Origin of the sequence: Streptomyces fructofermentans, assembly GCF_014651055.1 — a bacterium.
Lineage (GTDB): Bacteria > Actinomycetota > Actinomycetes > Streptomycetales > Streptomycetaceae > Streptomyces > Streptomyces fructofermentans.
This window is the reverse complement of the sequence record NZ_BMWD01000003.1, coordinates 171,290-225,552: the sequence shown is the minus strand read 5'-3', so window position 1 is coordinate 225,552 and position 54,263 is coordinate 171,290. Positions and strand designations below refer to the sequence as shown.

At 73.8% G+C, this 54,263-nt stretch carries 44 protein-coding genes (1 of these 44 cut by a window edge); 28 read left to right on the top strand and 16 right to left on the bottom strand.

Features of this window, described 5'->3' with window-relative positions; all coding sequences use genetic code 11:
* Positions 1-15: 15 nt before the first annotated feature.
* From IE265_RS05915 to IE265_RS05895, 5 genes are read right to left on the bottom strand one after another with little or no spacing between them, the layout of a single operon-like run.
* Positions 16-1,236, bottom strand: coding sequence for a cytochrome P450 (locus IE265_RS05915; RefSeq protein WP_190034279.1), 1,221 nt, complete (start codon positions 1,234-1,236; stop codon positions 16-18).
* On the bottom strand, positions 1,233-1,871 hold the full coding sequence (locus IE265_RS05910) for a GTP-binding protein (protein WP_190034278.1): 639 nt from the start codon (positions 1,869-1,871) through the stop codon (positions 1,233-1,235). Before IE265_RS05910 ends, IE265_RS05915 begins: the two co-directional genes overlap by 4 nt.
* Positions 1,852-2,208: a DUF742 domain-containing protein gene (locus tag IE265_RS05905; protein ID WP_190034277.1), complete on the bottom strand. Its 357-nt coding sequence runs from the start codon at positions 2,206-2,208 to the stop codon at positions 1,852-1,854. Before IE265_RS05905 ends, IE265_RS05910 begins: the two co-directional genes overlap by 20 nt.
* Entirely contained in the window at positions 2,205-2,615 is a 411-nt protein-coding gene (locus IE265_RS05900; protein WP_190034276.1) for a roadblock/LC7 domain-containing protein, read from the bottom strand. The genes IE265_RS05905 and IE265_RS05900 overlap by 4 nt, the downstream gene beginning before the upstream one ends.
* Positions 2,612-4,327 (bottom strand): sensor histidine kinase, encoded by a 1,716-nt coding sequence (locus IE265_RS05895; protein ID WP_190034275.1) that lies wholly within the window; start codon positions 4,325-4,327, stop codon positions 2,612-2,614. Before IE265_RS05895 ends, IE265_RS05900 begins: the two co-directional genes overlap by 4 nt.
* A 189-nt stretch (positions 4,328-4,516) precedes the next feature.
* On the opposite strand from IE265_RS05895, the gene IE265_RS05890 reads away from it, so the two are divergent.
* From IE265_RS05890 to IE265_RS05840, 10 genes are all read left to right on the top strand, one after another.
* Positions 4,517-7,339: an FAD-binding and (Fe-S)-binding domain-containing protein gene (locus IE265_RS05890; protein WP_190034274.1), complete on the top strand. Its 2,823-nt coding sequence runs from the start codon at positions 4,517-4,519 to the stop codon at positions 7,337-7,339.
* A 294-nt stretch (positions 7,340-7,633) separates the two neighbouring features.
* Positions 7,634-8,686, top strand: coding sequence for an EamA family transporter (locus IE265_RS05885; RefSeq protein WP_229916054.1), 1,053 nt, complete (start codon positions 7,634-7,636; stop codon positions 8,684-8,686).
* Between the two features lie 376 nt (positions 8,687-9,062).
* Positions 9,063-9,857: a TIGR03084 family metal-binding protein gene (locus IE265_RS05875; protein WP_190034273.1), complete on the top strand. Its 795-nt coding sequence runs from the start codon at positions 9,063-9,065 to the stop codon at positions 9,855-9,857.
* Positions 9,858-9,919: 62 nt separating this feature from the next.
* Positions 9,920-11,602, top strand: coding sequence for an acyclic terpene utilization AtuA family protein (locus IE265_RS05870; protein WP_229916068.1), 1,683 nt, complete (start codon positions 9,920-9,922; stop codon positions 11,600-11,602).
* Entirely contained in the window at positions 11,599-13,197 is a 1,599-nt protein-coding gene (locus IE265_RS05865) for an acyl-CoA carboxylase subunit beta (RefSeq protein ID WP_190034271.1), read from the top strand. Before IE265_RS05870 ends, IE265_RS05865 begins: the two co-directional genes overlap by 4 nt.
* 11 nt (positions 13,198-13,208) lie before the next feature.
* Entirely contained in the window at positions 13,209-15,095 is a 1,887-nt protein-coding gene (locus IE265_RS05860; RefSeq protein ID WP_190034270.1) for an acetyl/propionyl/methylcrotonyl-CoA carboxylase subunit alpha, read from the top strand.
* 341 nt (positions 15,096-15,436) lie between these two features.
* Complete coding sequence (locus IE265_RS05855; RefSeq protein WP_190034269.1) at positions 15,437-16,597, top strand: acyl-CoA dehydrogenase family protein; 1,161 nt, start codon at positions 15,437-15,439, stop codon at positions 16,595-16,597.
* 63 nt (positions 16,598-16,660) lie between these two features.
* Positions 16,661-18,226, top strand: coding sequence for a 4-coumarate--CoA ligase family protein (locus IE265_RS05850; RefSeq protein WP_190034461.1), 1,566 nt, complete (start codon positions 16,661-16,663; stop codon positions 18,224-18,226).
* Positions 18,223-18,957: an enoyl-CoA hydratase family protein gene (locus IE265_RS05845; protein WP_190034268.1), complete on the top strand. Its 735-nt coding sequence runs from the start codon at positions 18,223-18,225 to the stop codon at positions 18,955-18,957. The genes IE265_RS05850 and IE265_RS05845 overlap by 4 nt, the downstream gene beginning before the upstream one ends.
* The gene (locus IE265_RS05840) at positions 18,945-19,553 is read left to right on the top strand and encodes a TetR/AcrR family transcriptional regulator (protein ID WP_190034267.1); all 609 of its coding nucleotides are present in this window, start codon (positions 18,945-18,947) and stop codon (positions 19,551-19,553) included. The genes IE265_RS05845 and IE265_RS05840 overlap by 13 nt, the downstream gene beginning before the upstream one ends.
* A 141-nt stretch (positions 19,554-19,694) precedes the next feature.
* On the opposite strand, the gene pdxH is transcribed toward IE265_RS05840, so the two are convergent.
* The gene (gene pdxH, locus IE265_RS05835) at positions 19,695-20,360 is read right to left on the bottom strand and encodes a pyridoxamine 5'-phosphate oxidase (RefSeq protein WP_190034266.1); all 666 of its coding nucleotides are present in this window, start codon (positions 20,358-20,360) and stop codon (positions 19,695-19,697) included.
* A gap of 296 nt (positions 20,361-20,656) precedes the next feature.
* Here pdxH and IE265_RS05830 point away from each other — a divergent pair, with 296 nt between their 5' ends.
* Complete coding sequence (locus tag IE265_RS05830; protein ID WP_190034265.1) at positions 20,657-21,757, top strand: citrate synthase 2; 1,101 nt, start codon at positions 20,657-20,659, stop codon at positions 21,755-21,757.
* 49 nt (positions 21,758-21,806) lie between these two features.
* On the opposite strand, the gene IE265_RS05825 is transcribed toward IE265_RS05830, so the two are convergent.
* Positions 21,807-22,835, bottom strand: a complete 1,029-nt coding sequence (locus IE265_RS05825) for an isopenicillin N synthase family dioxygenase (protein ID WP_190034264.1) — start codon at positions 22,833-22,835, stop codon at positions 21,807-21,809.
* Positions 22,836-23,635: 800 nt separating this feature from the next.
* On the opposite strand from IE265_RS05825, the gene IE265_RS05820 reads away from it, so the two are divergent.
* A complete protein-coding gene (locus tag IE265_RS05820) occupies positions 23,636-25,021 on the top strand; it encodes a PAS domain-containing protein (RefSeq protein WP_190034263.1) in 1,386 nt (461 codons plus the stop codon).
* Between the two features lie 130 nt (positions 25,022-25,151).
* On the opposite strand, the gene IE265_RS05815 is transcribed toward IE265_RS05820, so the two are convergent.
* On the bottom strand, positions 25,152-25,907 hold the full coding sequence (locus IE265_RS05815) for an SIS domain-containing protein (protein ID WP_190034262.1): 756 nt from the start codon (positions 25,905-25,907) through the stop codon (positions 25,152-25,154).
* Between the two features lie 306 nt (positions 25,908-26,213).
* On the opposite strand from IE265_RS05815, the gene IE265_RS05810 reads away from it, so the two are divergent.
* The gene (locus IE265_RS05810) at positions 26,214-26,906 is read left to right on the top strand and encodes an iron-dependent transcriptional repressor DtxR (RefSeq protein ID WP_190034261.1); all 693 of its coding nucleotides are present in this window, start codon (positions 26,214-26,216) and stop codon (positions 26,904-26,906) included.
* 833 nt (positions 26,907-27,739) lie between these two features.
* Complete coding sequence (locus IE265_RS05805) at positions 27,740-28,606, top strand: alpha/beta fold hydrolase (protein WP_190034260.1); 867 nt, start codon at positions 27,740-27,742, stop codon at positions 28,604-28,606.
* A 12-nt stretch (positions 28,607-28,618) separates the two neighbouring features.
* Here IE265_RS05805 and IE265_RS05800 read toward each other — a convergent pair whose 3' ends face one another.
* The 3 genes from IE265_RS05800 to IE265_RS05790 all read right to left on the bottom strand — a co-directional run bounded on the left by IE265_RS05800 (position 28,619) and on the right by IE265_RS05790 (position 31,877).
* The gene (locus tag IE265_RS05800) at positions 28,619-30,238 is read right to left on the bottom strand and encodes a transporter (protein WP_373302905.1); all 1,620 of its coding nucleotides are present in this window, start codon (positions 30,236-30,238) and stop codon (positions 28,619-28,621) included.
* Between the two features lie 26 nt (positions 30,239-30,264).
* Positions 30,265-31,056 carry an ABC transporter ATP-binding protein gene (locus IE265_RS05795; RefSeq protein WP_190034259.1) on the bottom strand — a complete coding sequence of 264 codons (792 nt, stop codon included), beginning with the start codon at positions 31,054-31,056 and terminating at the stop codon, positions 30,265-30,267.
* A gap of 161 nt (positions 31,057-31,217) precedes the next feature.
* A complete protein-coding gene (locus IE265_RS05790) occupies positions 31,218-31,877 on the bottom strand; it encodes a bifunctional DNA primase/polymerase (RefSeq protein WP_190034258.1) in 660 nt (219 codons plus the stop codon).
* Between the two features lie 328 nt (positions 31,878-32,205).
* On the opposite strand from IE265_RS05790, the gene IE265_RS05785 reads away from it, so the two are divergent.
* Together IE265_RS05785 and IE265_RS05780 are read left to right on the top strand one after the other, a co-directional pair.
* Positions 32,206-33,591: an NsdA family TPR-like regulatory protein gene (locus IE265_RS05785; RefSeq protein ID WP_190034257.1), complete on the top strand. Its 1,386-nt coding sequence runs from the start codon at positions 32,206-32,208 to the stop codon at positions 33,589-33,591.
* Positions 33,592-33,784: 193 nt separating this feature from the next.
* Positions 33,785-35,398 (top strand): hypothetical protein, encoded by a 1,614-nt coding sequence (locus IE265_RS05780; protein ID WP_190034256.1) that lies wholly within the window; start codon positions 33,785-33,787, stop codon positions 35,396-35,398.
* Between the two features lie 260 nt (positions 35,399-35,658).
* Here the strand turns inward: IE265_RS05780 and IE265_RS05775 are convergent, their stop codons facing one another.
* Positions 35,659-36,954 carry an ABC transporter substrate-binding protein gene (locus IE265_RS05775; protein ID WP_190034255.1) on the bottom strand — a complete coding sequence of 432 codons (1,296 nt, stop codon included), beginning with the start codon at positions 36,952-36,954 and terminating at the stop codon, positions 35,659-35,661.
* A gap of 118 nt (positions 36,955-37,072) precedes the next feature.
* Here IE265_RS05775 and IE265_RS05770 point away from each other — a divergent pair, with 118 nt between their 5' ends.
* Together IE265_RS05770 and purU are read left to right on the top strand one after the other, a co-directional pair.
* Complete coding sequence (locus tag IE265_RS05770; protein WP_190034254.1) at positions 37,073-37,573, top strand: SCO4402 family protein; 501 nt, start codon at positions 37,073-37,075, stop codon at positions 37,571-37,573.
* A gap of 140 nt (positions 37,574-37,713) precedes the next feature.
* A complete protein-coding gene (purU, locus tag IE265_RS05765) occupies positions 37,714-38,580 on the top strand; it encodes a formyltetrahydrofolate deformylase (RefSeq protein WP_190034253.1) in 867 nt (288 codons plus the stop codon).
* A gap of 162 nt (positions 38,581-38,742) precedes the next feature.
* Here purU and IE265_RS05760 read toward each other — a convergent pair whose 3' ends face one another.
* Positions 38,743-40,278 carry a maleylpyruvate isomerase N-terminal domain-containing protein gene (locus IE265_RS05760; RefSeq protein WP_229916053.1) on the bottom strand — a complete coding sequence of 512 codons (1,536 nt, stop codon included), beginning with the start codon at positions 40,276-40,278 and terminating at the stop codon, positions 38,743-38,745.
* Entirely contained in the window at positions 40,275-40,862 is a 588-nt protein-coding gene (locus IE265_RS05755) for a sigma-70 family RNA polymerase sigma factor (RefSeq protein WP_190034252.1), read from the bottom strand. Before IE265_RS05755 ends, IE265_RS05760 begins: the two co-directional genes overlap by 4 nt.
* 411 nt (positions 40,863-41,273) lie before the next feature.
* Here IE265_RS05755 and IE265_RS05750 point away from each other — a divergent pair, with 411 nt between their 5' ends.
* Positions 41,274-41,648, top strand: coding sequence for an STAS domain-containing protein (locus tag IE265_RS05750; RefSeq protein ID WP_229916052.1), 375 nt, complete (start codon positions 41,274-41,276; stop codon positions 41,646-41,648).
* A gap of 163 nt (positions 41,649-41,811) precedes the next feature.
* Positions 41,812-42,324, top strand: coding sequence for an EF-hand domain-containing protein (locus IE265_RS05745; protein ID WP_190034250.1), 513 nt, complete (start codon positions 41,812-41,814; stop codon positions 42,322-42,324).
* Here IE265_RS05745 and IE265_RS05740 read toward each other — a convergent pair.
* Positions 42,303-43,811 carry a class I adenylate-forming enzyme family protein gene (locus IE265_RS05740; RefSeq protein WP_190034249.1) on the bottom strand — a complete coding sequence of 503 codons (1,509 nt, stop codon included), beginning with the start codon at positions 43,809-43,811 and terminating at the stop codon, positions 42,303-42,305. The genes IE265_RS05745 and IE265_RS05740 overlap by 22 nt on opposite strands.
* Positions 43,812-43,996: 185 nt before the next feature.
* Between IE265_RS05740 and IE265_RS05735 the strand changes: the two genes are divergently transcribed.
* The 4 genes from IE265_RS05735 (at position 43,997) to IE265_RS05720 (ending at position 48,250) form a co-directional block, all read left to right on the top strand.
* Positions 43,997-45,190, top strand: coding sequence for an amidohydrolase family protein (locus tag IE265_RS05735; RefSeq protein ID WP_190034248.1), 1,194 nt, complete (start codon positions 43,997-43,999; stop codon positions 45,188-45,190).
* Between the two features lie 7 nt (positions 45,191-45,197).
* On the top strand, positions 45,198-46,352 hold the full coding sequence (locus IE265_RS05730; protein ID WP_190034247.1) for an acyl-CoA dehydrogenase family protein: 1,155 nt from the start codon (positions 45,198-45,200) through the stop codon (positions 46,350-46,352).
* A gap of 4 nt (positions 46,353-46,356) precedes the next feature.
* Positions 46,357-47,271 carry an acyl-CoA dehydrogenase family protein gene (locus IE265_RS05725; RefSeq protein ID WP_190034246.1) on the top strand — a complete coding sequence of 305 codons (915 nt, stop codon included), beginning with the start codon at positions 46,357-46,359 and terminating at the stop codon, positions 47,269-47,271.
* Positions 47,272-47,767: 496 nt separating this feature from the next.
* A complete protein-coding gene (locus tag IE265_RS05720; protein WP_190034458.1) occupies positions 47,768-48,250 on the top strand; it encodes an ATP-binding protein in 483 nt (160 codons plus the stop codon).
* 821 nt (positions 48,251-49,071) lie between these two features.
* On the opposite strand, the gene IE265_RS05715 is transcribed toward IE265_RS05720, so the two are convergent.
* A complete protein-coding gene (locus IE265_RS05715; protein WP_190034245.1) occupies positions 49,072-49,998 on the bottom strand; it encodes a cyclase family protein in 927 nt (308 codons plus the stop codon).
* A gap of 96 nt (positions 49,999-50,094) precedes the next feature.
* Here IE265_RS05715 and IE265_RS05710 point away from each other — a divergent pair, with 96 nt between their 5' ends.
* The 4 genes from IE265_RS05710 to IE265_RS05695 form a co-directional block, all read left to right on the top strand.
* A complete protein-coding gene (locus IE265_RS05710) occupies positions 50,095-51,006 on the top strand; it encodes an SDR family NAD(P)-dependent oxidoreductase (protein WP_190034244.1) in 912 nt (303 codons plus the stop codon).
* Positions 51,007-51,199: 193 nt separating this feature from the next.
* Positions 51,200-52,342, top strand: a complete 1,143-nt coding sequence (locus IE265_RS05705; protein WP_190034243.1) for an acyl-CoA dehydrogenase family protein — start codon at positions 51,200-51,202, stop codon at positions 52,340-52,342.
* Between the two features lie 10 nt (positions 52,343-52,352).
* A complete protein-coding gene (locus tag IE265_RS05700; RefSeq protein ID WP_190034242.1) occupies positions 52,353-53,402 on the top strand; it encodes a Zn-dependent alcohol dehydrogenase in 1,050 nt (349 codons plus the stop codon).
* Positions 53,403-53,604: 202 nt separating this feature from the next.
* Positions 53,605-54,263, top strand: the 5' portion of a protein-coding gene (locus tag IE265_RS05695; RefSeq protein ID WP_190034241.1) for an MFS transporter. 640 nt of this gene lie beyond the right edge of the window; only the first 659 of its 1,299 coding nucleotides appear in the window; it begins with the start codon at positions 53,605-53,607; its stop codon lies beyond the right edge, outside the window.

Below are 54,263 nucleotides of genomic sequence, written 5' to 3'. Positions count from 1 at the left end.
CCCCCCACGGCGGGTTCAGAGGGAGCCGCCCACGGAGGGGGTCGGCGTGAAGTTCACCGGCAGTGCCGTGAGTCCGCGCAGCCACGGGGAGGGCCTGCGCTCCAACGTGTCTGCGGGCACGGCCAGATCGATGTCGGGCAGCCGGTCGAGGACGACCTCGATGCCGGTCCGCGCGACGACCTCGGCGACCTCCTGGGCCGGGAACGGGCAGCGGTGCTCGCCGTGGCCGAAGGAGAAGTGCGCGCTGTTGCCGCCGGTGAACTCGGAGCCGTGGGTGCGTACCTGCGGGTCGTTGTTGGCGCCCTGGAGGCCGAGCAGCAGCAGGTCGCCCGCCCGCACGCGCCGGCCGCCGAGCTGGGTGTCGCGGGAGGCCCAGCGCCCGGCCACGTTCTGCGTGGGCGTGTCCTCCCACAGCACCTCGTTCATGGCTTCGGCGACGCTGTGCCGGCCGCCGAACAGGGAGGCCGCGAAGCGGTCGTCCGTCAGCATCAGGCGCAGCGAGTTGCCGATCCAGTCGGCGGTGGGCTGGTGCCCGGCCGCCATCATCACCATGAGGTCCTGTGTGATCTCCTCGTCCGTGAAGCCGCCGGGGTCGGCGAGCATCCGGCTGACCACGTCCTCGGCGGGCTCCGCCTTGCGCAGGGCGATCAGCTCGGCCATGGCCGAGCCGAGGTGCTGCTGACCGGCGATCGCGTTCTCGCGCCCGTTGATCATGTCGTTGAGCGCGGTGACGAGGCCGGGGCCCTGCTCGTCGGAGAAGCCGTAGAGCGTCGCCAGGACGCGTACGGGGAGCAGCGTCGCGTAGTCCCCGATGATGTCCGCGCCGCCCTTGGTGCAGATCGTGTCGATCAGCTCGTCGGCGAACCGCTCGGCGTGGCCGCGCAGTTCGAACGGGTCGACGGCTTCGAGGGCGTTGCCGATCATCGCGGCGCGCTCGCGGTGGCGCTCGCCGACGGTGTAGAGGATGGAGGGCTGCCTGCGGCCGATCATCGGCAGCATCGGCCAGTCGTCGGGGATGCTCGGCCACTGGCTCCACAGCTCGGAGTCGCGGCTGAACAGCACGGGGTCGCCGGTGACCTGGTGCAGTTCGCGGTAGCCGAGGACGAGCCACGCGGGCACGTCGCCGTCGAGCAGCACCGGCACCACGGAGCCGTGTTCGCGCCGCATCTCCCGGTAGAGGTCGCCGGGGTCGGACTGGAACCGGGGTCCGCTGAGGGGCACGGGTTCGGCGGTCACCGGATCAACTCCTCGACGGGTTCGGCCGCTTCGGCGCCACCGGCGCCCTTTGCGGCGTACAGGCTCTGGATGTGCTCGACCAGCGTGATCAGGACGCGCTTGCTCGACTCGCGGGACCGGGCGTCGCAGTCCACCAGCGGGACGTGCGGGTCCAGGTCCAGGGCCTCGCGGATCTGCTGCGGGGTGTGCGGATGGCCGCCGAAGTCGTTGCAGGCCACGATGAACGGCGTGCCGTGGTGTTCGAGGCGGTCGATGGCGTACCAGGAGTCGTCGATGCGGCGGGTGTCGACGAGCACGACCGCGCCGAGCGTGCCGGAGAACAGCCGGTCCCACAGGAACCAGAAGCGCTCCTGACCCGGTGCGCCGAAGAGGTAGAGCACGTTGCGGGTGTCGAGGCTGATGCGGCCGAAGTCGAAGGCGACCGTGGTCGCGGTCTTGCCGCGGACCTCGCTGATGTCGTCGACCGACTCGCCGGCCTGCGTCATCGTCTCCTCGGTGTTGAGGGGACGTATCTCGCTGACCGAGCGGACCATGGTCGTCTTGCCGACGCCGAATCCGCCGACCACGACGATCTTCAGACCGTTGTCGGCGGTGGCCCCCAGTGGGGCTCTCGCGTCAGAGGTTGCGGAGTCCAACGAGCACCTGCTCCAGGATGTCGGGATCGGGGATGCCGTTGTGCACGGCCTTGCGCGGGTGGCGGGCGCTGACGCGGCCCGCGGCGAGGAGGTCGGAGAGCAGGATCCGGGTGATGCTCACGGGCAGCCCCAGTTCGGCGGCGACCTCGACGACGGCCGTCGGCCGTGCGCACAGCCGCAGGATCGCGGTGTGCTCGGACTGCATGCCGGGCACCGGGTCGCACTCGGCCACGACCAGGGTCACCAGGTCGAAGGGGGTGTCGGGGGCGGACCGGCTGCGCCCTCCGGTGAGGGTGTACAGCCGGTCGGGCGCGTCGTCCCTGCCCGGGCGGCTCATGAGGTGCGCGGCAGCGCGCGCAGATGGCTGCCGAGCTGTTCCACGAGCTCGCTCATGTTGTGTCCGACGAGGCCGGCGTCGGCGTCCTCGCCGGTCACCACGGCCAGATGGGCTCCCTCGCCCGCCTCGACGATGAACAGGACCCCGCCGTAGAACTCGGCCATCGCGGACCGGACGCCGCCGCTGCCGTCCCCGAACTCCACGGACGCCCCGTGGGAGAGCGACTGGATGCCTGCGGCGATGGCGGCGAGCTGGTCGGCCTGGTCGACGGAGAGCTCCGGGGTCCGGCACAGCTTCAGGCCGTCCCGGGAGAGCACGAGCGCGTGCCGGGCGCCTGGTGTGCGCTCCAGCAGGCTCTCGATGAGCCAGGTGAGCTTCTCGTCGGCGGTGGCGGTGGTGCCGGTCATGAAGTGGGGTCGCCTTCCAGGTGCGAAGTGGCGTGGGGGGACGGTTCGGGCCCGGAGTCCTGCGCGGATCCGGTGTGGGCGCGCTCCCGCGGGGCGTCGCCGGGAGGGGTGTCGTCGCCGGCCCCGTCGGACGGGGTGCGGCGGACGGCCTGCCGGAAGCTGCCGAAGCGGGCGCCCCGGTACTTGTCGTCGGCGTCGGAGCGGGCCTCGGGGGCCGCTGCCGTCCGGGAGCGGCCCCGTTCGGCCTCGGCGAGGGTGCGGCCGCGGCTGCGCTTGGGCAGGTTGCCCGCGGACTCGTCGTCGTGGGACGCGAATTCGTGCGCGCGCACGGGTTCCGGCTCGGGGTCGGGCAGCGCCCGGGTGGCGCTGTGCGTCTCCCGCGGCTCGGGTGCCGGCAGGGCGGGCGGCTCGGGGGCGACCGGGGTCTCGGCGCCCGACGAGTCCGAGAGGATGTCCTGCGGCACGAGGACCAGGACGCCCGTGCCGCCGCGTGCCGAGGGGCGGAACGACACCCGCAGGCCGTACTTGCGGGCCAGCCGGCCGACGACCGCGAGGCCCAGCCGGGTGCCGGAGAGGCCGCCGAGGTCGGCGCCCTCGCCGGAGACGGCGCTCTCGGCGCGGCGCAGCTGCACCTCGCCCATCACCAGGCCGCTGTCCTCCACGGAGACGATGACGCCGGCCGGTACCTCCTCGACGTACACGTGGACCTCGGCGGTCGGCGGCGAGAAGTTCGCGGCGTTGTCGAGGATCTCGGCGAGCGCGTGCATCACGCCCTCGGCGGCGTGTCCGGCGACGGCGGCCTCGCTGGCCGAGTGGACGCGGACACGCTGGTAGCCGGCGATGCGGCCCATGGCGCCGCGCAGGATCGACTCCATGACGATGGGGCGCGCCCAGCGGCGGCCCGAGCGCGCGCCGGCGAGGACGGCGACGGAGTCGGCGAGGCGGCCCGCCTGGGCGGTGCGGTGGTCCAGGTGGAGCAGGTCGGCGAGGACCTCCTCGTCGGAGTGCTTGTCCTCCATGGCGCGCAGGTCGGCGAGCATGCCGGTGGCCAGGGCCTGCATCCGGCCGGCCGCGTTGGCGGCGGCCGAGACGGCGGCGGCGCGGTCGCTCCTGGCCCGCCGCAGTTCCGCGGCCTGCCGGGCGTTCTGGGTGCCGAGCCGGGCGCGTTCCTGGGCGAGTTCGGTGGTCAGCCGGGCGGTGTCCCGGGTGTTCCGCTCGTCCAGGAGGGTCCGCTCGGCGGCGAACCCGTCCGTGAGGAGTGTCCGCTCTACGGCGAACTCCTCCGTCAGGCGGGCGCGTTCGGCGGCGAACTCCTCGGTGAGTCGGGTGCGCTCCGCCGCGAACTCGTCGGTGAGGCGCGTGCGTTCGCGGCTGGTCTCGCCGGTCAGCCGGGCGCGCTCCTGGAGCAGCCGCCCGGTGTCGTTGGTCACCGAGTCCAGGCGGCGGCGCAGCAGCCGTGCCGTCACGGTGGCCCGGCTCGCCGCGGCGACGGCCGCGCACAGCAGGAGCGCGGCGGCGCCCAGGCCCCAGGCGAGGGGGGCGCGGGCCGTGCCGTCGGCCAGGGCGACCGTGGCGACGACGGCGAGTGCGGCGGGTACGGCGGTGGCGATCACGGCGGGTGCCACCGCGCGCAGGCCGGGTCGATCGCCTCTGGATGGTGCGAGGGACGGCCGGTCTGTCGCAGGGCGCGCGGGGGGGATGGGCGCGGTCATGAAATGGGGTCCTCGATCGGTCCTGGGCGAGAGCGACACCGGAAGCTCAAATCCAGCTCACTATATGAGAGTTCCTGATCGGGATGGGAAGGTTCTGCTTCCAGTTCTGCGAATTGGCCGCAATCTTGACGGTGTCTCATGCGGTTTCGGAACGATCTGCGGCCCCGGCAGCCGGGCATCCTGGGGGACATGAGGGATCTCCGGGAACTTCGGGACGCGCTGGAGCAGGCCGTGCGCGGGGACGTCGCCTTCGACGCCGGCGCACGCGCGCTGACCACCATGGACGCCTCCAACTACCGGCGCGTACCGCTCGGAGTGGTCGCGCCGGGGGACGCCGAGGACGTCGCGGCGGCACTGTCCGTCTGCTCCCGGTTCGGCGTGCCGGTCGTGGCACGCGGCGGCGGGACCTCGATCGCGGGACAGGCGACCGGTACCGGGGTGGTGCTGGACTTCACGCGCCACATGAACCGGATCGTCTCGCTGGACCCCGGGACCCTCACGGCGGTGGTGCAGCCGGGCGTCGTCCTGGACCGGCTCCAGGAGGCCGCCGCCCCGCACGGACTGCGCTTCGGCCCCGACCCCTCGACCCACGGCCGCTGCACGCTCGGCGGAATGATCGGCAACAACTCCTGCGGATCGCACTCCGTGGCCTGGGGCACGACCGCCGACAACGTCCGGGAGCTGTCCGTCCTCACCGCGCGGGGGGACGCCCTGGTCCTCGGCCGGTCCTGGGCGGGCGCCCCGGACGGGCTCAGGGCCCTGGTGGAGGGTGAGTCGGAGCGGCTGCGCACCGGCTTCCCCGACCTGCCGCGCCGGATCTCCGGGTACGCGCTGGACGCCCTCCTGCCCGAGCGGGGAGCCGACGTCGCCCGCTCGTTCTGCGGCTCCGAGGGGACCCTGGGCGTCCTGACGGAGGCCGTCGTAAGGCTGGTCGAGGCCCCGCGCGCACGGGCGCTGGCCGTGCTGGCGTACCCCGACGAGAGCGCGGCCGCCTCGGCCGCGCACGGACTGCTGCCGTACGGGCCGCTGACGGTCGAGGGCATGGCGGCCGACCTCGTGCCGCCCGGCGCCGGGCTCCCCCGGGGCGGTGCCTGGCTGTTCGTCGAGACGGGCGGCGGGACGCCGGGGGAGGCACGCGCGCGTGCGGACGCCGTCGTGCGCGCCGCCGACGTCGTGGACGCCCTCGTGGTGACCGATCCGGCCGGCCGGCGGGCCCTGTGGCGCATCCGCGAGGACGCGAGCGGCACGGCGACCCGGATGCCGGACGGCACCGAGGCCTGGCCCGGCTGGGAGGACTGCGCGGTGCCGCCGGCCCGACTGGGGCCGTATCTGCGGGACTTCAGGGCGCTGACGGCCTCGCACGGACTGCGCGGCACGCCGTACGGGCACTTCGGGGACGGCTGCGTCCACGTACGCATCGACTTCGACCTCCTGACCCGCGAGGGCGTCGCGCGCTTCCGCCGCTTCTCGGAGGACCTCGCCGACCTCGTCGTCTCCCACGGGGGCTCGCTGTCGGGCGAGCACGGGGACGGGCAGGCCCGGGCCGAACTGCTGCCGAGGATGTACGGGGAGCGGACGGTCGCCCTCTTCGAGCGGGTGAAGGACGTCTGGGACCCGGACGGCCTGCTCAACCCGGGCGTGCTCGTACGGCCCGCCGACCTCGACGAGAACCTCCGCTTCGCCGTGCTCCCCCGCGAGCCCGTCGACGTGGCCTTCGGCTATCCGCAGGACGGCGGGGACTTCTCGGCGGCGGTGCGCAGATGCGTGGGCGTGGCCAAGTGCCGTACGGCGGCGGGTCCGGACTCCGGCGTGATGTGCCCGTCCTTCCGGGCGACCGGCGAGGAGGAGCACTCCACCCGCGGACGGGCGCGGCTGCTGCACGAGATGCTCGCCGGCGAGGTGGTCACGGACGGCTGGGCGTCCACGGAGGTCCGCGACGCGCTGGACCTCTGCCTGTCCTGCAAGGGGTGCCGGTCCGACTGCCCTGTCGGCGTCGACATGGCCACCTACAAGGCGGAGTTCCTGCACCACCACTACGCGGGGCGCCGCCGGCCCGCGGCCCACTACGCGATGGGGTGGCTGCCGGTGTGGCTGCGGGCGGTCGCCCGCCTCGGGGCCGCCCGGCTCCTCAACCTCCTCTCCTCGGGCGGGCCGTCGGCACGCGCGGCGAAGCGGCTCGGCGGGATCGCGCGCGAGCGGGAGATCCCAAGGGTCGCCGAGGAGACGTTCAGGCGGTGGTTCCGGCGACGGTGGGCGGCGGCCGAGGACGCGCCGGGGCGGCCCGCGACGCTCCTGCTCCCCGACACCTTCACCGAACACCTCTCGCCGCAGGTGGGCCGGGCCGCCGTCCGGGTGCTGGAGGACGCGGGCCGCCGGGTCGTCCTGCCGCCGGAGGGCGTGTGCTGCGGGCTGACGTACGTCTCCACGGGCCAGCTCGACCGCGCCCGTACGGTGCTCCGGCGCACCCTGGACCTCATGGAGGCCCACCCGGACACCCCGCTGGTCGTCCTGGAGCCGAGCTGCGCCGCCGCCCTGCGCACGGACCTGCCCGAACTCCTCCACGACGATCCGCGCGCCCGGCGCCTCGCGGACTCGGTCGTGACGTTCGCCGAGGCGCTGGAGCGGCAGGCGCCGGACTGGGTCCCGCCGCGGGTCGACCGCCCGGTGGCCGGCCAGACCCACTGCCACCAGCACGCGGTGCTCGGCGACGACGCGGACCGCCGGCTGCGGGCGGCGGCGGGTCTCACCGGCGCGCTGTCGGGCGGCTGCTGCGGGCTGGCGGGCAACTTCGGCTTCGAGCGGGGGCACTACGACGTCTCGCTGGCGTGCGCCGAGGAGCGGCTGCTGCCCGCGGTCCGGGAGGCGGCCCCGGGGACGGTCGTCCTGGCGGACGGCTTCTCCTGCCGCACGCAACTGGAACAACTGGGCGGCGTACGCGGCCGCCATCTGGCGGAGGTACTGGCCGAAGCCCTGCCCGCGCCGCCCCCGAGCGGCACCGCCGACCGGACGTGACCGCCCGGGAGCCCGGGAGGTGCCCCGGGACACGGGCTGATCGCCGCCGCCCGCGGCCGGCGCCCTGGGGCACAGGGAGCCCGCGGCCCGGGGTGACCGTCTCGCGCGGCCGGCGCCGAGGGAGGGCGGAGCCGGTGTCCGGGGCGGCCTACCGCGCCCTCCGGGACCCGGCGGGCGGCGGCCACGGGTGAGCGCCGCGCCGCCCGGACTGCCCGCCCTCCGGGCTCGAAGTAAGCTGCAAAATGGGTTCACAGCCCTGACGCCAGTCCATTACTCTGGACTGGCAAGTGCATCATGATGGACGGTACGAACGAACGGCGGGCGGTGGCCCGCGACCCGAACTTCCTGGACGGACCCGTGAACATCCCCAGCACCGACCGGTCCCCGTCGGTCGCCGACCCCGCCGGCGTCGTCGCCGGACCGGCAGCGCTGCCGGGACCCGAGGCAGGACCCGGGGCGGAACCGGCCCCCGCGGACGCCCCCGGGGGATTGCGCGCCCTCGGTCCCGTGGGCCTCGTGCTCGCCGGCGGGGTCTCCGTCCAGTTCGGCGGAGCCCTGGCCGTGAGCCTGATGCCGCGTGCCGGGGCGCTCGGAGTCGTGACGCTGCGGCTCGCGGTCGCCGCGATCGTGCTGATGGTGATCTGCCGGCCCCGGCTGCGCGGCCACTCCCGGGTCGACTGGGGCACCGTCGTCGTCTTCGGCGTCACGATGGCCGCGATGAACGGCCTCTTCTACCAGTCCGTCGCCCGTATCCCGCTCGGCCCCGCCGTCACCCTGGAGGTGCTCGGCCCGCTGGTCCTGTCGGTGCTGGCCTCCCGCCGTGCCGTCAACCTCGTCTGGGCGGGGCTCGCCCTCTGCGGTGTCTTCCTCCTCGGCGGCGGCGGCTTCGGCAGCCTCGACCCCGCCGGTGTGGCCTTCGCCCTGGGCGCGGGCGCCATGTGGGCCGCGTACATCGTCTTCAGCGCCCGGACGGGCCGCCGTTTCCCGCAGGCCGACGGGCTGGCCCTGGCCATGGTGGTCGCCGCCGTGCTGTTCCTGCCGCTGGGTGTCGTCGAGTCCGGCGGCAAGCTCCTGGAACCGACCACGCTCGCCCTGGGCGCGGCCGTGGCCGTCCTGTCCTCCGTGCTGCCGTACACGCTCGAACTCCTCGCCCTGCGCCGCATGCCCGCGTCCACCTTCGCCGTGATGATGAGCCTGGAGCCCGCCATCGCCTCGCTCGCCGGATTCCTGGTGCTGAGCCAGACGCTGAGCGTGACGGAGGCCCTCGCGACAGCGCTCGTCATCGGGGCGAGCGTGGGCGCGGTGCGGACCCAGGTGGGCCGGGGGAGGGCGAAGGGCGTCGGCTGACCCGCCGGCCCCGTGCGGACGTCCGGACGGCCGCTCCCCTCCCGGACCGCCGGGGAAGGGACGGTGCCTCCCCTCCCGGACCGCCGGGGAAGGGACGGTGCCTCCCCTCCCGGACCGCCGGGGAAGGGACGGTGCCTCCCCTCCCGGACCGCCGGGGAAGGGACGGCCCTTCCCCTCCCGGACCGCCGGGTAGGGGCGCCCGATCTCCTCCCGGACCGCCGGGTAGGGACGGCCGCTCCCCTCCAGGACCGCCGGGTAGGGACGCCCGATCCCCTCCAGGACCGCCCGGGGAAAATTCAATGCAAGCATGCTTGCTTGTTTCTTCGGGCGCTGTCATGCTCCGGGGCACATCGTCGTGCCCACAGGGGAGCGCATCGTGTCCGAGCCGTCGTTCGTGATCGATGATCTGCACCAGGAGAGTGCGGAACTCGACCTGCTGGTGAGCGGGTTGGAGGAGGAGCGCTGGGCGCTCGCCACCCCGGCTCCGGGCTGGAGCGTCGCCCACCAGATCGCGCATCTCGCCTGGACCGACCGGTCCGCCCTGCTCGCGGTCACCGACGCCGACGCCTTCGCCAAGGAGGTCGAGAAGGCGCTCGCCTCGCCCGACGGCTTCGTGGACCAGGGCGCCGAGGAGGGGGCAGCGCTGCCGCCCGACCGGCTGCTCGCCGAGTGGCGGCAGGGGCGCGAGGCGCTGGAGGAGGCGCTGCGCGCGGCGCCCGCCGGAACACGGTTCCCCTGGTACGGGCCGCCCATGTCGGCCGCCTCCGTGGCGACGGGCCGGCTCATGGAGACCTGGGCGCACGGCCAGGACGTCGCCGACACCCTGGGAGTGACGCGGACGCCCACGGACCGGCTGCGGCACGTCGCGCGCATCGGCGTGCGGGCACGGAACTTCGCCTTCGCGGTACGGGGCCTGGGCGCGCCGGAGGAGGAGTTCCGCGTCGAACTCGCCGGACCCTCGGGCGGACTGTGGACGTACGGGCCCGAGGACGCCGCCCAGCGGGTCACCGGCCCCGCCCTCGACTTCTGCCTCCTGGTCACCCGGCGCGTGCACCGCGCCGACCTCGCCGTACGGGCCGAGGGGCCCGACGCGGACCGCTGGCTCGACATCGCCCAGGCCTTCGCCGGCCCGCCCGGCGCGGGCCGCGCCCCGAAGGGGGACGCGCGGTGACCGGCCCCGCGACGGACCCCGCGGCCACTTCGCCCACCGGCCCCGGCGGGCCCGGGGCCCCGCTGCGGATCGGCAACGCCTCGGGCTTCTACGGCGACCGCTTCGACGCCCTGCGCGAGATGCTCACCGGCGGCCCCCTGGACGTCCTGACCGGCGACTACCTCGCCGAGCTGACCATGCTGATCCTCGGCAGGGACCGGCTGAGGAACCCGGAGCACGGTTACGCCAGGACCTTCCTGCGCCAGCTGGAGGAGTGCCTCGGCCTCGCCCACGACAAGGGCGTGAAGGTCGTCACCAACGCCGGCGGCCTCAATCCGGCCGGGCTCGCCGCCGCCGTCCGCGACCTGGCCGACCGCCTGGGGGTCCCCGTACGCGTCGCCCACGTCGAGGGCGACGACCTGCGGCAGCGGCACCCCGGGAGCCTCACCGCGAACGCCTACCTCGGCGGCGGCGGCATCGCGGCCTGCCTGCGCGCGGGCGCGGACATCGTGGTCACCGGCCGGGTCACCGACGCCGCACTGGTCACCGGACCCGCCGCCGCGCACTTCGGCTGGGCGCCGGACGCGTACGACCGTCTCGCGGGTGCCGTCGTCGCGGGCCACGTCCTGGAGTGCGGCGCCCAGGCGACCGGCGGCAACTACGCCTTCTTCGCCGAGCACGACCCGGCGCTGCTGCGCCACCCCGGCTTCCCCGTCGCCGAACTGCACGAGGACGGCAGCAGCGTCATCACCAAGCACGACGGCACCGGCGGCCTCGTCGACACCGGCACGGTCACCGCCCAACTGCTGTACGAGACCGCCGGAGCCCGGTACGCGGGCCCGGACGTCACCGCGCGCCTCGACACCGTCCGGCTCACCCGCCAGGGCCCCGACCGGGTGCGGATCGACGGGGTCCGCGGAGAGGCCCCGCCGCCCACTCTCAAGGTCGGCCTCAACCGGCTCGGCGGCTTCCGCAACGAGGTCGTCTTCGTCCTGACCGGCCTCGACATCGAGCGGAAGGCCGCGTACGTGCGGTCCCAGATGGACACGGCGCTCACGGCCGCCAAGGCCCCGCCCGCCGAGGTCCGCTGGGACCTCGCCCGCACCGACCACCCCGACGCCGCCACCGAGGAGACCGCCAGCGCCCTGCTGCGGCTCGTCGTGCGGGACCCCGACCAGGACACCGTGGGCCGCGCCCTCGGGGCGGCCGCCGTCGAACTCGCCCTCGCCAGCTACCCCGGATTCCATGTGCTGGCGCCCCCGGGGAAGGGAGCGCCCTACGGGGTCTTCGAGGACGTGTACGTGCCCCGGGACGAGGTCGGCCACGAGGCGGTACTGCCCGACGGCAGCCGGCTCGCGGTGGCACCGGGGGCCGCCACCCGCGTACTGGAGCCGGTGGACGAGCCGCCGCTGCCCGAGCCGCTGCCGCCGGGGCCGACCCGGCGGGCGCCACTCGGCCTGGTCGCCGGCGCCCGCAGCGGCGACAAGGGCGGGAACGCCAACGTCGGGGTGTGGGTGCGCGGCGACGAGGCCTGGCGCTGGCTCGCCCACGAACTGACCACCGAGCGGTTCAGGGCCCTGATCCCCGAGAGCGCCGCACTGCCCGTCGTCCGCCACGTACTGCCCGGCCTGCGCGCCCTCAACTTCGTCGTCGAGGGCGTCCTCGGCGAGGGCGTCGCCGCGCAGCACCGCTTCGACCCGCAGGCCAAGGCCCTCGGCGAATGGCTGCGCTCCCGCCACCTCGACATCCCGGAGGTACTGCTGTGACGGTCCTGGCGTCCGCGCTGGACACCGCCGCGCCCGAGTACGCCGAGCACCGCGAGGCGATGCTCGCCAAGCTGGCCGGCCTCGACACCGAGCACGCGAAGGCTCTCGCGGGCGGCGGCGAGAAGTACGTCGCCCGGCACCGGGCCCGCGGCAAACTGACCGCCCGGGAACGGATCGAGCTGCTCCTCGACCCCGACACCCCGTTCCTCGAACTGTCGCCGCTCGCCGCCTGGGGCAGCGACTTCGCGGTCGGTGCCTCGCTCGTCACCGGGATCGGCGTCGTCGAGGGCGTGGAGTGCCTCGTCACGGCGAACGACCCGACCGTGCGCGGCGGCGCCAGCAACCCCTGGAGCCTGAGGAAGGCCCTGCGGGCGAACGAGATCGCGTACGCCAACCGGCTGCCCTGCATCAGCCTCGTCGAGTCGGGCGGCGCCGATCTGCCCTCCCAGAAGGAGATCTTCATCCCGGGGGGAGCGATCTTCCGCGACCTCACCCGGCTGTCCGCGGCCGGCATCCCCACCGTGGCGGTCGTCTTCGGGAACTCCACGGCGGGCGGCGCGTACGTCCCCGGCATGTCCGACCACGTGATCATGGTCAAGGAGCGGGCGAAGGTCTTCCTCGGCGGGCCGCCGCTGGTGAAGATGGCCACCGGCGAGGAGAGCGACGACGAGTCCCTGGGCGGCGCCGAGATGCACGCCCGCGTGTCGGGCCTCGCCGACCACTTCGCAGGGGACGAACGGGACGCCCTGCGGCAGGCCAGGCGCGTGGTCGCCCGTCTCAACCACCGCAAGGCGTACGGCGATCCCGGCCCGGCCGCCCCGCCCAAGTACGACGCGGACGAACTCCTCGGCATCGTCCCGGGGGACCTGCGCACCCCCTTCGACCCCCGCGAGGTCGTCGCCCGGATCGTCGACGCCTCCGACTTCGACGAGTTCAAGCCCCTGTACGGGACGAGCCTCACCACCGGCTGGGCCACCCTGCACGGCTATCCCGTGGGCATCCTCGCCAACGCGCGGGGCGTGCTCTTCAGCGAGGAGTCCCAGAAGGCCGCGCAGTTCATCCAGCTCGCCAACCAGCGCGACATCCCCCTGGTCTTCCTGCACAACACCACCGGGTACATGGTCGGCAAGGAGTACGAGCAGGGCGGCATCATCAAGCACGGCGCGATGATGATCAACGCAGTGAGCAACTCGCGGGTCCCGCACCTGTCCGTGCTGATGGGCGCGTCCTACGGAGCCGGCCACTACGGGATGTGCGGGCGCGCCTACGACCCGCGGTTCCTGTTCGCCTGGCCGAGCGCCAAGTCGGCCGTCATGGGCCCCCAGCAGCTCGCGGGAGTCCTGTCGATCGTCGCCCGGCAGTCCGCGACCGCGAAGGGGCAGCCGTACGACGACGACGCCGACGCCGCCCTGCGCGCGATGGTGGAGCAGCAGATCGAGTCGGAGTCCCTGCCCATGTTCCTGTCCGGGCGGCTGTACGACGACGGGGTCATCGACCCGCGCGACACCCGCACCGTCCTCGGCCTCTGCCTGTCCGCGATCCACACCGCCCCCTACGAGGGCGCCCGCGGCGGCTTCGGCGTCTTCCGGATGTGAGGTTCCCCCACGTGATTACGTCCCTGCTCGTCGCCAACCGCGGTGAGATCGCCTGCCGGGTCTTCCGGACCTGCCGTGAACTGGGCATCCGTACCGTCGCCGTGCACTCGGACGCCGACCGGGACGCCCTGCACACGCGCACCGCCGACACGGCGGTACGCCTCCCGGGCGCGTCGCCCGCCGAGACGTACCTGCGCGGCGACCTGATCGTGAAGGCCGCGCTCGCGGCGGGCGCGGACGCCGTGCACCCCGGGTACGGCTTCCTCTCGGAGAACGCCGACTTCGCCCGAGCCGTGCTCGACGCGGGCCTGGTCTGGGTCGGCCCCTCCCCGGAGGCGATCGACGCCATGGCCTCCAAGACCCGCGCCAAGGAGCTGATGGCCGCCGCCGGCGTCCCGCTGCTGGCCCCGCTCGACCCCGACGCGGTGACCGAGGACGACCTGCCCGTACTGGTGAAGGCGTCCGCGGGCGGCGGCGGGCGCGGGATGCGGGTCGTCCGCGAACGGGCCGCCCTGCGGGATGAGTTGCGGGCCGCCTCGGTCGAGGCGCTGAGCGCCTTCGGGGACGGGTCCGTGTTCGTCGAGCCGTACGTCGAGCGCGGCCGCCACGTCGAGGTGCAGGTCCTCGCCGACACGCACGGCACGGTCTGGGCGTGCGGGACCCGCGACTGCTCGCTCCAGCGCCGCCACCAGAAGGTCGTCGAGGAGGCCCCCGCGCCCGGCCTCGCGCCCGGTGTCGAGCAGCGGCTGTTCGACGCGGCGACGGCCGCCGCCCGGGCGATCTCCTACACGGGCGCCGGCACCGTCGAGTTCCTGGTCCGCGGGGACCGGCTCCACTTCCTGGAGATGAACACCCGCCTCCAGGTCGAACACCCGGTGACGGAGGCGGTGTTCGGGATCGACCTGGTCGCCCTGCAACTGCGCGTGGCCGAGGGGGCCGCCCTGGAGGGCGGGCCGCCGCGGCCTACCGGGCACGCGGTCGAGGCGCGCCTGTACGCCGAGGACCCGGCCCGCGACTGGGCCCCGCAGACCGGAGTCCTGCACCGGCTGTCCGTGCCCGGCGTCCGGCTGGACACCGGGTACGCGGACGGCGACGAGATCGGCGTCCACTACGACGCCATGCTGGCGAAGGCCGTCGCCCACGCGCCCACCCGGGCGGAGGCCCTGCGGAAACTCGCCGGGGCGCTGGAACGGGCCGAGGTGCACGGGCCCGTCACCAACCGGGACCTCCTCGTACGCTCCCTGCGCCACGAGGAGTTCACCTCGGCGCGGATGGACACCGGCTTCTACGGCCGGCACCTGTCCGGGCTCACGGCACCGGCGCCGGACCCGTACGCCCCGCTGGCCGCGGCGCTCGCGGACGCGCAGGGCCGCTCCCGCTTCGGCGGCTGGCGCAACGTGCCCTCCGGGCCGCAGTCCAAGCGCTACCGGACGGACGCCGACGGCACGGAGCACGAGGTCCACTACCGGCACACCCGGGACGGTCTCGCCGCCGAGGGCGTCCGCGTGGTGCGCGCGGCGGCCGGACAGGTCGTCCTCGAAGTCGACGGCCTGCGGCGGACGTTCGAGGTCCACCGCTACGGCGACCGGGTCCATGTGAACGCCACCGCGCTCACCGCCCTGCCGCGCTTCCCCGAGCCGGAGGCCGACCACGCGCCCGGCTCCCTGCTCGCGCCGATGCCCGGAACCGTCGTCCGTGTCGCCGACGGACTGGCCGCCGGGGTCTCCGTACGGGCGGGGGACCCGCTGATCTGGCTGGAGGCGATGAAGATGGAGCACCGGATCTCCGCTCCCGCCACCGGCACCCTCACGGCCCTGCACGCGGTCCCCGGCCGGCAGGTCGACGTGGGGACGCTGCTCGCCGTGGTCGAGCACGAGGAGGCGCCGGAACCGGTGTAGGGGGCCGGGCCGTGCCGCCCGCACGGTCCGGACGGGGGCCGTACCGCCCGACGGCCCCACCCGGGCACCCGCACGGGCGACGGCCCCGCCCACCCGTACCGGCACCCGGTCGACCCGCACGGCCCGCACCCGCACCGACCCGCACCCCGCACGGCTTCTGACCCGCACGACCCGCACCCCGCACCGACCCGCACCCCGCACCGACCCGCACCCCGCACCGACCCGCACCCCGCACGGACTTGTACGACCCGCACCCCGCACGGCCTCTGACCCGCACCGACTCGCACGGCCCGCACCCGCACCCTCCCGACGGCACCCTTTCCCTCTCCCGAGGAGCCCGCATGAGCACCGTCCTGGAAACCGACGAGCACAAGGACCTCAGGGCCGCCGTGTCCGCCCTGGGCAGGCGGTACGGCCGCGCCTACCTCGCCAAGGTCGTCGCGGACGGCGGCCACCCGGACGAACTCTGGTCCGAGGCGGCGAAGCTGGGCTACCTCGGCGTCAACCTCCCGGAGGAGTACGGGGGCGGGGGCGGCGGCATCGCCGAACTGTCCATCGTGCTGGAGGAGTTGGGCGCCGCCGGCTGCCCCCTGCTGATGATGGTGGTGTCACCCGCGATCTGCGGCACCGTGATCGCCCGGTTCGGCACGCCGGAGCAGAAGCGGACCTGGCTCCCCGGCCTGGCCGACGGCAGCCGCACCATGGCCTTCGGCATCACCGAACCCGACGCCGGCTCCAACAGCCACCGCATCACGACCACCGCGCGCAGGGACGGCTCGGACTGGCTGCTCACCGGCCGCAAGGTGTTCATCTCCGGGGTGGACATCGCCGACGCCACCCTGATCGTGGGCCGCGCGGAGGACGCCCGCACCGGCCGCCTCAAGCCCTGCCTGTTCATCGTCCCGCGCGACACCGAGGGCTTCGGGCGACGGGTCATCGACATGGAACTGCACAGTGCGGAGAAGCAGTTCGAGCTCACCCTGGACGATGTGCGGCTGCCCGCCGAGGCACTCGTCGGCGACGAGGACGCCGGTCTGCTCCAGCTCTTCGCGGGCCTCAACCCCGAGCGCATCATGACGGCCGCCTTCGCGATCGGCATGGGCCGCTACGCGCTCTCCACGGCGATCGCCTACGCCCGCGAGCGCACCGTCTGGAAGGAGCCCATCGGAGCCCACCAGGCCGTCGCGCACCCTCTCGCCCAGGCGCACATCGACCTGGAGCTGGCCCGGCTCATGATGCAGAAGGCGGCCCTCCTGTACGACGCGGGCGACGACGTGGGCGCCGGGGAGGCCGCCAACATGGCCAAGTACGCGGCCGCCGAGGCCTGCGTGAAGGCCGTCGACCAGTCGGTGCACACCCTCGGCGGCAACGGCCTGACCGGCGAGTTCGGCCTCGCCTCGCTCATCACGGCGTCCCGCGTGGCCCGGATCGCGCCCGTCAGCCGGGAGATGATCCTCAACTATGTGTCGCACCAGACCCTGGGCCTGCCGAAGTCCTACTAGGCACTATCTCCCGTACAGCTTCCGGCAGACCTCCGGTTCGACTCCTGGAAAGGGCCCGACATGGTGTTCCGCAGCGAGTACGAAGACGTTCCCGCCGTCGAAGAACCCATCCACGAAGCGGTGCTGGGCGGTGCCGCCGCCCGGGGCGACGCACCCGCCCTCGTCGACGGCGTGGACGGAACGACCCTCACCTACGCCCAGCTCGACACGTTCCACCGGCGGATCGCCGCCGCGCTGGCCGACCTCGGCGTCCGCAAGGGCGACGTGGTGGCCCTGCACAGCCCCAACACGGTCGCCTTCCCGGCGGCCTTCTTCGCCGCCACGCGAGCCGGGGCCTCGGTCACGACCGTGCACCCGCTCGCCACCGCCGAGGAGTTCGCCAAGCAGCTCAGGGACAGCTCCGCCGAGTGGATCATCACCGTCTCGCCCCTCCTGGAGACCGCGCGCACCGCGGCCGAACTGGCGGGCGGCGTACGGGAGATATTCGTCTGCGACCAGGCGCCGGGGCACCGGTCGCTGCTCGACATGCTGGGCTCCACGGCACCGGAACCGCAGGTCGACATCGACCCCGCCGAGGACGTGGCCGCGCTCCCGTACTCCTCCGGCACGACCGGGGTCCCCAAGGGCGTCATGCTCACCCACCGGTCGATCGCCACCAACCTGGCGCAGCTGGCGCCCACCATGCCGATGGGGCCGGGCGACCGCATCCTGGCCGTCCTGCCGTTCTTCCACATCTACGGGCTGACCGCCCTCATGAACGCCCCCCTGCGGCAGGGCGCCACCGTGGTCGTGCTGCCCCGCTTCGACCTGGACACGTTCCTCGCGGCGATCGAGAAGCACCGCATCACCGGCCTGTACGTGGCGCCGCCGATCGTCCTCGCCCTGGCCAAGCACCCGGCCGTCGAGGGGTACGACCTGTCGTCCCTGCAGTACGTCATCAGCGCCGCCGCGCCGCTGGACGCCGAACTGGCGGCGGCCTGCTCCCGGCGCCTGGGACTGCCGCCGGTCGGCCAGGCCTACGGCATGACGGAGCTGTCGCCCGGGACGCACGTCGTGCCCCTCGGCGCGCCGAACCCGCCCCCCGGCAGCGTCGGGAAGCTCATCGCCTGCACGGAGATGCGCATCGTCTCCCTGGACGACCCGGGCAAGGACGTCGGCGTCGGCGAGAGCGGCGAGATCGTCGTCCGCGGACCGCAGGTCATGAAGGGCTACCTGGGACGCCCCGAGGCCACCGCGGAGATGATCGACGGGGACGGCTGGCTGCACACCGGGGATGTCGGCCACGTCGATGCCGACGGCTGGCTGTACGTGGTCGACCGGGTCAAGGAACTCATCAAGTACAAGGGCTACCAGGTGGCGCCCGCCGAGCTGGAGGCGCTGCTGCTGACGCACCCGGGCATCGCCGACGCCGCCGTCATCGGCGTCTACGACGCCGACCACAACGAGCGGCCGCACGCCTACGTGGTGCGCCAGCCGTCGGCGGGCGGCCTCGGCGAGGAGGAGATCATGGAGTACGTCGCGGGGCGCGTCGCCCCGTACAAGAAGGTCCGCAAGGTCGTCTTCGTCGAAGGGGTGCCGAGGGCCGCCTCCGGGAAGATCCTCCGGCGGGAACTGAGGGAGCGGGCATGACCACGGTGCGGCGGTCGCACGAGCGCGGGATCACCACTCTCGCGCTCGACGCGCCCGAACGGCGCAACGCCCTGTCGGCCCGGCTCGTCGGGGACCTGGCGGAAGCGCTCACGGAGTGCGGCGAGGACGGCGACGTGCGCGCCGTCGTCCTCACCCACACCGGCAACACCTTCAGCGCGGGCGCTGACCTGCGCGATCCGCCGCACCCGGACTCCCTGGTCGCGCTTCTGCGGCAGATCGTGGAGCTGCCCCGGCCCGTCGTCGCCCGCGTCACCGGCCATGTGCGCGCGGGCGGCCTGGGACTGCTCGGGGCCTGCGACATCGCGGTGGCCTCCGACGCGGCCACCTTCGCCTTCACGGAGGTGCGCATCGGGGTGGCGCCCGCCGTGATCTCGCTCCCGCTGCTGCCGCGGCTCGACCCGCGGGCGGTGGCCCGCCACTACCTCACCGGGGAGAGGTTCGGGGCCGCCGAGGCCGCCAGGATCGGACTGGTGACGGCCGCGGGCGAGGACGCCGACGACGTGCTCGAACCCGTTCTCGACGGGTTGCGCAGATCCTCCCCGGAGGCCCTGGCCGAGACGAAACGGCTGCTCACGGCTAAGGTGCTGGACACCTTCGACCGGGAGGCGGCCGATCTGACCGCGCTCTCGGCCCGGCTGTTCTCCTCCGCGCAGGCCCGCGAGGGAATGACCGCCTTCCTCGAACGACGGGATGCCTCATGGGTGCTGTGAACGGCGCGCAGGCCGCCGAGCGCGTGCCCAAGCAGGACCGCAGCCGGGCCACCCGGCAGCGTCTGCTGGAGGCGGCCGTGGCCTGCCTGGCCGAGCACGGCTGGGCGGGCTCCACGGTCTCCGTCGTCGCCGAGCGGGCCGGTGTCTCCCGGGGCGCCGCCCAGCACCACTTCCCGACCCGCGAGGACCTCTTCACGGCGGCCGTCGAGTACGTCGCCGAGGAGCGCTCCACCGCCCTGCGAGCCCTGTTCCCCGAGGGCGCGGGGGACCGGCGGGCCGTCGTGTCCGCCCTGGTCGACCTGTTCACCGGGCCGCTCTTCCGCGCCGCGCTGCACCTGTGGGTCGCGGCCTCCAACGAGGCGCACCTGCACTCCCGCGTCACCGAGCTGGAGGGCCGGGTGGGCCGCGAGACCCACCGCATCGCCGTCGAGCTGCTGCGCGCCGACGAGTCCCGCCCCGGGGTGCGCGAGACCGTGCAGGGCTTCCTCGACATGGCACGCGGCCTCGGTCTCGCGAACCTCCTCACGGACGACGCGGGACGCCGCGACCGGGTGGTCGCCCAGTGGGCGGCCATCCTGGACACCACGCTGGACTGACCCCGCGCCCGGCGCGTCAGCCGTGTCCGCGGAGTCAGCCGTGCCCCGCCGCGTCAGCCCCGTCCCAGGCACCCGGCGCGTCCACCGCGGCGGGACCGTGCCGGCGGTGGAACCGGGCCGTCCCACCCGGTGGGCGCGGGCTCAGGGGCTGAGCCGCTCCACCCGCCACGAGCCGTCCTCGCGCGCCACGTACCGCAACCGGTCGTGCAGCCGGTTCTGCCGGCCCTGCCAGAACTCGACGGTCTGCGGGGCGACCCGGAAACCGCCCCAGTGCGGCGGCACCGGGACCTGCTCGCCCTCGGGGTGGCGCGCGGCCAGTTCGGCGTACGAGGCGTCCAGCACGGCGCGGGAGGCGACCACCTCGGACTGCGTGCTGGCCCAGGCCCCGAGCTGCGAGCCGTGCGGGCGCGTGCGGAAGTACGCGGCCGTCTCGTCGCGTCCGGTGCGCCGCGCGGTGCCGGTGACGACGACCTGCCGGGTCATCGGGTGCCACGGGAAGAGCAGGGACACGTACGGGTTGGCGGCCAGGTCGCGGGCCTTGCGGGAGCCGTAGTTCGTGAAGAAGACGAAACCGCGCTCGTCGAACTGCTTCAGGAGCACCGTGCGGGAGCCGGGCCGCCCCTCGGCGTCGGCCGTGGACACGACCATGGCGTTGGCCTCGTAGACCGCGTCCTCCGCCGCGGCCTGGGCGAACCAGTGCGCGAACTGCTCCATGGGGTGGTCGGCCAGCTCGGTCTCGTCGAGTCCCTCGGCCCGGTAGTGCTCACGCATCAACGCCGGGTCGAGGACGGGGTCACGGTCGGTCACGCGGCCATCCTGCCGTATCTCAGGGGGTGGCCGACGGCGTGGGGTTCATCACTGAGTGGCACTGAGTGCCGCGCACTCTCCCCAAAGGTGGCACCAAGGGATATCGTCCTGCTTCCGAAACGGTTGGGTGACCGCCATCCGCACGGGGCATCACCGAGGTGACGCACGGACCGCGAGTCCATGAGCGACCGCGGAACCGGACGATCATCCACGATACGGGCATATGGTCATAGGAACCCCCGCATGCCCCGAACCCCACAACGTCATCTGTCGTACACATCATGAGGAGCCGCCTGATGTCCGACTTCGTACCCGGGCTCGAGGGAGTCATCGCTTTCGAGACGGAGATCGCCGAACCGGACAAGGAGGGCGGCGCCCTGCGGTACCGGGGCGTCGACATCGAGGATCTGGTCGGCCACGTCTCCTTCGGCAACGTCTGGGGGCTCCTCGTCGACGGGGCCTTCAATCCGGGCCTGCCACCCGCCGAGCCCTTCCCGATCCCGGTCCACTCCGGCGACATCAGGGTGGACGTGCAGTCCGCCCTCGCCATGCTGGCCCCCGTCTGGGGCCTCAAGCCGCTTCTCGACATCGACGAGCGGCAGGCCCGCGCGGACCTCGCCCGCGCCGCGGTCATGGCCCTCTCGTACGTCGCCCAGTCCGCCCGCGGCCAGGGCCTGCCGATGGTCCCGCAGCGGGAGATCGACAAGGCGCAGTCCGTCGTCGAGCGCTTCATGATCCGCTGGCGCGGCGAGCCGGACCCCAAGCACGTGGCGGCGGTCGACGCCTACTGGACGTCGGCGGCCGAGCACGGAATGAACGCGTCCACCTTCACGGCCCGCGTCATCGCGTCCACGGGCGCGGACGTGGCCGCGGCCCTCTCCGGCGCGGTCGGCGCGATGTCCGGCCCGCTGCACGGCGGCGCCCCCTCCCGGGTCCTCGGCATGATCGAGGAGATCGAGCGCACGGGCGACGCCGACGCGTACGTCAGGCAGGCCCTGGACAAGGGCGAGCGGCTGATGGGCTTCGGCCACCGCGTGTACCGGGCCGAGGACCCGCGGGCGCGCGTGCTGCGCCGCACCGCCCGGGAGCTCGGCGCACCCCGTTTCGAGATCGCCGAGGCACTGGAGAAGGCCGCGCTCGCCGAGCTGCACGCCCGCCGCCCCGACCGCGTCCTGGCGACGAACGTCGAGTTCTGGGCCGCCATCGTCCTCGACTTCGCCGAGGTGCCGGCCCACATGTTCACCTCGATGTTCACCTGCGCGCGCACCGCGGGCTGGTCCGCGCACATCCTGGAGCAGAAGCGCACCGGACGCCTCGTCCGGCCGTCCGCGCGTTATGTCGGCCCCGGTACGCGCAACCCGCGCGAGATCGCCGGCTACGAGGACATCGCGCACTGAGCGTGCAGCCGCCGGGCCCGGTGCGTGCGCCGGGCCCGGCCGCACGTCCTCACGCGGGGACCAGCAGCTCCGCGTGGTGCCGGGCCGCGACCAGCGGGTGGGCCCGGAGCTTGCCCTTCAGCTCGTTGCGGCCGTACTCGGCGAAGAGCGGATTGGCCGGATCGCCGGTCACGCCGGGGGCCGCGGTCGCGTACGGGAACGGCAGCGGATCCGTGCGGGCGTCGAGCCGCGGGTTGTAGAAGAACGGCACGGAGAAGCGCTCGGTGGCGCCGGGCGGGCTGACGACCCGGTGGTTGGTGGCGAGGAGGTAGCCGTTCGTCGCCACTTCGAGCAGTTCGCCGAGGTTCACCACGAAGGCGCCGGACACCGGCGGGACGTCGTGGAACAGCCCGTCCGCCCGCTGCACCTGGAGCCCGCCCACCCGGTCCTGCAGCAGCAGCGTCAGGAACCCGTAGTCCTTGTGCGCCCCGACGCCCTGGTCCGCACCGTCCCCGGAGCTGCCCGGGTAGCGGACCAGCTTCAGATGCGGGTGGGCCCGCTCCCCGAAGACGGGGTCGTAGAAGTCCGCGGGCGCGCCGATCGCGGCGAGCAGCTCGCGCAGCAGCCGGGCGGCGACGGAACTCAGCCGGTCGATCCAGCCCAGCGCGGCGGTCCGCAGCTCGGGCAGCGCGGCGGGCCACTGGTTCGGCCCCTGCAGCCACCAGTACGCGGGCTCACCGGGCAGCGGGACCCGGGCGGGCCGCTCGGCGCCTATGTCGAGCTGGTCGCGCCAGTCCCGGCTGCCGCCGGTGCGCTCGTCCCCGGTGCGCGTGTAGCCGCGGAAGTGGGGCGAGTTGACGTTGTCGAGCGCGAGCCGGTCGGCCTCCGGGAGCGCGAAGAAGCGGTGCGTCACGTCGAGCAGGGCGGAGGTCTCGGCCTCGCTCACCCCGTGCCCGACGAGCTGGAAGAACCCCACGTCGTGGGCGGCGCTGTGCAACTGCGCGTGCAGCAGGGCACGGGCCTGCGGGCCGCGCCCGGCGGCGGAGAGGTCGATGATCGGGAGCTGCTGGTACGACGGATTCGTCGACGTGTTCGTCATGGTGTGCGTCCGCGTGGGTACGGGTCCCGCGCTGCCGCCGGGGTGGGGCGGGGGCCGCGGGTGCCGGATGGGATGGAGCGGGGCCGAGGTCAGGCGGAGCGCCGACAGCCCGTGCTCGTGACACGCACGTAGTCCACGTGCCGGCGTCGAACGAGGGGAACCATGCGGCCAGCGTACTGCGGAAAGCGCCACCTGCCTGTGGCCCGGATCACCGGACCCGAGAAGCACGGCGGACGGCCGGCGGGGGCGGGGCGCGAGGAGGCGGCGGCCCGGGAGGCGGCGCACGGCCGGCCTCCGCACGCAGACGACCCGCGAGCTCGGGATCCCTCCGGGGAGGGAGCCGGCCGGACGTACCGGCGAACTCGCGGGTCGGGTGACTGCTGGGATTGGGCCGGCTGCGCGCAGGTCTCGCGCGCTGGTCCGGCACCGCACTCGGTGTGGTGGCGGGCCGCTAGCCCGCAGTCACCTCACGCGTCCGGTATGTGTACATCTGCCGAACCACCTCCCTTCGTGTGTGCACCACAGCCTAGGAAACCCGGCGGAGGCGCTCAAGGGATTTTCCGAGACCTTGACGGCCGGGGCGCGCGCGTGGGTCCGCGGGTCCCGCGGGCAGGCTCCCCGGAAGGCCGGAGCACGAGGTCGGAGCGCCGCGCACAACGATTTCCCCAATCTTGCGGGAACCCGATGTGGGCTGCGTCACGTTCGAGTTGAATGATTCCCAGTGAGTGATTCGTAGTGAGTGAAGAGACGCGCGGACGCGCCGCGCTGGACACGCCGACACGGCCTGCAGGGGGTGCCAGGTGAGTGCTTCCCGGCGTAGTGGGACCACGGACGAACTCGGGCCGCAGGAGCCCGAGCGGGACGGGGCCGATCTGCTCGCCGCTCTGCTCGACGGGATGGACGCCGCGCTGTGCGCGTTCGACGCCGACGGAGTGGTGACGCACTGGAACCGCGAGGCCGAGCGGATCCTCGGCTGGACCGCCGCCGAGGCGGTGGGACGGCGCGGCTTCGCCGACTGGGCCGTCCGGAGCGCGGACGCCGGGGAGGTCGAGGGCAGACTGCTGTCCGCGATGCGGGCCCCGGGGCGGCAGGTGCACGAGTTCGCGCTGCTGACCAAGGAGGGCGGCCGGGTGCTCGTACGCACCCAGTCGGCGGCCGTGCCGGGACCCGGAGGCAAGCCCGCCGGGGTGTACTGCGCCTTCAGCGAGGTGCACGCGCAGATCGACCTGGAGCGTTCGATCGCGCTCAGCGAGGCGCTCTTCGACGACGCCTCGTGGGGTGTCGTGCTCGTCGACGCGGACCTGCGGCCCGCCGTCGTCAACGCCCACGCGGCACGCGCCCTCGGGACGGGCCGCACGGCCGTCCTGGGCCGCCCGCTCGGCGAGCTGCTCGCGCAGGGTGTGGAGGAGCTGGAGAGCGCGCTGACCCATGTGCTCGCCGAGGGCGCGCCGCCGGCGCCCGCCGAGATGTGGGTGGCCGTGCGCACGGCGGAGGGCGAGCAGCGGCGCTGCTGGCGCAGCGGCTTCCTGCGGCTGGCCTCGCCCCTCACGGAGGAGCCCGTACCGCTGGGCGTGGGGTGGCTCTTCCAGGATGTGACCGAGAGCAAGCAGGCCGAGCAGGAGGCGGCGCTGCTGCGGTTCAGGAGCAACCAGCTGCACCGGGCCGCGCGCGCCGCGGCCGAGTGCGAGGACCCGGGGGAGGCGGCCTCCGTCCACCTGGAGTTCGCGCTGGCCGGTTTCGCCGACCACGCCCTGATCGACCGGGTGGCGGGGGCGGCCCGGCCCGACGGCGAGGGGCCCCCGCGGTTCGTCCGCGCCGCCGCCACACCGTCGGGGGCGCCGGGCCCGGGCCTGCCCGGCTACCGCGCGGGCCTGCCGGTGCGGTACACGCAGGGGCACCCGGCGCTCCAGTGCGCCGAGCGGATCGGTTCCGTACGGGCCTCGGCGGGGTCGGCCCACTCCGAACGCACCCGTGAGTGGGCCCTCGCCCGCCAGTGGCCGGCCGACTCCGTGCACGCCCTGTGCGCCGTCCTGCGCAGCCGGGGCCGGACCCTGGGCGTCGTCACGTTCCTGCGCGGAGCGAGCCGGGCCCGGTTCGAGCGGGCCGACGCGATGTACGCGGAGGACGTCGCGGTGCGGATCGCGACGGCCCTGGACCTGGCCGAGACCCTGGAGCGGCCGGGCTGACGGCCCGCCGGCGCCCCCCGGCGGGCGGGACTGCGGCGACCGGCCGCGGCAGCGGCGACGGGGGGCCGGTGCCGACGGCGGCCGCAGCAGTGGCGGCGGTGGTTGCGGCCGGAGCCGCCGGGCGGCGGGCTCAGCGCCGGTAGAAGATCCGGTCCGCGTACTCCTCGAAGACGCGCGCGTTCCATTCGAGGCCGCCGTCGACGTTCCCCGAGCGCAGCATCGGCGGCTCGATCCCGCGCTCCGCCAGCGTGCCCGCCGCCGTGGCCATGACGGCCTGGAGGAGCGCCGAGGTGACGACCGTGGACGCGGGGGCGAAGGGCGCCGGGATGCTGTCGAGGGTGAGTTCCGCGTCGCCGAGCGCGATCTTCGAGTCGAGGACGACGTCGCAGTGGTCCTTGAGGAACGTCCCCGACGGGTTCCGCGAGGTGGTCCCGGTGGCGTACGCGACCGAGGTGACCCCGATGACCTTGAGGCCCAGCGCGCGGGCGTGCGTCGCCATCTCGACGGGCAGGGTGTTGCGTCCGGAGAGGGAGACGATCACCAGGACGTCGCCCGCCCGGACCGGGGCGCTGTCGAGCACGGCGCCCGCGAGGCCGTCGACCCGCTCCAGGGCCGACCCCAGGGTGGCGGGCATGACGTCCACGCCCACGGCTCCCGGGACGGCGAGCAGGTTCATCAGCGCGAGGCCGCCCGCCCGGTAGACCAGGTCCTGCGCGGCCAGCGAGGAGTGCCCGGCACCGAAGGCGAACAGCCGGCCGCCGCCCGCGACGGCGTCCGCGACGATCGTCCCGGCCGCCTCGATCGCCCCGGCCTCCTCGTCGCGGACCCGCTGCAGCAGGCCGATCGCGGCGTCGAAGAACTGCCCGGCCAGCTTGCTGTCGCTCATCGGCGAAACCTCTCGTCGTATACGCGGCGCACCACGGTCCGGCACCCTCGGCGGCCTGTGTCGCGGATCACGTTGCGGTCTGGACCAGTGCCCTGTCAATACGGCCCGGGGGGCGCCCGGCGGGTCCGCGGGAGCCCGCGCCCGCCCAGCCCGGGGCCGGTTCGCGCGGGCCGTGCGGACGGTCGTCATGACGTGGTTTCACCGGCGCGGCACGGTTGTCGGTGGGATGCGTCAGAATTGGTGCCAGGGCCAGCGCACACGCCGGTGAGCCACTCAGCCTCCGGCAGAGCTAATCGAGGGGCACGTATGTCCGGACTGATCGACACCACGGAGATGTATCTCCGCACCATCCTCGAGCTGGAGGAGGAAGGTGTGGTCCCCATGCGCGCCCGGATCGCCGAGCGGCTCGACCAGAGCGGGCCGACGGTCAGCCAGACGGTGGCGCGGATGGAGCGCGACGGCCTGGTGGCGGTCGCCAGCGACCGGCACCTGGAGCTCACCGAGGAAGGGCGCCGGCTGGCGACGCGCGTCATGCGCAAGCACCGCCTCGCCGAGTGCCTGCTCGTCGACGTGATCGGACTGGAGTGGGAGCAGGTGCACGCCGAGGCGTGCCGCTGGGAGCACGTGATGAGCGAGGCGGTCGAGCGGCGTGTGCTCGAACTGCTGCGCCACCCCACGGAGTCGCCGTACGGCAACCCGATCCCGGGTCTTGAGGAGCTGGGCGAGAAGGACGGCGCGGACCCGTTCCTCGACGAGGGCATGGTCTCGCTGGCGGACCTCGACCCCGGGCTGGACGGCAAGACGGTCGTCGTCCGCCGCATCGGCGAGCCGATCCAGACGGACGCGCAGCTCATGTACACGCTGCGGCGGGCGGGCGTGCAGCCCGGCTCCGTGGTCAGTGTGACGGAGTCGCCCGGCGGTGTGCTGGTGGGCAGCGGCGGCGAGGCGGCGGAGCTCGAGTCCGAGGTCGCGTCCCACGTGTTCGTCGCCAAGAGGTAGGACGCACGCTGCCGGTGCCGGGGCACCGGCAGGGCGGCACCCGGACGCGGTCGGCGTGCCGGGGAGCCCCTGGAAGGAGCCTGGGATTCCCGGAAGGCGCCCGGGAGGGCGCCGGAGGGGGCGGCGGAACCGGTCGCACGGTCCTTTCGTGCCTCTGAGCGGAACCGGTCGCACGGTCCTTTCGTGCCCCTGAGCGGGACCGGTCGTGCGCCGCGCGTGCGGGACGGCGCACGCGCTTCGGGAGCGCCCCCGGCGCTCTCGTCGCGCGACCGGCTCACGACGTCAACTCCCGTCACATCCATCCCAGTTGCCCCACCTCCGCGTTCCCCGGGAAACGAAGATTCAGTGCGCGGAATTGCAGCGGCCGAGCCGTTTGCGTGCAAGGCTGTCGCGAGAGGCATATGACCTGAGGGCTCTTGACCGCGGCGGCAGCGGCGCCGGCGCGCGGTCGGGGAGGGGGCGGGAGGATGTGCCGCAGACGTGAGGAGGGCCCCGGCGCCCTGAGGCGCCGGGGCCTGTCCTCCCCTGTTCCGACCCGGAGCCCCGAGCTCCCAGGGTCGACCCCTGCGGACCGTTTTCCCCGAGCGGCCCGCCTCCCGTTGAAGATCTCCCCTCGGCGGCGGCGATCAATCCTTGAGCGAGGTCACTCGAACGAGGGGTGTTGCCGCCGCAGACCCCATTCTCGAAAGCTCATTCGATAGCGTGTGGGTGATGAACGCGCTACGGATGGCGCAGGAGCAACCAGCAGGAGCAGCGGTACGACGAGCGGTACGAGCGAGCCGGCCGGCTCAGCGGGTCGAACCGGCCGATCGGATCAAGGGGGGTGCCAACGTATGGTGCGGCGCATCGACGTGACCGGTGCGGGTGGCGTTCGCCTGGCCGCCTGGGAGTTCGCCGATCCTCCCAAGCCCAGGACCGGGGAGAGCGAGCCGGCGCCCGGAGTGCTGTTACTGCACGGACTCATGGGACGCGCCTCGCACTGGGCGTCCACCGCCCGCTGGCTCTCCGAGCGGCACCGCGCCGTCGCGCTAGACCAGCGCGGACACGGCCAGAGCGACAAGCCGCCGGCGACGGAGTACACCCGCGGCGCGTACGTGGAGGACGCCGAGGCCGCCCTCGAACAGCTCGGGCTCGCACCGGCCGTCCTGATCGGCCATGCGATGGGCGCCCTGACGGCCTGGCAGCTGGCGGCCAAGCGCCCCGACCTCGTGCACGGCCTGATCATCTGCGACATGCGGGCCTCCGCGCTCGGCGCGGCCTCGCAGCGCGAGTGGACGGACTGGTTCAAGGCGTGGCCCGTCCCGTTCGCCACGCTCGCGGACGTACGGAAGTGGTTCGGCGAGGACGACCCCTGGGTGGAGCGGCCCAATCCGGCGCGCGGCGAGTTCTACGCGGAGGTGATGGCCGAGTCGGAGGACGGCTGGCGCCCCGTCTTCGACCCGGGGCAGATGCTCAAGTCCCGGGAGACCTGGGTGTACGACGCGCACTGGGAGGAGCTGGCGCAGGTCCGCTGCCCGGCACTCGTCGTCCGCGGCCTCGACGGCGAACTGGGCAGGGCCGAGTCCCAGGAGATGGTCAGGGTCCTGCCCCGCGGCAAGTACGCGGAGGTCGCCGACGCGGGCCATCTCGTGCACTACGACCGGCCCGACGCGTGGCGTGCCGCCGTCGAACCGTTCCTCGACGGCGTGCTCACGTCCTGAGCCCCGCCGGCGTCACCCCTTGCTGACCGCCGCGAGGATCTCGGGAAGCCGCCGCGCGGTCCGCGGCGCGGCGAGCCGCAGCCCCGCGAAGGTGACCAGCGCGCCGTACGCGGTCCCGACCGGCAGCAGCAGCCACGTCCGGCTCCCGCCGTCCGGCGAGACGTTCAGCCACACGGTGAGCGCGATGACGGGCGCGCAGAGCAGGGCCGCCGCCACCATGCCGCCGAAGATGGAGATCCAGGCCAGGCCGGCCTGCCCGGGAGCCACGTTCTTGTGGCCCTCCTGCGGGATCGAGTACGGGAAGCGCGCCGAGGACCAGGCGCCGGTCGCCAGCATCGCGCCGAGCAGCGCGAAGGACAGGCCCAGCGCCTCGGGCAGGGCGGCCCAGTCGCCGAGCAGCGCCGTCGTCAGGACGGTCACCAGCGTCGCGTACGGAAGGGTGACCACCAGCAGCGCCAGGGCCCGCGCGCGCAGTTCGGCGTACGCGTCGGCCGTGGACGAGATCGTCATCGCGACCATCCAGAACGCGGACGTGTCCTGGCCGAACTGGTTGTACATCTGGATGCCGAGCATGCCCGCGGCGAAGCAGGCGAAGTAGATCGAGCCGGTCCCCTGCAGTGCGTTGAACACCGGCACGATCAGGCCGATGGCCAGCGAGGTCGCCCAGGCGGCCTTCGTCTTCGGGTCCCGCCACACGTACCGCAGGCTGCGTTCCATGACCGTGCCGGTGCGCCCGGCCGGCAGCAGTCCGCCGAGCCCCGACGACCGGCTGCCCGCGTCGCGCCCGGAAGCGGCGGCCTGGATCGTCGAACCGTCCGGCGAGGTCATCAGCCGGGTCAGGCTCCGCCGCCAGGAGGACAGCAGCGCGGCCAGCGCCCCGGCGGTGAGCGCGAGCTGGGCGGCGGCCGTGGCGTACGCGCCCCCGCTCACGGAGTCCACCGCGCCGAGGGCCGACGCGGGCGGCACCCAGCGCAGCACGTCCACCACCGGGTCCAGCGCGGACAGGCTGGACGAACCCAGGCGCTGCGCGCCGAAGTTCACGAGCTGCGCGCCCACGGCGATCACCAGGCCGCTCAGGACCGCCAGGTCACGTCCCTTCCGGCTGGTCAGCAGCCGGAGGTTGGCGGTCGCTACGGCACGCGCGAGGGCCACGCACAGGAGGAGGGAGAGCGCGACCGCGACCACGCCGGTGGCGTACGCGGCGGCACCGTGCGCCGTCGAGACCACCGAACCCACGAGCAGGCACAGCGTGAACAGGGGCCCTATGCCCACCAGTGAGGCCACCAGCAGCGCGCGCACCAGGGGGCGCGGGCGCAGCGGCAGCATCACCAGACGGGTCGCGTCGAGCGTCTCGTCGCCGCCGGGGAAGAACAGCGGCATCACGGCCCAGCCGAGCCCGAGCACCGCGGTGAGCAGGACCGTCACGTTCACCGCGTGCGCGTTGCCGCGCAGCGCGATCAGCCCGAGGAGCTGGAGCGCGGCGAACAGCAGCACGACGACGAGCGAGGCCACGTACGCGGCCCGCCGCCCGGACGACCGCCGCAGCCCGTTGCGCAGCAGGGACAGCTTCAGCCGTACGAACACGGGGGTGACCGACGCCGAGGGGACGGGCGACATCGGGAGGGGCGACATCGGGACGGGTGCCGCGGGCCCTTCGCTCATCGGGCCCCGCCGCCCAGCCAGTCGAGGTCGGTGCCGCTCGCGCGGTCGCCCGCCCCGACGAGTTCGAGGAACGCCTGCTGGAGGGAGGGCGCGGTGCCGCGGACCTCGGCGAGCGGGCCCTGTGCGCGGATGCGGCCCGCCGCCATCACGGCGACCCAGTCGCAGAGCGACTCGACGAGTTCCATCACGTGGGAGGAGAAGACGACGGTCGCGCCCGAGGCGGTGTACCGCTCCAGGACCCCGCGGATCGTCTGCGCGGAGACCGGGTCGACCCCCTCGAACGGCTCGTCGAGGAAGAGCACTTCGGGGTTGTGCAGCAGGGCGGCCGCCAGGCCGATCTTCTTGCGCATGCCCGTCGAGTAGTCGACGACCAGTTTGTGCTGGGCGCCGGCGAGGTCGAGCACGTCGAGGAGCTGCGTGGCCCGCTTGTCGACCTCGGCGCCCGGGAGTCCGCGCAACCTGCCGGTGTAGGCGAGCAGTTCACGGCCCGAGAGCCGGTCGAAGAGGCGCAGCCCCTCGGGCAGCACGCCGATCCGCGCCTTGACCTCCGCGGGGTCGTGCCACACGTCGTGCCCGACCACCTCGACGGTCCCGTGGTCGGGCCGCAGCAGTCCGGTCACCATCGACAGCGTGGTCGTCTTCCCCGCCCCGTTGGGGCCGACGAGCCCGATGAACTGCCCCGCGGGCAGCTCCAGATCGATCCCGGCGACGGCCACCTGCCCCCCGAACCGCTTCCAGAGCCCCTGCACGCGCACGGCCACAGCACCCACCCGTACTCCTTCCGCCATGCCTGAGCACGATACGGGGCGCAGGGAGCGCGGGAACCGGTACGCCCGGCCCGGAGCGGAACCCCGTGCCCCGGGGGCCGCGGCTCCCGGGCTTCAGGGGCCCCACGGCACCGAACGGCATGGGCGCGAGGCGGGCACCGCGGCCCGCGTCCGCCGGGGCGTCAGCGCCGCGCGTCCCGGCCGCAGGCGTAGGCGAGCGGCGAGATCAGCTCCTCCGCGTCCGGCAGCCACCGGTTCGCGGGAGTGGGCCGGCAGGCCCACTGCACCGCCCCGTGCGCCCCGTAGCGCGTGGGCGGCGCGGCCACGTACGTCCCCTCGCCGAGCACCTCCAGATCCAGGGAGGCGAGTGGCCACCCCAGCTTGCGCACCAGGTCGGGCACCTTCGCCCCGGCGCCCGGCAGCACGAAGAACTGCATGCGCCGGTCCGGGGTGCACGTGACGGGCCCGAGCGTCAGCTCCATGCGGTGCATCCGGGCGAGCGCGAGGAAGCCGGCCGTCTCGGGGACGTCGATCGCGTCGAAGGTGCGGCCCGTGGGCAGCAGGATGGACGCGGACGGCTGTTTCGCCCACAGCCTGCGAGCGACGGTCGCACTCCCCGTGGCCTGCGTCGCCCAGTCCTCGCGCGCCGGGTGCGCGCCGGGTACGGCGCACGCGGGATCGCCGCACGAACAGCGCTGCACCCCGTCGACGGCTTCCAGCCACGTGCCGGGGAACACGTCCCAATGGCGCTCCTCGGCGTAGCGCACGGCGGTGTCCTGCAGCGATTCGCCACGCTGCTTCGGGATCTGGGCGGTCTCGGTGCCTGCGATCGTCTCTTCCACGCCCACTCAACTCCCGCGTCCACCTCGGGTTACGGGCTCACCCGCGCGCGGGGGAGGAGCATCGATTCCACACATGGGGCGCATGGATGCATGTGTGGGGGCGCGCACGGGCAGCGGCAGCGGGGTGTGGGTAGCCATCGGTGGGGTGGGCGACAGCCTTTACTCCGGCAATCCTCGCATGTCTCGCATCTTCGGTATGTCCGCGGGGCATTGATCTTCGAGGCCGGATCCTTTCGTTCCTCCGCACGGACGCGGGGGCGCGGGTGCGGCCGCTGAGGACTCGTCAACTCGGTGCGCGGGCAGGCACCGCAGCCACAGGGGGTACGCCATGGCCGCAAGGCCGCTCGTCGCGCGGCAGCCGAACGAACGACTGCAGGCGCTCATCCAGGAAGCGGGCTGTTCGAACGCGGGACTGGCCCGCCGGGTCAACATGTGCGGCGCGGAGCACGGTCTCGACCTGCGTTACGACAAGACGTCCGTGGCGCGCTGGCTGCGCGGCCAGCAGCCGCGCGGGCGGGCTCCGGCGATCATCGCCGAGGCGCTGGGGCGCAAGCTGGGGCGCACCGTCACGATCGACGAGATCGGCATGGCGAACGGCAAGAACCTCGCCTCCGGAGTGGGCCTGCAGTTCTCGCCGACCGTCCTCGGGGCGATCGAGCAGGTCTGCGAGCTGTGGCGCAGTGACGTCGGACGGCGGGACTTCCTGTCCGGCTCGTCGGTCGCCTCCTCGGCGCTCGTCGAACCGAGCCGGGACTGGCTGATCTCCACGCCGGACGCGCAGGTGTCCCGTTCGGCGGGGCCGCGCGTGGGGCTGTCCGACGTGGCGGCGGTCCGGGCGATGACCCGGGCCCTGGTCGACCTCGACCACCAGTACGGCAGCGGTCACGTACGGCCCGTCGTCGTGCACTACCTGAACAGCGTCGTCTCCGGGCTGCTGGCCGGCTCGTACCGGGAGGCGGTCGGCCGGGAACTGTTCGCGACCGTGGCCCGGTTGACGGAACTGGCGGGCTACATGGCGGTCGACACCGGGCAACCGGGCCTGGCCCAGCGGTACTACATCCAGGCGCTGCGGCTCGCGCAGGCGGCGGGCGACCGCGGGTACGGCGGCTACGTGCTCGCCGCGTCCATGAGCCACCTGGCCGCCCAGCTCGGGAACCCGCGCGAGATCGCCCAGTTGGCGCGGGCCGCGCAGGAGGGGGCGCGCGGGCGGGTCACACCGCGCGCGGAGTCGATGTTCCACGCGGCGGAGGCGCGGGGGCACGCGCTGATGGGCGACGCGCGCGCCGCACAGGTCGCGTCCGGCCGCGCGGTGACGGCGCTGGAGCAGGCCGATCCGGAGTCGGGGGACGACCCGCAGTGGATCGCGCACTTCGACGAGGCCTATCTGGCCGACGAGTTGGCGCACTGCCACCGGGACCTCGGGCAGTCCGAGGCGGCCGCGCGGTGCGCGCAGGAGTCCCTCGCCGGGCATCCCGAGACGCGCGCCCGCCGGCGGGCCATCGGATATGTGCTCCTGGCCACCGCCCAGGTGCAGCAGCGCGAGGTCGAGCAGGCCTGCCACACGGGGCTGCGCGCGGTCGAACTGCTCGGCACGCTGCGGTCGAACCGGGGCGCGGAGTACCTGGACGACTTCCAGCAGCGGCTCGAACCGTACCGGGACGAGCCCGTGGTGCGGGAGTTCGGGGCGCGCATGGAGCTCCAGGCCGCCGCTTAGGGGCAACAGAGGGTGAACGTCCGGGAAACGGGGCGTACATCGGGAAAGGAGGCATGAACAGCGTCCCCGGAGGCGGAAGCGTTACTCGTGGCCGCGGGCACCGGGTCGGGCCCGGTGCTGCGTGGCACCGGGTCCGTGCGACCCGGTAGCGTGAACCGACGATTCCGAACCTCCCCCATTAGTAGGAGTCCCGGTGACGCACAACGGACAGGGCGACGAGCCCTCGCCGCGGCCCGCGCGCGAAGGCATCGTGCTGCCGTCCGACGGCGGCGAACCCCTCCTGCCCGGGCAGGCGGGCGATCGCACGACCCCGGCCGGCGGCCAGGCATGGGACCGGCCCTGGGGCCCCGGACCCACCCCGCAGGGCTCCCCGGAGCCGGGGCAGGGATGGGCGCCCGCGGGCGAATGGGGGGCCGGAGCCCCCGACCCGAACGCGCAGCAGCCCGCCTGGGGCGCGCAGCCCCAGGCCTGGGGCGGCCAGGCCCCGCAGGCCCCGCAGGCCCCGCAGTACACAGCGCAGGACAACGGACAGGCGGGCCCGTACGGGGCCGGGGGCGCGACCGGGCACGGATACGGCACCGCCGGTGCGGCGGACGCCTACGGTTCCCCTGGCGCGCCGCAGGCGCCCCCCGTGGACGAGGGCGCGACCCAGTTCCTGCCGCCGGTCCCGGCGTCCCCCGTGGACGAGGGCGCCACGCAGTTCCTGCCTCCGGTGGGACCGGGCGCGCTGCCGCCCGAGCGGCCCGCCGACGGCATGCCGGCTGCGGCCCCCGGCGAGTCCACCCAGTACCTCGGCCGGGTGCCGCAGGACGGTTCCGGGGCGATACCCGGCGGGAACGGCGCGGGTCCGCTGCCCGGGTCCGCGGACCCGGACGCCCAGCCCACGCAGTTCATGGCCCCGGTACCGGGGCAGCCCGGCGCCGAGCCCTACGCCATGCGCCCGGGCGTCACGGAGGAGCGGCAGCAGCAGCCGCCGGCCGAGTTCGACAACCTTTTCCGTTCGGACGCCGCGGGCCCCACCCGGCAGCAGCCGGGGTTCGACCAGCCGAGGGGCAGGCAGGCCGCCGCTCCCGGGCACGGCCCCGCCCCGGCCCGTCCCGGCGGCCCGGGCGCCCCCGACGGGCACGGCGCGCGCCGGGGCCCGGCGGACGGCGGAGGCCGCGGAGGCTCCCGTTCCCGCGTGCCGCTCATCGCGGCCGTCGGTGTGGGCATAGCCGTGCTCGGCATCGGAGCGGGCGCCCTGCTCAGCGGCGGCGGTGACGGTGGCGACGACGACAGCAGGCCGGTCGGGGCGACCGCGCCGGCCACGGACGCGTCGTCGGCCGAGTCGGGTTCGCCGGAGTCCGCCGATCCCGCGAAGGCGCAGGCGGTGGCCCTCGACAAGCTCCTGGCGGACAGCGGCAACAGCCGCGACTCCGTGGTCAGGGCGGTCGAGAACGTGCGCAAGTGCAGCAACCTCGGCCAGGCGGCCACCGACCTGCGCAACGCGGCCAAGCAGCGCAACGGCCTGGTGACCCGGCTCGCGGCCCTGTCCGTCGACAAGCTCCCCGACCACGCCCAGCTCACCGCGTCGCTCAACAGCGCGTGGAAGGCCTCCGCCTCGGCGGACACGCACTACGCGGCGTGGGCGGACCAGGTCGCGGACCGGAAGGGCTGCCGCAAGGGCCAGGCCCGCACCACCGGCCAGACCGCGGCGGGCAACCGGGAGAGCGTCACCGCGACGGCGCAGAAGGGCAAGGCCGCGAAGCTGTGGAACTCCGTCGCGAGCACCTACGGCCTGACGGAACGCCAGCCCGGCCAGCTCTGACGGCCACCCCGGGCCCCGTGACCGGGCCCCGTGACCGGGCCCCGTGACCGGGGATCCCGGGCCGGCGCTCCGGGCCCCGTGGCGCGCGGACCGGGATCCGGCCGGACCATGTCGCCGACCGGACCGCGGCGGACCGGCGTCTGAGCGCGGGAGCGCCGTGATCGGGTGCCGGCTCGCGCGGCCGGGTCCGTAGCACCGGGTCCGGAGCACCGGACCGAAGGCGCTCCGGACCGAAGGCGCTCCCGACCGGGACGCCGCGGTCAGGCCGTGTCCGAGTTCTCCAGGACCTTCGAGACGTTCACGAACCCCTTGCGGGCCGTGACCAGGCGACCGCCCCGCACCTGCTGGAAGGTCACGTCGGAGTTGACCAGCCGGGGGAAGCCCTTCGCCCCGAGCATGTCCTCGAAGTTCCAGTTGAGCGTCGGCGTCAGGCCGCCGGTCTCGATCCGCAGGCCGTCGTCGAGCGTGCGCCGCAGGGTGCGCGAGGACACCTCGCCGTCGCCCAGGGACTCGACGGCCTCCCTGAGGGCCGTGTAGGCCACCCAGGTCGTCTGCACGCCGGGATCCGCCGCGTCGATCCGGTTGTCGCCGAAGGCCTCCTCGCGGATGACGTCGCGCATCGGCTTCCACCGCTTGTCGTTCGACGCCGGGTACCAGCCGGTGACGTACGAGCCCTCGTACGTCCGTCCGGCGGCGTCGATCACCGACTGGTCGACGCTGCCCAGCACGGAGGCCGTGCGGACGTCCGGGTACTCCTCGCGGACACGGCGGAACGAGTCCATGAACGTGTCGGTGCGGTCCCCGAGCGCGGGCACCACGCAGCCGGCCCGCGACGGGTCGGCCGACACCTGCCGCAGAGCCCGGTCGGCGTGCCCCGCGTACTCCGTGGCGTCCTCGGCGGCCCGCTGGTCGGCCGCGCCCGGGTGGCCGCCCGCGCTCAGCCCGGAGTCCAGCAGGAGGGGCATCTCGTCGCCGGCGATCGTGTCGGGGCGCACCAGGGTGACGGCGCCGCAGGACTTGGCGAGCTGCTGGCCGAGGCCGGCCATGAGGGAGGGCTGGCCGCCGTTCACGGGGTAGGAGAGGGGGCTGGTGAACTCGTCGTCGGTGACGCCGTAGCCCCCCAGGTAGGGGATGCCGGCCGACTCCAGCGGGGAGAGGAAGGACCGGCCGTGCTGGCTGTACGAGCCGACCACCGCGACGACGTCCGCCTCGACCGCGCGCCGGGCGCACTGGGCGGCGGACACCGTGTCGTTGTGGTCGTTGCAGGTCAGGACCTTGAGCTTGTGGCCGTTGATGCCGCCGTTGGCGTTGATCCAGCGCGCGTAGGCCCGGGCCATCGCGGGCATGCCGGGCTTGTTGGTCGCGCGGGTCTTCTCGGGCGCCCAGGTCATGACCGTGATGGTGCCGTCCCCGGAACCCCCCGTGGTGCCGGGGACGACACCGCAGCCGGCGGCCATGGACACGCACGCCGCCAGTGCGCCCGCCGAGAGCGCTCTGGTCCCGGCGGTGCGGAGGTGGGCGGGAAGGAAGGTGCGGGTGTGTCGCCTACCGGTCATGGGCATGCACGATTCCGTCACATCACTACGACCGGTGTGACCCTCGGTCAACGCCCGGTGACGGCCGGGTGAACACCGGGGTGCGATGCGGGGCGATCCGACGAGGAACGTACGATCGATGACCGTGCAAGGTTCGGAGAACTCTTCCCGTCACAGGCGTCGCTCATCCACCATGGGCGGCATGCCACTGAATGACATGCCGTGGTGGCGCTGGCGCAGCAATGTGCGCTCCGCGCTGCACATGCTCTCGGACACGGAGTTCCAGCGGGGTATCTGGCTCGCGGGGGTGGACGGGTACGGGGACGTGACCGACGCCGTCTACCGCCTGGTCGAGGACACCTGGCTCGACAACTGGTCCGCGGAGAAGTACGTCGGGACGATCTTCCGCGACTCCCAGGAGGCGGCGCTCGTCGACACCGCCGTGCTGCGGGTGCTGCGGATCATGCACCAGGTCGGCCCGGACGCCGCCGTCCCCGCCTACCTGGAGCACCAGGGCTGGCCGGAGGCCGTACGGGCCGCCCGGGACGCCCATGTGCGGATGGCGGTGAGCGACGGGGACGACCCCGACGCCCCGCCGCGCACGCTCGAAGTGCTGAGGATCATGACCCGGACCGCCTAGGGCTTGCGCGGGGCTCCTGCCGCGCCGTCCCGGGGCTGCCCGCCGCGACGCGGGCGGAGCCGTCCCGGCGGGCGCGGGCCGTGTCCTCAAGGGGTGGACGCCTGCCCGGACGGGGGCGCGGATATGGGACCCTGGCGTGCATGAACGAGCAGTCCGCGCCCGAGCAGTACGTCCTCACGCTGTCCTGCCCCGACAAGCAGGGCATCGTGCACGCCGTGTCGAGTTACCTCTTCATGACCGGCTGCAACATCGAGGACAGCCAGCAGTTCGGTGACCACGACACGGGACTGTTCTTCATGCGGGTCCACTTCTCGGCCGAACCGCCCGTCACGGTGGAGAAGCTGCGGGCCAGTTTCGCGGCCATCGGCGACTCGTTCCGCATGGACTGGCAGATCCACCGCGCCGACGACCGGATGCGGGTCGTGCTCATGGTCAGCAAGTTCGGGCACTGCCTGAACGACCTGCTGTTCCGGGCGCGGATCGGGGCCCTGCCCGTGGAGATCGCGGCGGTGGTGTCCAACCACACGGAGTTCGCCGAACTCGTGGCGTCGTACGACGTGCCGTTCCACCACATCCCGGTCACCAAGGACAACAAGGCGCAGGCCGAGGAGCAGTTGCTCGAACTGGTGCGGGAGCAGGGCGTCGAACTCGTGGTGCTCGCCCGGTACATGCAGGTCCTCTCGGACGACCTCTGCAAGCAGCTGAACGGCCGGATCATCAACATCCACCACTCCTTCCTGCCGAGCTTCAAGGGCGCGAAGCCGTACCACCAGGCGCACGTCCGGGGCGTGAAGCTGATCGGCGCCACCGCGCACTACGTGACGGCCGACCTCGACGAGGGGCCGATCATCGAGCAGGAGGTCGAGCGGGTGGGCCACCAGGTCACCCCCGAGCAGCTCGTCGCCGTGGGGCGTGACGTCGAGTGCCAGGCGCTCGCGCGGGCCGTGAAGTGGCACGCGGAGCGGCGGATCCTGCTCAACGGCCGGCGGACGGTCGTCTTCGACTGACGCCGGTGCCCGCCGCGGCCCGCCCGCGCCGCCACCACCGCCCGCGCGGCCACCACCGCCCGCGCCGCCACCACCGCCCGCGCCGCCACCACCGCCCCGGGGTGCCGCGCTCCTCGGCGCGCGCCGAACGGGTCCGCTCGGGCGGGTGGCCGCCCGCGGGGGTCACATCCTGCTCAGCGAGGCCGCCGCGAACAGGACGTCCCTGATCGCGTCGCGGTCCCCGAGCTGTCCGGCCGCCGCCTCCTCGGGGGAGACGTGCCCCGCCGCGAGCTGGCAGAACTCGACGCCGTCCAGGGCCACATGGGCCACCTCGCGGTCGGGGGAGGCCAGGGCGCCCGGCGAGTCGAGCGGAATCAGCCACTCTCCGCCTCCGAGACCCTCGATCTCCAGCCGGAGGCTGCGGCCCGGCGCCCCGGCCGGGACCAGGTGACGGGTCTGCCCGGGAACCGCGAGACCCGCCTGCCGGCGTGCGGCCAGCGCGGTGGGCAGCATCCGGGCGCCGAGGTCGATCATCGCGTGCAGGTTGCGGGGCGAGGGCGGCTCGTACGGGTAGTCCACGGCCTCCGCGATGTCGCCCGCGTGGACCCAGCACTCGAAGGCCCGGTCCAGCATGGCGTCCCGCAGGGGCAGTTCGAACCCTCCGTACGACACGGGCAGCCGGCCGGAGCCGCCGCCCGCGAACGCCACCGTACGGACCAGGTTGTGGGCCTGCTCGCGCCACGGGCCCCGTACGGACCGCGTGGGCGGGAAGCGCGAGGCCTGCCAGAACGCCTCCGTACGGTCGGCCGGACCGGGGGACTTCGCCGGGGCGTCCAGGGGGTCGTCCAGACCGAGGGCCAGTGCGACCAGGCCGTCCACGGTCAGCAGATGGGCGATCACGCCGGCGACCGTGGTGCGGCGGCTCGCGGGCCGGTCGCCCTCGAACCAGCGCAGACGCACCGGCGCGTGCCACTCCGCGTCGCCGATGTCCTGGAGCAGGGCGTCCAGCCGGGCGGACTCCGCGTCGTACGGGGCCGCCCACTCCGGGACCGGGATGCGCGGCGGACGGCGGTCCAGGCAGCCGGCCAGGACACGGGTCCGCAGGGTCGGATCCAGGTCGAGGCTCTCCGGCGGGTGCAGCAGGCCGACCGCGTCCCGCAGGCGCAGGGCCTCGTCGGCGCACGCGCCGCAGCCGCCGAGGTGGTCCTCGACGGCCGTCGCCTCCTCGGGGGAGCAGGCCGCCAGGGCCCAGGCGCCCAGCAGGGCCTTCAGGACCCGGTGCTCCAGGACCAGCGGGGCGGGAGCGGGCTCGGGCAGGGGGAGTCCGGTGTCCTCGACGGAGGAGCGGGGCTTCGGTATGCGCGCGGGCTCACCGGCGCTCCGTCCGGCCGCGGCGTCCGGGGGCGGCGGATCCGCCGGGCCGCCGTCGCGCCCGGGGTCCCGGCCGGTCCCGCGGTCCGGGTCCTCGGGCCGGGCTCCCCGCCGGTCGTCCAACCGCCGCTTCTCGTAGTCCTCGTGCCCGTCGTGCGCGCCGTGCCCGTCGGACCGGTCGTGTTCGCCGTGCCCGTGCTTCCCGGGGCCGTCGACTTCGTTGTCATCGCCGACTCCGCCGACTCCGCCGACTCCGCCGACTCCGCCGATCCAGTCGTTCTGCTCGGCCCCGTGCGCGTCGTGCCCGTCGTGCCCGTCGTACGGATCGAAGCGGTTCGTGCCGCTCATCGGCCACCCCCGTAGCCCGGCTGTGTCCCGGCGGCGGAGGGGCCGGTGTCGTGGGCCGTGGACAGGAGTTGCAGGCCGAGGCGCAGGCGGCGGCGCGCCTCGTCCTCGGTCACGCCGAGGTCGGCGGCGGTCTGGCGGTAGTCCCGGCGCTGGAAGTAGGCGAGTTCGAGGGCGGCGCGCAGCGGTGTGGGCATCGACGTCACGATGTAGTCCGCGCGGGCCGCCACCGAGGCGCGGCGGACCCGGTGCTCCAGTTCCTCCGTGCTGCCCCGGCCGTCGCGGGCGAGCGCCGCCGTCTCGTTGGCGCGCAGCCGCTGCACGGCGAGCCGGTGCGTCAGCGTGGCCACCCAGGAGCGCAGTGGGCCCTGCTTGGGGTCGTAGGCCTCGGGGTTCTCCCAGACGTGGGCGAAGACCTCACGCGTGATGCCGTCGGCCGCGTGCTCGTCCCCGAGCACGCGGTGGGCGAGTCCGTGCACGAGCGAAGCGAACCGGTCGTAGAGCTCACCGAGTGCGGCCGCCTCCCCGCGCGCGAGCCGCTGCTGCATCTTGCGGTCCCAGCGGGGCGGCGCGTCCCTCCTGGCCATGCGGCTCCCTCAGCCCTCTCGAACGCTGCGCCTGTCCCTGTGTCCACCGGATTCTGCTCTCCGGCCTCCTCCTGAATGTAGTCGGCACTTCCGGTGACGCACGCCCCTTTGTGGCAATGCGCGCCCCCGGCGGGGCTCCGGATGGTAGGGCCCCGGTCACGCTGTGCGCGCGACTCCTCACGATGGGCGTGCTCCTACCCGGAGTTGGCTTGATCAGGCCTGCTCGAAGTCGATCGCTCTCGACCGAAACAGCCCATCTGGGGCACGCTTCGATCGGGCATCCCGTGTTTCATGGAGCGGAGGCGGGGCAGCCACGCACCAGGGAAGCGAAGGAGTCGCTTCCGCTTCCGTTTCGGGGTCCGGCATCGCCGGGCGGACCGGATCCGGCCGAGTCGAGCGAGGGGCAGGCGCGTGACGCTCAGGGTGACCGACGGCGAGCACGGCGGCTGGGCCGTGCTCGGGGTGTCGGGCGAGATGGACCTCGTGACCTCCCCGGTGCTGCGGCAACGGGTGCACGACGCGGTGGCCGACGGGCGGCACGACGTCGTCCTCGACCTGTCCGGAGTCCTGTTCTGCGACTCCAGCGGCGTCGGGGTCCTGATCGCGACCAGGCGCCTGATGCGCTCCTGCCAGGGCCGCCTCCGCTTGATCCTTCCCGCGCAGGGCGCGGTGGACGGCTCCCACGTCAACCGGGTCCTCGGCGCCCTCGGCGTGCGTCGCCTGTTCGACGTGTACCCCGACGTGGAGTCCGCCGTCGACGACGGGTCGAGCTCGCTCTCGGCGTGATTCCCGTCACGTGCGGGGAAGATCATCCCGTAACCCCGCGACGCCGTTGTCGCGGAATTCCCCCGGTCTTGGCACAAGCGTCGTTTTCCGCTCCCCGATGGGCCCGGTCGTCGTACGCTCCGTCCCAGACGTACCCACGTGAAGTAAGGCGGTCCGAACAGACATGGTCAGCACCGAGTACGAGCGAAGGATCGCCGCCCGGTTCGCCACTTTCGACCAGGACGGCAACGGCTACATCGACCGCGCGGACTTCAACGCGGCGACGAAGGCGCTGCTCGCCGAGTTCGGCACGACGGCCCGCTGCGACAAGGGGCAGGCCCTCTACAGCGGGGCCGAGGCCTTCTGGCAGGGCATGGCCGGCATAGCGGACCGCGACGGCGACCAGCGGATCACCCGCGAGGAGTTCGTCAACGGCGCGGTCAAGCGGCTGCGGGACAACCCGGACCGCTTCGCCGAGATCGCCCGCCCCTTCCTCGACGCGGCACTCGCCGTGGCGGACGGCGACGGGGACGGAGCGGCGACCGTCGAGGAGACGGTGCGTGCCCTCAAGGCGCTCGGCGCGCCCGATGACGTCGCCGCCGCCGCGGCCGGGACGCTCGACACGGACGCCGACGGCAGGATCGGCGAGCCGGAGATCGTGAAGGCGTTCGCGCTCTACTTCACCGTGCCCGAGTAGCGCTCCCGCAGCTTGTACTTGAGGACCTTCCGCAGGGTCTCGCCGCGCGGAAGGGCGTCCACCACCTCAAGCTGCTCCGGCAGCTTGTGCACGGACAGCCCTTCCGCGCGCAGGTACGACGTGACGGCGGACAGGCTCAGCTCGCCCGCCCCCTCCGGCTGTTCGACGACGGCGCAGACCCGCTCACCGCGCTCGGCGTCCGGCAGGCCGATGACGGCCACGTCCCCGACGTCCGGATGCCCGTGCAGCAGGTCCTCGACCTCCTTCGCCGAGATGTTCTCGCCCTTGCGGATGATGACGTCCTTCAGGCGGCCGGTCAGGACGAGGTGCCCGCTCCCGGTGAGGTGCCCCAGGTCCCCGGTGATCAGGAACCCGTCCTCGTCGAAGGCCCGCGCGCTCTGCTCGGCGTCCAGGTAGCCGCGGCACACCGCCTCCCCGCGCAGCCGCACCTCGCCGTCCACGATCCGTATCTCCATGCCCTCGGGCGGCCGGCCCTCCGTCGTCGCGAGGTTCTCCTCCGTGTCGTCCGGCGAGCCCATCGTGATCATCGGGACCTCGGTCATGCCGTATCCGTGGGTCAGCCGCACCCCCATCTCGGCCACGACGGCGTGGTGGACCTCGGGCGGCTTGGGCGCCCCGCCGCCCGCCAGCAGGCGCAGCGACGGAATGAGCCGGGACTGCGGCCGCTTGCGCTGCTCGGCGAGGAACATCGAGTAGAAGGCCGTCGAACCGCCCGCCACCGTCACCCCGTGCTTGCGGTAGTCCTCCAGCGATTCGGGCAGCGCGAACTTCTCCAACAGGACCGCGGGGAACCCGTACAGCAGCAGCATGACCAGGTAGTCGGGTCCGCCGATGTGCGCGAAGGGGAAGGCGATCGAGCCGATGTCGTCGGCCGACAGGTGCAGCGCGTGCGCCAGGCACGAGCCGCCCGCGATCAGTGAACGGTCCGTGTGCAGAACGCCCTTGGGGTCCGAGGTCGTCCCGGAGGTCCAGTGGATCCAGCGCACGTCCGTGCCGTTCGCGGGTGGCGGGGGCAGCACCGACGGATCGCCCGCGGGGAGCGTGTCGTACGCCTCGAAGACGCCCGGCGCACCGATGTCGCGCGCCATGGCCGTGTGGTCGAAGCCGCGCCAGACGCCCGGGACGGCGAAGTGCGCGGCTCCGGACTCGCGGAGGGCGAAGGAGACCTCGCGGTCCCGGTAGAAGGGGATCACCGGCGACTGGACCGCGCCGAGGCGCGCGAGGGCCATCGCGAGCAGGACCGTCTCGATCCGGGTGGGGAGCTGCCACGCGACGACGCCGCCGGGCCGCACACCGAGTCCGTGGAGGCCGGCCGCCGCGCGCTCCGCGCCCGAACGCAGCTCCTCGAAGGTGAGGGTGCGGTCCTCCTGGAGCAGGACGGGGCGATCGGGAGTGAGGGCGGCGCGCCGTTCGACGAGTTCCCAGAAGGTGCGGGAGGTGCCCAGCGCGTGCGCGGTGTCGGTCATGACACCCTCCTTTGCGGCTCGGCCCGCGGTCGCGGCAGGGCGGGCGCCTTCGGCCCGCCCATGCGTAACTGACGGGTTGTCAGATCAGCTGGAGAGCGTAGGGCTCGGCGCCTTGTCGGTCCAGGGGTGCGGGGCTAGCCTGCTTTCTGACGGGTCATCAGATATGTCGGGAGAGGGCCGGACTCATGACCGAACTGCCTCGGATCATCAGCGTCGACGACCATGTGATCGAGCCCGCGCACCTCTTCGACACCTGGCTGCCGAGGAAGTACCGCGACCGCGGGCCCCGGCCGCTGACCGCGGGGATCGGCGAACTCGCCTACGTGGCCGGCAAGTACCGCATCACGATGGACCCGGACGGGCCGCCCACCGACTGGTGGATCTACGAGGACCTGAAGTTCCCGTACAAGCGGAACATCGCCGCCGTCGGGTTCGACCGGGACGAGATGACCCTGGAGGGCATCACCCGCGCGGAGATGCGCCCGGGATGCTGGGACCCGGCCGAGCGCCTGAAGGACATGGACGCCAACCACGTGGAGGGCTCGCTCTGCTTCCCCACGTTCCCGCGCTTCTGCGGTCAGACGTTCGCCGAGGCGCACGACAAGGAGGTCGCGCTGGCCTGCGTGCGCGCCTACAACGACTTCATGGTCGAGGAGTGGTGCGGCGACAGCGGCGGCCGGCTCATCCCGCTGTGCATCATCCCGCTCTGGGACATCGGGCTCGCGGTCGCCGAGATCAGGCGCAACGCGGCCCGCGGCGTACGGGCGGTGACCTTCTCCGAGATACCCACCCACCTGGGTCTGCCGTCCATCCACTCCGGCTACTGGGACCCGTTCTTCGCCGTCTGCCAGGAGACCGGAACGGTCGTCAACATGCACATCGGGTCGAGCAGCCAGATGCCCGCCGCCTCCCCCGACGCGCCGCCCGCCGTCCAGGCCTCGCTGTCCTTCAACAACGCGATGGCGTCGATGATGGACTTCCTCTTCAGCGGTGTGCTGGTGAAGTTCCCGACCCTCAAACTCGCCTACTCCGAGGGGCAGATGGGCTGGATACCGTACGCCCTGGAACGCGCCGACGACGTCTGGGCGGAGCACCGCGCCTGGGGCGGCGTGCGGGACCTGATCCCCGAGCCGCCCTCCACGTACTACTACCGGCAGATCTTCTGCTGCTTCTTCCGCGACAAGCACGGGGTCGCGTCCCTCGACGTGGTGGGCAGGGACAACGCGACCTTCGAGACCGACTACCCGCACGTCGACTCGACCTTCCCGCACACCAAGGAGGTCGCCCTCGACCACGTGAAGGGCCTCGACGACGAGACCGTCTACAAGCTGATGCGCGGCAACGCCATCCGCATGCTGGACCTGGACCTGGACAAGTAGCCGGCGCATGGACCTCACGTACACGGCCGAGGAGGAGGAGTTCCGGGCCCGGCTGCGGCGGTGGCTCGCCCGCGCGCTTCCCGCGCTGCCGCCGCGACCGTCCCCGGACGACTGGCCCGGCCGCCGCGCGTACGACCTCGGCTGGCAGCGGATGCTGCACGACGCCGGGTACGCGGGACTGCACTGGCCCGTGGACGCGGGGGGCCGCGGGGCCACCCCGACCCAGCACCTGATCTTCCTGGAGGAGACGGAGCGGGCGGGCGCCCCCTACGTGGGCGCCAACTTCGTCGGACTGCTGCACGCCGGGCCCACCATCGCCGCCGAGGGGACCGCCGCGCAGCGCGCCCGCTGGCTGCCGCCCGTGCTCAGGGGCGAGGAGGTCTGGTGCCAGGGGTTCAGCGAGCCCGGCGCCGGTTCCGACCTCGCGGCGCTGCGCACCCGCGCACGGCGCGACGGCGACGACTACGTGGTGAGCGGGTCCAAGATCTGGACCTCCCACGCGGAGGTCGCCGACTGGTGCGAACTGCTGGTGCGGACCGACGCGGAGGCGCCCAGGCACAAGGGGATCTCCTGGCTCGCGATGCCGATGGACGCCCCGGGGATCACGGTGCGCCCCCTGCGCACGCTCGCGGGGTCGACGGAGTTCGCCGAGGTCTTCCTCGACGACGTTCGCGTGCCCGTCGCCAACCGGGTCGGCGCCGAGAACGACGGCTGGCGCGTGACCATGGTGACCCTCTCCTTCGAGCGCGGCACCGCCTTCGTGGGCGAGGTGGTGGCCTGCCGCCGCGTGCTCGGGGAGCTCGCCCGCGCCGCCCGGGAGAACGGGCGCTGGGACGACGCCGTGCTGCGCCGGCGGCTCGGGCGCCTCAACGCCGAGTTCCGCGCGCTGTGGCGGCTCACGCAGTGGAACGTCAGCGAGTCGGCGCGGACCGGCGGGGTCCCGGGCGTGGGCGGCTCGGTCTTCAAGCTGAGGTACTCCCAGGCCCGCCAGTCGCTGTACGACGCCGCCGCCGAGGTACTGGGCGCGGCGGCTCTCGAACTGTCGGCCGAATGGACCCTGGACCGGCTGTCGTCCCTCTCCTACACCATCGCGGCCGGCACCTCGCAGATCCAGCGGAACATCGTGGCCGAGCGCATCCTCGGCCTCCCGAAGGGCCGGTGAAGGGATGGACTTCCAACTCACCGACGACCAGCGAGCGTTGCGCCGGGGCATGCGGGAGCTGCTCGGCCGCCGCTTCGGGCGGGAGCGGCTGCGGGCCGCCGCGGACCGGCCCCGCACCCCGGAGGGCCGCGAGACGCCGCCCGCGCTCGACCGCGGGCTGTGGCGGGACCTGGGGGACGCGGGCTTCTTCGCGCTGCGCCTCCCGGAGGCTGCGGGCGGGGTCGGACTCGGGCTGGCCGAAGCGGTGTTGGTCTTCGAGGAGGCGGGCAGGGCCCTGCTGCCCGGCCCCCTCGTGGCCACGCACCTGGCGGCCGGCGAGGTGCCCGGGGCGGCCACCGGCGAATGTGTCGTCGCGGCCGCGGACGGCGCACTCGTCGAGTGGATGGACGCGGCGGACGTCGTACGCGGGGACGTGGCGGGAGCCGTGGCGATGCGGTCGGCGGACCCGCTGACTCCGCTGCACCGGCTGCCCCGGGCCGTTCCCGCCGACCCCGTGGCCGCCCTGCTGAGCGCCGCCGAGCAGCTCGGCTCGGCGGGCCGCACCCTCGATCTCGCGGTGCAACACGCCCGGACCCGTGAGCAGTTCGGGCAGCCGATCGGGGCCTTCCAGGCGGTGAAACACCTGTGCTCGGAGATGCTGGTGCGGTCGGAGTTGGCCCGGGTCGCGGTCTACGCGGCCGCCGTCACGGCCGATCCGCTCGACATCGCGGCGGCCGGGCTGCTGGCCGACGAGGCCGCGGAACAGGGTGCCCGCGACTGCCTCCAGGTGCACGGGGGCATGGGTTTCACATGGGAGTCGGAAGTGCACCTCCACCTCAAACGGGCCTGGTTGCGGGCCCGTCGCGGTCGGAGCGCGGCCGAGGCGGAGGAGGCCCTCGCGGCGGACGCGGCGGCCGCCCCGGCGGGAGTTCCGGACTGAACGGACCACGGCGGACTGTCGCCGATCGTGGCATCCGGAAAAGGGACCACGCGGGCGGATGTCACGGAACGTGGCATACCGGAATTACCGAGCGTTGATATCGGGTTGTGTCCTACGCGTGACTCGTCACGGCCTGGAGTCGGCGCCCCGCTCCGGTACCTTGTGTGGGATGCGAGTGGTTCTGAGGCCGGGCCATCACGGTGTTGCCCCCGGGGCAGCCCCGGATCCGGCGATGCGCGCCGCTCGCGGGGCGGGACGAAGGTCCGGGCCCGCCTGTTCGACTCCCCGATGCGAGCGTCGCACAGTATGCCGCACGCGTACTCCTTCGCGCTGGAATATGCCCGAAGCGCTTGTTGGGGTGACTGTACGTCAACCATGCTGTCTCTCATGGGGATCACGTTCCGTGAACCCTTCTCTGACCACGATCGTGGCGCTTGCGAGGCGCGAGGCGATGTGTCCGCCGGTTCGGATGGTGTGAGCGGTGCAGGTGCTTCAAGTGCAGCTGGAGATCCGGCCCGACCCCGCAGAAGTGGGGCGTGCCCGGCGATGGGCCCGTTCCCGACTGGCCGGGTCGGGGATACAAGCCGATGAACCGCTCGCCGAGACGCTGATCCTGCTGGTCTCCGAGCTGGTCACCAACGCCGTCGTGCACACCGGCCGGCCGGCCGTGCTGCGTCTGACGCTGCCCGTGCTGGTGGCCGGGGTCCGGCACCCGGGGGAGTCCGTCGCCACCGTCCGCATGGAGGTCGTCGACGGCAGCGCCAGGCCGCCGCGGCCGCGGTGCGCGGACGGCGACGAGACCAACGGCCGGGGCCTCGCCCTCGTCGACGGGCTCGCCGACCGCTGGGGCTGGACCTCCGAGGGCGCGGGCAAGCGCATCTGGTGCGAGGTGGACCGATGTTCGGCCGGCAACACCGCGGCGGCCGCCCGGGACACGGCTCCGTCCGCGTACGGGGATCTGGCGTACGAGGCCGTCTGAGCGCCGTCGGCCCCCACTGCTCCCGAGCGGCGGGCGGCCCCCGTTCCGTGCGCCCGCACGGCGCGTGGCGCCCGGCCCCGCCCGTCCCGCGGTCCTGCCCGGCCGCGGTCGGCGCCGGTCCGCGGTCCGGTCCAGCCCGGCCGTGATGCACTCCGGTCCGCGGTCCGGTCCGCGGCTTCGTACGTCCTCCGGTCCTGTCCGTCTCCGGTCCTGCGCGTCTCCGGCCTTGCGTGTCTCCGGTCCTGTCCGTCTCCGCTTCCGTGCGTCCCTGGTCCGGCCGCCCTCCGATCCGTGTGCGCCTCGCCTTCTCGCTCCGGCCGCCCTGCCCTCCGTCGGGTTCGTCGACTGCCGGGTGCCGACCCGTCGGCTCCCGTCCGGCGCCCGACCCCGGCTCTCCGAGTGGGGCGTTGGTGCACGGCGCCGCGATTCCGGGCGCCCGGTGCGCCGGGGTGTGCTTCCACCGGTCCGGTCGCAAAAGGTGTGAAAGCCGCTAATCCCCGAACGGGTGTTGACGCGGCCTGTCCGTTTGATCACGCTTGTGGCAGCGAGTCGCCGCGAGGGGACGGCGAGGGCTCCGGTGACGGGAGCCCTCGGCGAGGGCGGGTCGCGATTCGGCGCCGCCGCCCGGGGGGCAGGAGCGGGACGGGCGCGCCGGAGCCGGATGGCGGCGCGCGATGCCGTGCTCGGGGCGCGCAGCGCCGCGCCGCCACCCGACCGTCAGTGCCCGCGGTCCCGTGGGAGTGCGTCGCCCGACCACCGTCCCCGGGGGCGCCGGACTCCGTCCTCACGCCCCTTTCGCGCCCTTTGCGCCCCTCGCGGCGTCAGAGGATCGCGACGGGTGCCACCGGGGTGCCCGTGCCGCCGGTGAACGGTTCGGGCATCGCCGACAGCAGGAACGTATGGCGGCCAAGTTCTCCACAGGCTGTGGACAACTCTTCGAGGTTCCAGTTCTGGCCCTGGAGCATGCCCATCTCGACGAGGTCGAGGGCGTGCACGGGCAGCCACAGGTCCTCGATCTCCGGCGGGAAGATCTCGAAGGTGAGCGTGTCGTTCGCGACCGCCGCTGCATCGCGCGCGTGGAACCACTCCGGGGTCCGCACGGACAGGCCGGGCGACGGGAACGCGTACGCGTGGTTGTCCCCCGCCAGATGGAGCTGGACCTGGCCGGTCCGGACGAGGACGACGTCGCCGGGGCGGACCGTCGCGCCCGCCAGTTCCTCGGCCGCCTCCAGGTCCTCCGGGGTCACCGCGTGGCCGCTGTCCAGGCGGTCCCTGCCGAGCGCGCGGGCCACGTCCAGGAGGATGCCGCGCGACACGATGTGCCGTGGCTTGTCGATGCCGGCGAACTGCGCGCCCCCGTGCGCCGTGACGGTGGTGGCCGGTCGGCCGTTGTAGATCCGGCCCGAGTGCGACACGTGGGGCAGCGCGTCCCAGTGGGTGGCGGCCTGCAGGCCCATCGTCACGGCGTCGTCGCTGCACGCCACCGTGCCGGGGCCGAACAGTTCCTGGTTGATCTGCACCATCGTGTGCAGGGGGTTGACCCGCCCCGGGATCATCCCGGTCTGCACGCCGTCCTGCCGCAGCGGCAGCGCCAGCGGGACACGGCGGCCGTGGCGGACGGTCGCGGCCGCCTCCCGCACCACCTCGTCGGTGATCAGGTTCAGTGTGCCGATCTCGTCGTCGGCGCCCCAACGCCCCCAGTTGTTCACGCGCTTGGCGATCTCGTGGAACTCGTCCGGCAGTGACACGGGTCCTCCCCGGGGCTTGTCTCCAGGTATCCGGCGGGTCGTAGAATCCAAGGAGAATCTAACGGACCGTCAGAAACTGCGGGAAGGGGCCGGGGCGTGGGGAACTTCTTGGCAGACAAGGTCGTCGCCGTGACCGGGGCTGGCCGGGGCATCGGACGGGCCGTCGCGCTGGCGGCCGCCGCCGAGGGGGCGCGGGTCGTCGTCAACGACTACGGCGTCTCGATCGAGGGCGCGCAGCCGACCAGTTCGGTGGCCGACGCCGTGGTCAAGGAGATCGGCGCGGCCGGCGGGGAGGCGGTCGCGGTCGCCGACGACATCTCGACGATGGAGGGCGGCCTGCGGGTCGTCGACACGGCCCTGGAGGCGTACGGGCGGCTCGACGGGGTCGTGTGCGTGGCGGGCATCCTGCGCGAGCGGATGCTGTTCAACATGACCGAGCAGGAGTGGGACCCGGTCCTCGCCACCCATCTCAAGGGGACGTTCACGGTGTTCCGGGCCGCCTCGGCGGTCATGCGCAGGCAGGGCACCGGAACCCTGGTCGGCTTCACCAGCGGCAACCACCAGGGGTCCGTCTCGCAGGCCAACTACAGCGCGGCGAAGGGCGGGATCATCTCGCTCGTGCGCAGCGCGGCGCTCGGCCTGCACAAGTACGGGGTCACGGCGAACGCCGTCGCGCCGGTCGCCCGTACCCGCATGTCGGCCAACGTGCCCATGGAGCTCAAGGAGATCGGCGAACCCGAGGACGTGGCAGCGCTGGTGGTCTACCTGCTGTCGGAGCGGGCCCGCGCGGAGCGGATCACCGGGCAGGTCTACACGATCGCGGGCCCGAAGATCGCGGTGTGGGCCCAGCCGAGGGAACTGCGCGCCGGGTACGCGGAGGGCTCCTGGACGCCGGAGCGCATCGCGGACTTCCTGCCCGGGACCGTCGGAACCGATCCGATGCCACTGCTTGAGCAGGTGGCCGCGATGGAGCGGGCGGCGCGCGCCCGGTCGGCGGGCGGCACGTGAGCGCGTGAACCCCCGCCCCGGGGGCGGACGGTGGTGCACTCCTCCGTGAGGGAGGCGTGGACACCGGGCCGCCACGACGGGGCGGGGGACGGGGTCGCCGTGCGCCGTCGCGGCGGTCCGGCGGGTGCGGGAGGGGGCGGTCGGCCGTGCGCCGGTCCGCGGACCTACGGGCGCGGTGGTGGACGGAGACGACATGGAGTTCGGGTTCACGTCGGGGGACGAGGAGTTCCGGGCGCAGGCGCGGGAGTGGCTGGCCGAGCACGTGCCGGCCGCCGGGAACCGCAGGGAATGGGAGCGCACGCTCGGAAAGGCCGGCTGGACGGGCCTCGGCTGGTCGGAGGGCGGCTACGGCAACCGGCCGGTCGGACTCACCAGGCAGGTGGTCTGGGCCGAGGAGTACGCGCGCTCCGGGGCGCCGGCGCGCTGCGGGCACATCGGCGAGAACCTGCTGGCCCCCACGCTCCTGGCCCACGGCAGTACGGAGCAGAAGTCCCGTTTCCTGCCGCCGATCGCCGCCGGTGACGAGTTGTGGTGCCAGGGCTACAGCGAACCCGGGGCGGGCTCCGACCTCGCCGGTGTCCGCACGGCGGCGGTGCGGGACGGCGACGCGTACCGGATCAGCGGGCAGAAGATCTGGACGTCGCTCGCCCACGAGGCGGACTGGTGCTTCGTGCTCGCCCGCACCGGGGCCGGTTCGGCCCGCCACCACGGACTGAGCCTCCTGCTCGTCCCGATGGACCAGCCGGGCCGGATCGACGTCCGTCCGATCCGCCAGATGACGGGCACCAGCGACTTCAACGAGGTCTTCTTCGACGGGGCGCACGCGCGCGTGGAGCACGTCGTCGGAGGCGAGGGCGACGGCTGGCGGGTCGCCATGAGCCTGCTCGGCTTCGAGCGGGGCGTCTCCACCCTCGCCCAGCAGATCGGCTTCGCGGCGGAACTCGGGCGGGTGGTCGCGGCGGCCGTGGAGACCGGCGCGGCCGAGGACCCGGTCGTCCGGGAGGGCCTGGTGCGCCAGTGGGCGGAACTGCGCGTCATGCGGTGGAACGCGCTGCGCACACTCGGCGGCCCGGCGGACACGGGCGCCCCCAGCGTGGCCAAGCTGCTGTGGGGCCGCTGGCACCAGAGTCTCGGCGAACTGGCCGTGCGGGTGCGGGGGGCGGGGGCGGCGGTCGGCCCCGCGGACTGGACGCCGGCGGCCCCGTACGAACTGGACCCGTTCCAGCACCTGTTCCTCTTCAGCCGGGCCGACACCGTCTACGGCGGCTCCGACGAGATCCAGCGCACGATCATCGCCGAGCGGGTGCTCGGCCTTCCCAGAGAACCGAAGGGCTGAGGTGGGCGCGATGCGGGGTGTGGTCTTCGACGGCAGGCAGACCCGGGTGGTGGACGACCTGGAGGTCCGGGACCCGGGCCCCGGCGAGGTACTGGTGGCGGTCGCGGCGGCCGGACTGTGCCACAGCGACCTCTCGGTGGTGGACGGGACCATTCCGTTCCCGGTCCCCGTGGTGCTCGGCCACGAGGGCGCGGGGGTGGTCGAGGCGGTCGGCGCGGGAGTCGCCCACGTCGGGCCGGGGGACCACGTGGCCCTGTCCACGCTGGCGAACTGCGGCGCCTGCGCGGACTGCGACCGGGGGCGTCCGACCATGTGCCGCACGGCCATCGGGCGGCCGGGGCGGCCCTTCTCGCGCGAGGGGCGGCCGCTGTACCAGTTCGCGTCCAACTCGGCGTTCGCGGAGCGCACGGTCGTCAAGGCCGTGCAGGCGGTACGCATCCCCGAGGACATCCCGATGGCCTCCGCCGCGCTGATCGGCTGCGGGGTGCTGACCGGGGTCGGCGCCGTGCTGAACCGTGCGCGGGTGGACCGCGGGGAGAGCGTCGTCGTCATCGGCACCGGCGGGATCGGGCTCAACGTGATCCAGGGAGCGCGGCTCGCGGGCGCCTCGACGGTCGTCGCGGTGGACGCCAACCCGGCCAAGGAGGCGGCGGCGCGGCGGTTCGGGGCGAGCCACTTCCTCACGTCCTCGGAGGGCGTACGGGACATCCTGCGGACCGGCGCGGACCACGTCTTCGAGTGCGTGGGGCGGGTGGAACTCGTCCGGCAGGCGATCGACCTGCTCGACCGCCACGGGCAGGCGGTGCTGCTGGGGGTGCCGCCCTCGACCGCCGAGGCGTCCTTCCTGGTCTCGTCGATGTACCTGGACAAGTCGATCCTGGGGTGCCGGTACGGGTCCTCCCGGCCGCAGCGGGACATCGCGCTGTACGCGGAGCTGTACCGCGAGGGGCGGCTGCTGCTCGACGAACTGGTGACGCAGACGTATCCCGTCGAGGACTTCGAGAAGGCCGCGGCGGACGCGCACGCGGGAAGGGTCGCGCGGGCGGTGCTGATGTTCTGAGCGTGCGGGTGCCGGTGCCGGTGCCGGTGCCGGTGCCGGTGCCGGTGCGGGTGCCGGTGCGGGTGCGGGGTGACCGGGTGCTGGGGTGAACGGGGGCGCGAGGGCGCCCGGTGCGCGGGGGCGTCGGCGGGCGGCCGGGAGTTGTCCACAGGTCGGGAAACCCGCTGGGGCGTTGTCCGCGGCTTCCCATAATGTCGTCGGCATGACGTATCGCGATGTCGCGTCCAAGCAGGTGCTGACCTGGTCGTTGACGGCCGTCGGTGCCCGGTTGCCGGTGGCCCTGGCACCCCTCGCCGTGGTGTTCCTCGTGCGGGAGCGCCCCGGCGGCTACACGCTGGGCGCGGTCCTCGCGGCGGTGTACGTGATCGGTGAGATCGTGGGCGCACCGCTGCTCGGGATGCGGATGCGTCCCGAGCGGGTCAGGCCCCAGCTCGCCGCAGGTCTGGTGGCGGGGGCGGCGGGCTTCGCGGGGCTCGGCGCGCTGCCGCACGCGCACCCGCTGGTCCTGGGCGCGTTCGCGTTCCTCGCGGGCGCGGCCCCCGCGGCCGCGCCGGGAGCGATGCGCGCCCTGCTGACGGGTCTGGTCCCCGAGCGGTCCGTCACGCAGGCCCTGTCGTTCGAGTCGGTGCTGAACTCCGGGATATGGGCCCTGTCCCCGGCCGTCGTCACCGGTCTCGCGCTCGGAGTCGCCCCCCGGGTGCCGCTGCTGCTGGCCGCCGCGCTGATGGCGGCCTCGGTCGGCGGGCTGTGGGCGCTGCCGGTGGGCCGGCCCGCGGACGAGACCGACCGCGGCGGCGCGTCCATGGCACGCATCATGGCCCGGGCCTGGCCGGTGTACGTGACGGGTGCCGCCAGCCTCTC

Bases quoted from the DNA above. Each gene is read 5' to 3' on its own strand.
- IE265_RS05770 (WP_190034254.1), top strand. From the start codon at position 37,073: ATGACCGTGCAAGGTTCGGAGAACTCTTCCCGTCACAGGCGTCGCTCA.
- IE265_RS05785 (WP_190034257.1), top strand. From the start codon at position 32,206: ATGGCCGCAAGGCCGCTCGTCGCGCGGCAGCCGAACGAACGACTGCAG.
- purU (WP_190034253.1), top strand. From the start codon at position 37,714: ATGAACGAGCAGTCCGCGCCCGAGCAGTACGTCCTCACGCTGTCCTGC.
- IE265_RS05815 (WP_190034262.1), bottom strand. From the start codon at position 25,907: ATGAGCGACAGCAAGCTGGCCGGGCAGTTCTTCGACGCCGCGATCGGC.
- IE265_RS05705 (WP_190034243.1), top strand. From the start codon at position 51,200: ATGGAGTTCGGGTTCACGTCGGGGGACGAGGAGTTCCGGGCGCAGGCG.
- IE265_RS05805 (WP_190034260.1), top strand. From the start codon at position 27,740: ATGGTGCGGCGCATCGACGTGACCGGTGCGGGTGGCGTTCGCCTGGCC.
- IE265_RS05830 (WP_190034265.1), top strand. From the start codon at position 20,657: ATGTCCGACTTCGTACCCGGGCTCGAGGGAGTCATCGCTTTCGAGACG.
- IE265_RS05845 (WP_190034268.1), top strand. From the start codon at position 18,223: ATGACCACGGTGCGGCGGTCGCACGAGCGCGGGATCACCACTCTCGCG.
- IE265_RS05725 (WP_190034246.1), top strand. From the start codon at position 46,357: ATGGACTTCCAACTCACCGACGACCAGCGAGCGTTGCGCCGGGGCATG.
- IE265_RS05885 (WP_229916054.1), top strand. From the start codon at position 7,634: ATGATGGACGGTACGAACGAACGGCGGGCGGTGGCCCGCGACCCGAAC.
- IE265_RS05735 (WP_190034248.1), top strand. From the start codon at position 43,997: ATGACCGAACTGCCTCGGATCATCAGCGTCGACGACCATGTGATCGAG.
- IE265_RS05905 (WP_190034277.1), bottom strand. From the start codon at position 2,208: ATGAGCCGCCCGGGCAGGGACGACGCGCCCGACCGGCTGTACACCCTC.
- IE265_RS05760 (WP_229916053.1), bottom strand. From the start codon at position 40,278: ATGAGCGGCACGAACCGCTTCGATCCGTACGACGGGCACGACGGGCAC.
- IE265_RS05755 (WP_190034252.1), bottom strand. From the start codon at position 40,862: ATGGCCAGGAGGGACGCGCCGCCCCGCTGGGACCGCAAGATGCAGCAG.
- IE265_RS05840 (WP_190034267.1), top strand. From the start codon at position 18,945: ATGGGTGCTGTGAACGGCGCGCAGGCCGCCGAGCGCGTGCCCAAGCAG.
- IE265_RS05700 (WP_190034242.1), top strand. From the start codon at position 52,353: ATGCGGGGTGTGGTCTTCGACGGCAGGCAGACCCGGGTGGTGGACGAC.
- IE265_RS05810 (WP_190034261.1), top strand. From the start codon at position 26,214: ATGTCCGGACTGATCGACACCACGGAGATGTATCTCCGCACCATCCTC.
- IE265_RS05855 (WP_190034269.1), top strand. From the start codon at position 15,437: ATGAGCACCGTCCTGGAAACCGACGAGCACAAGGACCTCAGGGCCGCC.
- IE265_RS05895 (WP_190034275.1), bottom strand. From the start codon at position 4,327: ATGACCGCGCCCATCCCCCCCGCGCGCCCTGCGACAGACCGGCCGTCC.
- IE265_RS05740 (WP_190034249.1), bottom strand. From the start codon at position 43,811: ATGACCGACACCGCGCACGCGCTGGGCACCTCCCGCACCTTCTGGGAA.
- IE265_RS05745 (WP_190034250.1), top strand. From the start codon at position 41,812: ATGGTCAGCACCGAGTACGAGCGAAGGATCGCCGCCCGGTTCGCCACT.
- IE265_RS05900 (WP_190034276.1), bottom strand. From the start codon at position 2,615: ATGACCGGCACCACCGCCACCGCCGACGAGAAGCTCACCTGGCTCATC.
- IE265_RS05730 (WP_190034247.1), top strand. From the start codon at position 45,198: ATGGACCTCACGTACACGGCCGAGGAGGAGGAGTTCCGGGCCCGGCTG.
- IE265_RS05800 (WP_373302905.1), bottom strand. From the start codon at position 30,238: ATGTCGCCCCTCCCGATGTCGCCCGTCCCCTCGGCGTCGGTCACCCCC.
- IE265_RS05795 (WP_190034259.1), bottom strand. From the start codon at position 31,056: ATGGCGGAAGGAGTACGGGTGGGTGCTGTGGCCGTGCGCGTGCAGGGG.
- IE265_RS05775 (WP_190034255.1), bottom strand. From the start codon at position 36,954: ATGACCGGTAGGCGACACACCCGCACCTTCCTTCCCGCCCACCTCCGC.
- IE265_RS05825 (WP_190034264.1), bottom strand. From the start codon at position 22,835: ATGACGAACACGTCGACGAATCCGTCGTACCAGCAGCTCCCGATCATC.
- IE265_RS05890 (WP_190034274.1), top strand. From the start codon at position 4,517: ATGAGGGATCTCCGGGAACTTCGGGACGCGCTGGAGCAGGCCGTGCGC.